The organism is Alteromonas sp. ABH4_452, from assembly GCF_056311825.1.
Map to the genome: position 1 here is coordinate 975,001 of NZ_CM149973.1, position 57,671 is coordinate 1,032,671.

General features: G+C 44.6%; 43 protein-coding genes, 4 tRNA genes and 2 rRNA genes (2 of these 49 only partly in view). 31 read left to right on the top strand and 18 right to left on the bottom strand.

All coding sequences use genetic code 11. The annotated features are described in order from the left end of the window. The 16 genes from ACYX4N_RS04230 to ACYX4N_RS04305 form a co-directional block, all read left to right on the top strand. A 23S ribosomal RNA gene (locus ACYX4N_RS04230) occupies nucleotides 1-2,293 on the top strand; it begins 583 nt to the left of the window's first position. Nucleotides 2,294-2,428: 135 nt separating this feature from the next. Next, nucleotides 2,429-2,544: ribosomal RNA gene (gene rrf, locus ACYX4N_RS04235) — 5S ribosomal RNA — on the top strand. A gap of 284 nt (nucleotides 2,545-2,828) precedes the next feature. Then, nucleotides 2,829-3,752, top strand: a complete 924-nt coding sequence (locus ACYX4N_RS04240) for a class I SAM-dependent methyltransferase (RefSeq protein WP_476055709.1) — start codon at nucleotides 2,829-2,831, stop codon at nucleotides 3,750-3,752. Between the two features lie 63 nt (nucleotides 3,753-3,815). Then, nucleotides 3,816-4,244, top strand: coding sequence for a DUF4174 domain-containing protein (locus ACYX4N_RS04245; protein WP_476055710.1), 429 nt, complete (start codon nucleotides 3,816-3,818; stop codon nucleotides 4,242-4,244). 176 nt (nucleotides 4,245-4,420) lie between these two features. Next, entirely contained in the window at nucleotides 4,421-5,461 is a 1,041-nt protein-coding gene (gene murB, locus ACYX4N_RS04250) for a UDP-N-acetylmuramate dehydrogenase (RefSeq protein ID WP_476055711.1), read from the top strand. Further along, nucleotides 5,458-6,444 (top strand): bifunctional biotin--[acetyl-CoA-carboxylase] ligase/biotin operon repressor BirA, encoded by a 987-nt coding sequence (gene birA, locus ACYX4N_RS04255; RefSeq protein WP_179984680.1) that lies wholly within the window; start codon nucleotides 5,458-5,460, stop codon nucleotides 6,442-6,444. Before murB ends, birA begins: the two co-directional genes overlap by 4 nt. A gap of 136 nt (nucleotides 6,445-6,580) precedes the next feature. Next, nucleotides 6,581-7,327 carry a type III pantothenate kinase gene (locus ACYX4N_RS04260; protein WP_476055712.1) on the top strand — a complete coding sequence of 249 codons (747 nt, stop codon included), beginning with the start codon at nucleotides 6,581-6,583 and terminating at the stop codon, nucleotides 7,325-7,327. A 121-nt stretch (nucleotides 7,328-7,448) separates the two neighbouring features. Further along, nucleotides 7,449-7,524, top strand: a tRNA-Thr gene (locus tag ACYX4N_RS04265). Between the two features lie 7 nt (nucleotides 7,525-7,531). Further along, nucleotides 7,532-7,616: transfer RNA gene (locus ACYX4N_RS04270), tRNA-Tyr, on the top strand. A gap of 33 nt (nucleotides 7,617-7,649) precedes the next feature. After that, nucleotides 7,650-7,724: transfer RNA gene (locus tag ACYX4N_RS04275), tRNA-Gly, on the top strand. 7 nt (nucleotides 7,725-7,731) lie between these two features. Beyond that, nucleotides 7,732-7,807: transfer RNA gene (locus ACYX4N_RS04280), tRNA-Thr, on the top strand. Nucleotides 7,808-7,874: 67 nt separating this feature from the next. Beyond that, on the top strand, nucleotides 7,875-9,059 hold the full coding sequence (gene tuf / locus ACYX4N_RS04285) for an elongation factor Tu (protein WP_012519826.1): 1,185 nt from the start codon (nucleotides 7,875-7,877) through the stop codon (nucleotides 9,057-9,059). Nucleotides 9,060-9,352: 293 nt separating this feature from the next. After that, nucleotides 9,353-10,705, top strand: a complete 1,353-nt coding sequence (locus ACYX4N_RS04290) for an alkaline phosphatase PhoX (protein WP_476055713.1) — start codon at nucleotides 9,353-9,355, stop codon at nucleotides 10,703-10,705. 265 nt (nucleotides 10,706-10,970) lie between these two features. Next, nucleotides 10,971-11,147: a hypothetical protein gene (locus ACYX4N_RS04295; protein ID WP_476055714.1), complete on the top strand. Its 177-nt coding sequence runs from the start codon at nucleotides 10,971-10,973 to the stop codon at nucleotides 11,145-11,147. Beyond that, nucleotides 11,144-12,760 carry a catalase gene (locus ACYX4N_RS04300; protein WP_476055715.1) on the top strand — a complete coding sequence of 539 codons (1,617 nt, stop codon included), beginning with the start codon at nucleotides 11,144-11,146 and terminating at the stop codon, nucleotides 12,758-12,760. Before ACYX4N_RS04295 ends, ACYX4N_RS04300 begins: the two co-directional genes overlap by 4 nt. Before the next feature lie 134 nt (nucleotides 12,761-12,894). Then, nucleotides 12,895-13,509 (top strand): ankyrin repeat domain-containing protein, encoded by a 615-nt coding sequence (locus tag ACYX4N_RS04305; RefSeq protein WP_476055716.1) that lies wholly within the window; start codon nucleotides 12,895-12,897, stop codon nucleotides 13,507-13,509. A 52-nt stretch (nucleotides 13,510-13,561) separates the two neighbouring features. On the opposite strand, the gene ACYX4N_RS04310 is transcribed toward ACYX4N_RS04305, so the two are convergent. Both ACYX4N_RS04310 and ACYX4N_RS04315 read right to left on the bottom strand, forming a co-directional pair. After that, on the bottom strand, nucleotides 13,562-15,205 hold the full coding sequence (locus ACYX4N_RS04310; RefSeq protein WP_476055717.1) for an alkaline phosphatase D family protein: 1,644 nt from the start codon (nucleotides 15,203-15,205) through the stop codon (nucleotides 13,562-13,564). Nucleotides 15,206-15,292: 87 nt separating this feature from the next. Next, on the bottom strand, nucleotides 15,293-17,530 hold the full coding sequence (locus tag ACYX4N_RS04315) for a DNRLRE domain-containing protein (RefSeq protein WP_476055718.1): 2,238 nt from the start codon (nucleotides 17,528-17,530) through the stop codon (nucleotides 15,293-15,295). 143 nt (nucleotides 17,531-17,673) lie between these two features. On the opposite strand from ACYX4N_RS04315, the gene ACYX4N_RS04320 reads away from it, so the two are divergent. The 4 genes from ACYX4N_RS04320 to ACYX4N_RS04335 all read left to right on the top strand — a co-directional run bounded on the left by ACYX4N_RS04320 (nucleotide 17,674) and on the right by ACYX4N_RS04335 (nucleotide 23,241). Then, a complete protein-coding gene (locus ACYX4N_RS04320; protein ID WP_476055719.1) occupies nucleotides 17,674-19,173 on the top strand; it encodes an ethylbenzene dehydrogenase-related protein in 1,500 nt (499 codons plus the stop codon). 10 nt (nucleotides 19,174-19,183) lie between these two features. Then, the gene (locus ACYX4N_RS04325) at nucleotides 19,184-19,912 is read left to right on the top strand and encodes an Lcl domain-containing protein (protein ID WP_476055720.1); all 729 of its coding nucleotides are present in this window, start codon (nucleotides 19,184-19,186) and stop codon (nucleotides 19,910-19,912) included. Between the two features lie 94 nt (nucleotides 19,913-20,006). Further along, nucleotides 20,007-20,561 (top strand): hypothetical protein, encoded by a 555-nt coding sequence (locus ACYX4N_RS04330; RefSeq protein WP_474857400.1) that lies wholly within the window; start codon nucleotides 20,007-20,009, stop codon nucleotides 20,559-20,561. Nucleotides 20,562-20,793: 232 nt separating this feature from the next. Beyond that, nucleotides 20,794-23,241, top strand: a complete 2,448-nt coding sequence (locus ACYX4N_RS04335) for a S8 family serine peptidase (protein WP_476055721.1) — start codon at nucleotides 20,794-20,796, stop codon at nucleotides 23,239-23,241. Nucleotides 23,242-23,528: 287 nt separating this feature from the next. On the opposite strand, the gene ACYX4N_RS04340 is transcribed toward ACYX4N_RS04335, so the two are convergent. The 6 genes from ACYX4N_RS04340 to ACYX4N_RS04365 all read right to left on the bottom strand — a co-directional run bounded on the left by ACYX4N_RS04340 (nucleotide 23,529) and on the right by ACYX4N_RS04365 (nucleotide 32,531). After that, on the bottom strand, nucleotides 23,529-24,158 hold the full coding sequence (locus tag ACYX4N_RS04340; protein ID WP_474804562.1) for a response regulator: 630 nt from the start codon (nucleotides 24,156-24,158) through the stop codon (nucleotides 23,529-23,531). Further along, nucleotides 24,155-24,844, bottom strand: coding sequence for a sensor histidine kinase (locus tag ACYX4N_RS04345; protein ID WP_476055722.1), 690 nt, complete (start codon nucleotides 24,842-24,844; stop codon nucleotides 24,155-24,157). The genes ACYX4N_RS04340 and ACYX4N_RS04345 overlap by 4 nt, the downstream gene beginning before the upstream one ends. Next, on the bottom strand, nucleotides 24,837-28,001 hold the full coding sequence (locus tag ACYX4N_RS04350) for a protein kinase domain-containing protein (RefSeq protein ID WP_476055723.1): 3,165 nt from the start codon (nucleotides 27,999-28,001) through the stop codon (nucleotides 24,837-24,839). Before ACYX4N_RS04350 ends, ACYX4N_RS04345 begins: the two co-directional genes overlap by 8 nt. 122 nt (nucleotides 28,002-28,123) lie before the next feature. Beyond that, complete coding sequence (locus tag ACYX4N_RS04355) at nucleotides 28,124-28,966, bottom strand: GAF domain-containing protein (protein ID WP_476055724.1); 843 nt, start codon at nucleotides 28,964-28,966, stop codon at nucleotides 28,124-28,126. 149 nt (nucleotides 28,967-29,115) lie between these two features. Then, complete coding sequence (locus ACYX4N_RS04360) at nucleotides 29,116-29,961, bottom strand: DUF6689 family protein (protein WP_476055725.1); 846 nt, start codon at nucleotides 29,959-29,961, stop codon at nucleotides 29,116-29,118. Nucleotides 29,962-30,053: 92 nt separating this feature from the next. After that, nucleotides 30,054-32,531 carry a S8 family peptidase gene (locus tag ACYX4N_RS04365; RefSeq protein ID WP_476055726.1) on the bottom strand — a complete coding sequence of 826 codons (2,478 nt, stop codon included), beginning with the start codon at nucleotides 32,529-32,531 and terminating at the stop codon, nucleotides 30,054-30,056. A 286-nt stretch (nucleotides 32,532-32,817) separates the two neighbouring features. On the opposite strand from ACYX4N_RS04365, the gene ACYX4N_RS04370 reads away from it, so the two are divergent. From ACYX4N_RS04370 to ACYX4N_RS04380, 3 genes are all read left to right on the top strand, one after another. Continuing rightward, nucleotides 32,818-33,876 (top strand): chemotaxis protein, encoded by a 1,059-nt coding sequence (locus tag ACYX4N_RS04370; RefSeq protein WP_476055727.1) that lies wholly within the window; start codon nucleotides 32,818-32,820, stop codon nucleotides 33,874-33,876. 90 nt (nucleotides 33,877-33,966) lie between these two features. Continuing rightward, nucleotides 33,967-35,019 (top strand): aldo/keto reductase, encoded by a 1,053-nt coding sequence (locus ACYX4N_RS04375; protein WP_476055728.1) that lies wholly within the window; start codon nucleotides 33,967-33,969, stop codon nucleotides 35,017-35,019. A 107-nt stretch (nucleotides 35,020-35,126) separates the two neighbouring features. Further along, entirely contained in the window at nucleotides 35,127-36,275 is a 1,149-nt protein-coding gene (locus tag ACYX4N_RS04380) for a Na/Pi symporter (protein ID WP_474857409.1), read from the top strand. A 203-nt stretch (nucleotides 36,276-36,478) separates the two neighbouring features. On the opposite strand, the gene ACYX4N_RS04385 is transcribed toward ACYX4N_RS04380, so the two are convergent. Continuing rightward, nucleotides 36,479-37,642 (bottom strand): DcaP family trimeric outer membrane transporter, encoded by a 1,164-nt coding sequence (locus tag ACYX4N_RS04385; protein ID WP_474804584.1) that lies wholly within the window; start codon nucleotides 37,640-37,642, stop codon nucleotides 36,479-36,481. Nucleotides 37,643-37,899: 257 nt separating this feature from the next. Between ACYX4N_RS04385 and acs the strand changes: the two genes are divergently transcribed. Next, nucleotides 37,900-39,846 (top strand): acetate--CoA ligase, encoded by a 1,947-nt coding sequence (gene acs / locus ACYX4N_RS04390; protein ID WP_474804586.1) that lies wholly within the window; start codon nucleotides 37,900-37,902, stop codon nucleotides 39,844-39,846. A 17-nt stretch (nucleotides 39,847-39,863) separates the two neighbouring features. Next, the gene (locus tag ACYX4N_RS04395; protein WP_474804589.1) at nucleotides 39,864-40,508 is read left to right on the top strand and encodes a response regulator; all 645 of its coding nucleotides are present in this window, start codon (nucleotides 39,864-39,866) and stop codon (nucleotides 40,506-40,508) included. Here ACYX4N_RS04395 and ACYX4N_RS04400 read toward each other — a convergent pair. The 4 genes from ACYX4N_RS04400 to rimK form a co-directional block, all read right to left on the bottom strand. After that, nucleotides 40,468-41,439, bottom strand: a complete 972-nt coding sequence (locus ACYX4N_RS04400) for an amino acid ABC transporter substrate-binding protein (RefSeq protein ID WP_476055729.1) — start codon at nucleotides 41,437-41,439, stop codon at nucleotides 40,468-40,470. The two genes, ACYX4N_RS04395 and ACYX4N_RS04400, sit on opposite strands and share 41 nt — an antisense overlap. 80 nt (nucleotides 41,440-41,519) lie before the next feature. Continuing rightward, nucleotides 41,520-41,954, bottom strand: coding sequence for an ATP-dependent zinc protease family protein (locus ACYX4N_RS04405; RefSeq protein ID WP_474804594.1), 435 nt, complete (start codon nucleotides 41,952-41,954; stop codon nucleotides 41,520-41,522). Between the two features lie 15 nt (nucleotides 41,955-41,969). Continuing rightward, the gene (locus ACYX4N_RS04410; protein WP_474804597.1) at nucleotides 41,970-43,001 is read right to left on the bottom strand and encodes a succinylglutamate desuccinylase/aspartoacylase family protein; all 1,032 of its coding nucleotides are present in this window, start codon (nucleotides 42,999-43,001) and stop codon (nucleotides 41,970-41,972) included. Between the two features lie 42 nt (nucleotides 43,002-43,043). Further along, nucleotides 43,044-43,949: a 30S ribosomal protein S6--L-glutamate ligase gene (gene rimK, locus ACYX4N_RS04415; protein WP_025257684.1), complete on the bottom strand. Its 906-nt coding sequence runs from the start codon at nucleotides 43,947-43,949 to the stop codon at nucleotides 43,044-43,046. Nucleotides 43,950-44,257: 308 nt separating this feature from the next. Between rimK and ACYX4N_RS04420 the strand changes: the two genes are divergently transcribed. Continuing rightward, nucleotides 44,258-44,881 (top strand): mechanosensitive ion channel domain-containing protein, encoded by a 624-nt coding sequence (locus ACYX4N_RS04420; RefSeq protein WP_474804601.1) that lies wholly within the window; start codon nucleotides 44,258-44,260, stop codon nucleotides 44,879-44,881. A gap of 90 nt (nucleotides 44,882-44,971) precedes the next feature. On the opposite strand, the gene ACYX4N_RS04425 is transcribed toward ACYX4N_RS04420, so the two are convergent. After that, the gene (locus ACYX4N_RS04425; RefSeq protein ID WP_476055730.1) at nucleotides 44,972-48,415 is read right to left on the bottom strand and encodes a PAS domain-containing hybrid sensor histidine kinase/response regulator; all 3,444 of its coding nucleotides are present in this window, start codon (nucleotides 48,413-48,415) and stop codon (nucleotides 44,972-44,974) included. A 258-nt stretch (nucleotides 48,416-48,673) separates the two neighbouring features. Here ACYX4N_RS04425 and ACYX4N_RS04430 point away from each other — a divergent pair, with 258 nt between their 5' ends. From ACYX4N_RS04430 to ACYX4N_RS04445, 4 genes are all read left to right on the top strand, one after another. Continuing rightward, nucleotides 48,674-48,940 (top strand): DUF4212 domain-containing protein, encoded by a 267-nt coding sequence (locus tag ACYX4N_RS04430; protein ID WP_039216401.1) that lies wholly within the window; start codon nucleotides 48,674-48,676, stop codon nucleotides 48,938-48,940. 3 nt (nucleotides 48,941-48,943) lie between these two features. Next, nucleotides 48,944-50,650, top strand: coding sequence for a sodium:solute symporter family protein (locus ACYX4N_RS04435; RefSeq protein ID WP_474804608.1), 1,707 nt, complete (start codon nucleotides 48,944-48,946; stop codon nucleotides 50,648-50,650). 98 nt (nucleotides 50,651-50,748) lie between these two features. Next, complete coding sequence (locus tag ACYX4N_RS04440; RefSeq protein WP_476056416.1) at nucleotides 50,749-52,578, top strand: putative nucleotidyltransferase substrate binding domain-containing protein; 1,830 nt, start codon at nucleotides 50,749-50,751, stop codon at nucleotides 52,576-52,578. Nucleotides 52,579-52,583: 5 nt separating this feature from the next. Continuing rightward, a complete protein-coding gene (locus tag ACYX4N_RS04445; protein WP_476055731.1) occupies nucleotides 52,584-53,270 on the top strand; it encodes a 3'-5' exonuclease in 687 nt (228 codons plus the stop codon). Here ACYX4N_RS04445 and ACYX4N_RS04450 read toward each other — a convergent pair. From ACYX4N_RS04450 to ACYX4N_RS04460, 3 genes are all read right to left on the bottom strand, one after another. Further along, nucleotides 53,267-54,250 carry a GGDEF domain-containing response regulator gene (locus ACYX4N_RS04450; RefSeq protein ID WP_474804617.1) on the bottom strand — a complete coding sequence of 328 codons (984 nt, stop codon included), beginning with the start codon at nucleotides 54,248-54,250 and terminating at the stop codon, nucleotides 53,267-53,269. The genes ACYX4N_RS04445 and ACYX4N_RS04450 overlap by 4 nt on opposite strands. A gap of 208 nt (nucleotides 54,251-54,458) precedes the next feature. Next, nucleotides 54,459-54,878: an MAPEG family protein gene (locus tag ACYX4N_RS04455; protein ID WP_476055732.1), complete on the bottom strand. Its 420-nt coding sequence runs from the start codon at nucleotides 54,876-54,878 to the stop codon at nucleotides 54,459-54,461. A gap of 225 nt (nucleotides 54,879-55,103) precedes the next feature. Beyond that, nucleotides 55,104-55,610 carry a fasciclin domain-containing protein gene (locus tag ACYX4N_RS04460; RefSeq protein ID WP_474804623.1) on the bottom strand — a complete coding sequence of 169 codons (507 nt, stop codon included), beginning with the start codon at nucleotides 55,608-55,610 and terminating at the stop codon, nucleotides 55,104-55,106. A 319-nt stretch (nucleotides 55,611-55,929) separates the two neighbouring features. On the opposite strand from ACYX4N_RS04460, the gene ACYX4N_RS04465 reads away from it, so the two are divergent. After that, nucleotides 55,930-57,087: a tetratricopeptide repeat protein gene (locus ACYX4N_RS04465; protein ID WP_476055733.1), complete on the top strand. Its 1,158-nt coding sequence runs from the start codon at nucleotides 55,930-55,932 to the stop codon at nucleotides 57,085-57,087. Between the two features lie 55 nt (nucleotides 57,088-57,142). Here ACYX4N_RS04465 and ACYX4N_RS04470 read toward each other — a convergent pair whose 3' ends face one another. Then, nucleotides 57,143-57,671 carry the 3' portion of an isopenicillin N synthase family dioxygenase gene (locus ACYX4N_RS04470; protein WP_334060271.1) on the bottom strand. 311 nt of this gene lie beyond the right edge of the window, so the window shows 529 of its 840 coding nt (coding positions 312-840); its start codon lies off the right edge, out of view; its stop codon occupies nucleotides 57,143-57,145.

Below are 57,671 nucleotides of genomic sequence, written 5' to 3' on the forward strand. Positions count from 1 at the left end.
CAAGGTTAAGCGAATAGCGGAGCCGTAGCGAAAGCGAGTGTTAACTGCGCGTTTAGTTGCTAGGTATAGACCCGAAACCCGGTGATCTAGCCATGAGCAGGTTGAAGGTTGAGTAACATCAACTGGAGGACCGAACCCACTGACGTTGAAAAGTCAGGGGATGACTTGTGGCTGGGGGTGAAAGGCCAATCAAACCGGGAGATAGCTGGTTCTCCCCGAAATCTATTTAGGTAGAGCCTCGGACGAATTCCATTGGGGGTAGAGCACTGTTAAGGCTAGGGGGTCATCCCGACTTACCAACCCTTTGCAAACTCCGAATACCAATGAGAACTATCCGGGAGACACACGGCGGGTGCTAACGTCCGTCGTGGAGAGGGAAACAACCCAGACCGCCAGCTAAGGTCCCAAAATATTGCTAAGTGGGAAACGATGTGGGAAGGCATAGACAGCTAGGAGGTTGGCTTAGAAGCAGCCACCCTTTAAAGAAAGCGTAATAGCTCACTAGTCGAGTCGGCCTGCGCGGAAGATGTAACGGGGCTAAGCAATATACCGAAGCTGCGGCAGCAAGTTTACTTGCTGGGTAGGGGAGCGTTGTGTAAGTGGATGAAGGTGAGTTGTAAAGCTTGCTGGACATATCACAAGTGCGAATGCTGACATGAGTAACGATAATGGGAGTGAAAAACTCCCACGCCGGAAGACCAAGGTTTCCTGTCCCATGCTAATCAGGGCAGGGTAAGTCGGCCCCTAAGGCGAGGCAGAAATGCGTAGTCGATGGGAAACGGATTAATATTTCCGTACTTATATAATCAGTGATGGAGGGACGGAGAAGGCTAGGCAAGCTTGGCGTTGGTTGTCCAAGTGAAAGTGCGTAGGCTGAGAACTTAGGTAAATCCGGGTTTTCAAGGCCGAGACACGAGACGAGTTCCCAAGGGAGTGAAGTTGTTGATGCCCTGCTTCCAGGAAAAGCTTCTAAACTTATGATTATATGAACCGTACCCCAAACCGACACAGGTGGTCAGGTAGAGAATACTAAGGCGCTTGAGAGAACTCGGGTGAAGGAACTCGGCAAAATTGTACCGTAACTTCGGGAGAAGGTACGCCTCTGTTTGTGAACACTTCGCGTGGTAAGCAAATGGAGGCCGCAGTGACCAGGTGGCTGGGACTGTTTATTAAAAACACAGCACTCTGCAAACTCGTAAGAGGACGTATAGGGTGTGACACCTGCCCGGTGCCGGAAGGTTAATTGATGGGGTTAGTTTTCGGACGAAGCTCTTGATCGAAGCCCCGGTAAACGGCGGCCGTAACTATAACGGTCCTAAGGTAGCGAAATTCCTTGTCGGGTAAGTTCCGACCTGCACGAATGGTGTAACCATGGCCACGCTGTCTCCACCCGAGACTCAGTGAAATTGAAATCGCAGTGAAGATGCTGTGTACCCGCACCTAGACGGAAAGACCCCGTGAACCTTTACTACAGCTTGGCACTGAACATTGAACCTACATGTGTAGGATAGGTGGGAGGCTTTGAAGCACAGTCGCTAGATTGTGTGGAGCCGTCCTTGAAATACCACCCTTGTATGTTTGATGTTCTAACATTGGTCCCTTATCGGGATTGTGGACAGTGTCTGGTGGGTAGTTTGACTGGGGCGGTCTCCTCCCAAATAGTAACGGAGGAGCACGAAGGTTAGCTAATCACGGTCGGACATCGTGAGGTTAGTGCAATGGCATAAGCTAGCTTAACTGCGAGACAGACACGTCGAGCAGGTACGAAAGTAGGTCATAGTGATCCGGTGGTTCTGTATGGAAGGGCCATCGCTCAACGGATAAAAGGTACTCCGGGGATAACAGGCTGATACCGCCCAAGAGTTCATATCGACGGCGGTGTTTGGCACCTCGATGTCGGCTCATCACATCCTGGGGCTGAAGTCGGTCCCAAGGGTATGGCTGTTCGCCATTTAAAGTGGTACGCGAGCTGGGTTTAGAACGTCGTGAGACAGTTCGGTCCCTATCTGGTGTGGGCGTTGGATGATTGATGGGAGCTGCTCCTAGTACGAGAGGACCGGAGTGGACGAACCGCTGGTGTTCGGGTTGTGATGCCAATCGCATTGCCCGGTAGCTATGTTCGGAACGGATAACCGCTGAAAGCATCTAAGCGGGAAGCCGGCCCAAAGATGAGTCATCCCTGACCTTTAAGGTCTGGAAGGGTTGTTATAGACGATGACGTTGATAGGCAGGGTGTGGAAGCGTTGTAAGGCGTTAAGCTAACCTGTACTAATTGCCCGAGAGGCTTAACCATACAACGCCCAAGAAGCTTTAGGCTTTTGAGTGTTGTAGACAAGCTAAGCTCTGAAACATGAGCAGAAAGTAGAGTGAAAAGTAGTTACTCACTGATTGAATTAATATCCAGTTTTCTAGATTGTTACCAGTTTTTCCTGGCAGCCATAGCGATACGGTACCACCTGAATCCATTCCGAACTCAGAAGTGAAACGTATTAGCGCCGATGGTAGTGTGGGGTTTCCCCATGTGAGAGTAGGACACTGCCAGGTCCCATTAAGAAGAACCCGCCTTACGGCGGGTTTTTTGCTTTCTGAAGCAGAGAAAATAATGGGGTCAGAGTCACGACTCTGACCCCATTCCTCCCCCAGCAAAACCCCATTGTTTAAACTATTCTCAATCTTTCCTCGCCAATACACTGTTTCTATAACGGAATACGTTCATTAATTAATAAAAATTTATTTAAAATGCTTTTAAGCTGTGCTTTAGCCTGTCTATACTCGACTGCTCGGCGAGTTCAATATTTTTAAATTAGAAGTAAAAGGGCGGGTACCACATGAGTGATTATTGGTCTGACTATTGGAAAGTAGGGCATCTAAGTTCTTTTGCGCAATCCAGTAAAGATAACTATTCGGGAGAAATTGCTTCGTTTTGGGAAGAATTTCTTCGTGAGTACAATCACTCACATTGCAATATATTAGATATAGGTTGCGGTAACGGAGCGCTAACGGACTTAGCGCTAAACAAGTTCAAGTACACCCAACCCAACTATATAGGTGTAGATGCCGCTAAACTGAGTATTCCTAAGCACTTGATGCAAGAGAGGGTACGCTTCTACCAGAATACGCGAGCAGAAACCCTGCCGTTAGAAAGCCATAGTATAGATATTGCTATTTCACAATTTGGCTTTGAATATACAGATATGGGTAAAGTCTTAGAAGAACTATCACGCACTCTGAAATTAGGCGGGAAGGTTTGCTTTGTAATACATCGTAAAGATTCAATAATTGTTAAGCCCAATGCGTTAATTCGCCAGGCCGTAGATGAAGTTATGGTAAAAAACGGCCCTTTCGATCTGTTATCCATGTTGGTCAATTCTATTCACAAGACTGGTAAAAATAACCCCAATGCTGAAAAGTACCGTCATTCGTTGAATACGCAAATACAACAGATATCTCATTCTAATAAATTCGGCTTATACGGAACTGGGTTTCCAGAACTGCTTAAAAATACAATGTCTTCTTCGTCGATCGACTTTAAGTCGCGAAAGAACAAACTCAAAAACTTCCGCAGCGAAATGAAAACACTTGCTAAACGACTAGATAATTTACTTTCAGTTGCATTAGACAGTGATCGAATAGACAGTCTATTAATGTCTATGTCTGAATTAGGTTTTACCGATGTAAGTCAAACACCATTACGCCAAGAGAACGAGCTTCTTGGAATGTCGATACAAGCGAATTTAATTTTGCCGTCTTAAGGGAAATGTACTCTGACCCACAATATTTTGTGCTAAATCGGTAGTTCACTAGTAAATATAAGTATGAAGATTATCTACTTTATTATTTTTATACTGCTCACGGGGTTCTATTCCGCCTTTACATTTGCAAGTAGCGCTAAGAGCCATTGTGAAATTACTCTGGGGGAGCTTGCTTGGAAAAGCAGGGTATTAATCTACAAAGTGCAAAGCAAGAGCGAGCTGGACGATCTTTATGCATTCGCTGAATATGGGAAGGTCGCTCTCACTGAAAGGAAGCTAGTGGTGATAGGTATAGTAGAGCAACAACCTGTTGTTGTTTTTGGTTACCCTAAATGTCATATCTCTCTTGGTAAGCTAAACCCAAAAACTAAAGTAACGCTTATAGGGCTAGATAGTACAATTAAAGCTAAATATGACACCTTTGATAGCGACCTGATTTATAGCACGATTGATAAAATGCCTATGAGAAAAACAGAACTAGGGCGCTACTGAGAACTATTTTTAAAGAAACACTACTGTGAATACTATTTTTGACATGGTAAGCAATACTTAGACCTTTAGGAGTAAAAAACTTACAGCAAAGCAGCTGAGTTATTTGCATGTTTGCGCTTTTATTTAACGCGTCGTTACCCTACCATTAGCGGATTGTTCGCAGTTCGTAAAATTCTATGCCCTCACTACAAGCTTACAGCACATTTGGCCTTTCAGCGTCGTGTGATTCCATCCAGTCGTTTACCGACGTTGCTTCATTTCTATCTATCTTTAATACCTATAAGAATGAAACAAACAAAGCTATTTATATTTTAGGTGGTGGAAGCAACTCGATTTTTACCGACGATTTTGACGGAACGATCCTGGTAAACGAAATAAAAGGCATTAGTCACTTCGATACTGAAAGTCACCACTACTTACGGGTAGGAGCAGGTGAAAACTGGCACGACTTTGTAACTCTCTGTATGAAAGAGAAGTGGTATGGGTTTGAAAATTTAGCGTTAATACCTGGTTCGGTTGGGGCTTGTCCTATTCAGAATATTGGAGCCTACGGTGTAGAGGTTAATTCGTTAATCGATAAGGTGGAATGTGTATTTCTTGAAACCGGCGAACAGGTATTACTAAGCAATGAAGACTGTCAGTTCGGTTATAGAGATAGTGTGTTTAAACATGCCTTAGCCAACAAAGTACTTATCACTCATGTAAACTTCAAATTACCTAAGCAATACGAGCTCAAAACAAGCTATGGAGAATTAGCCGCACTTAACGAGCCGACACCAGAAAAGGTGTATAGTAAGGTAATTGAAATTAGAAAAAGCAAACTGCCAGATCCCAGTGAATTAGGTAATGCAGGTAGCTTTTTCAAGAATCCCGTTGTCTCAAAAGCAGTCTACGAAGCGATAGCGCAAGAATATGACTCGGTACCGCATTTTGTTGTAAGCGAAAATGCTGGTTCATCAAATACTGGAAATGAACAAGAACAAATAAAAATACCCGCTGCTTGGTTAATTGACCAAGCAGGTTTCAAAGGCAAAACGTTAAACAAAGTACGTTGCCACCCTACACAGCCATTGGTACTTACTAACTTAGGTGGCGCCACCGGAAGCGATGTAATTACCATGGCGAAAAATATCATAGCAAGCGTACAGGATAAATTTGGCATACAGCTGGAGCCCGAAGTACGCTTATTAGGAAACAAAGGACTTATTTCGCTATGAGACAAGCATCAAAAGCTATAAGAAAACATATACTCGCTTTGTTGTCTGACGGTCAGTTCCACTCAGGTGAAACCATTGCTCAGCAAGTTGGACTTTCACGTACCGCAGTAGCGGGTCATATTTCCCAACTTGCCGATTGGGGTCTAGATGTATTTAAAGTAAAAGGTAAAGGCTACCGATTAGAACGAGGTTTTCCATTGTTAAGCGCTGACAGCATTAAACGTCATTTAGGCAATACAAAACGAGCGGTTATTGATGTGGAGTCGGTTTTACCTTCCACCAATACAGAAATGAAAAAGCGTATTGCGAGCAAACGAGAAGATCTTGAAAATGGCGATGTTGTTTTTGCCGAAATTCAAACCGATGGGCGAGGGCGACACGGTCGTTCGTGGTTAGCTCCAGTTGGCGGCAGCTTAACTTTTTCTATGTATTGGTCTTTTCCTGATGGCTATCAGAGTATGGCCGGGCTTTCTTTATTAGTAGGTCTAGCTGTTTGCGATGCGCTTAAAGAATTTGGTGTCGAAGATGCTGAATTAAAATGGCCAAATGATATTTATCTGCAGGGTAAAAAGTTGGCGGGCGTACTTATTGAGGTAGAAGGGCAGATAGGTGCAACGGCGCATAGTGTTATCGGCATAGGTTTAAATGTTTGTGTTCCCGATAATCAATATGATGTTGGTCAGCCTCATAGCGATCTTGCGTCTTATTTAGGCACTATCCCTGATAGAAATGCATTAGCGGCAGAAATAATCAAATCTCTGTGGTTTTATTTGCCTAAATTTACTCAACAAGGCTTCGGGCCATTCACAGCATATTGGGAAGCGCTCGACTTATACGCAGATAAACGGATTGTTTTGCAAATGGGAGAGAAGCGTTTTTCCGGAATTGATAGGGGAGTGGACGCCAGCGGCGCACTTCTTGTTGAAACGCAAGATGGTATTACGCGATTCCATGGTGGTGAAGTTAGCCTAAGAGGCAATTAACGTTTTATTTTATAGCTGAGCTACGAAAATTTTGGCCATTTTTATTATAAAAGTACTTCGTAGTTCATCTTTGTGATTTTTAAATAGCACTTTATCCGTTCGTTTTACGCATTGCTTTGCGATTGAAGCCAAAAATATGAACAACATTGAAGAAAACCACGTCATATTAGTGGATATCGGTAACACCCGAATAAAATATTCACTGCTTTGTCATGCAGAAGAAGAGCCTAATGCATGTGAAGATGCCAATTCTCTTTTCTCTTTTATCGATTCTCAGAAAAAAATTTCTCATTTATATATAGCTTCGGTAAGAAATCAGGAGCTAGTTGATGAAATATCCGCCATGTGTAACGAGCGCAATATTATTTTTGTAGAAAAGCACACAGAGAAAGAAGCCTTCGGAATAAAAAATAGTTACGCGAATGTTCAAAAAATGGGCGTTGATAGATGGCTTGCTATGGTCTGTGCTGCAGAAAAATCAAAAAAAGCATTTTTTGTTATGGATGTGGGTACGGCAATAACGGTCGATTTTGTCGTAGATGGTCAACATTTAGGCGGTTGGATCGTGCCTGGTTTTCAAGTAATGCGTAATGCATTGGTAGCTTCTACTAAAAAAGTGTACGCGAATGATGAAATTCCGACCACCTTTGGCGTAGGAACCGATACTGAAGATTGTGTGGCATCAGGGTGTCATGCGGCACTATATGGTGTTTATTTGAGCGCGATTGATTACATATCAAGCAAACAAACCGATTTTGATATAATTTTAGGGGGTGGAGACAAAAAAGTGTTTGCATTCTTAAAATCTGCTGATAACATGCGCCTCGCTCATTTGGTGATGCAGGGTCTTGCCCGCTACGCTCGAAGTGAACTTCTAAAGTAAACATCGACGTAAGTTTTTGATTAGTTGAAAAATTGGTCAAAAAAGAAAATTGAAAAATTTTCAAAAAGACACTTGCACAGAGTTAAACAATACTCTAGAATGCGCACCCACTTGATGTAGTGCCGACTTAGCTCAGTTGGTAGAGCAACTGACTTGTAATCAGTAGGTCGCCAGTTCGATTCCGGCAGTCGGCACCATCAATCTGGAGGGGTACCCAAGCGGTCAACGGGAGCAGACTGTAAATCTGCCGGCTCAGCCTTCGCAGGTTCGAATCCTGCCCCCTCCACCACTTTCTCTATGAGGTGGCCAGAGAATTAGGATTGCGGGCATCGTATAATGGCTATTACCTCAGCCTTCCAAGCTGATGATGCGGGTTCGATTCCCGCTGCCCGCTCCAAATCAGTGCTGATATAGCTCAGTTGGTAGAGCGCACCCTTGGTAAGGGTGAGGTCGGCAGTTCAAATCTGCCTATCAGCACCAGTTTATTTCTCCCCAGCTCATGTAAAATTTCTAAATTTTTTAATGTAACTTTGCTGGGATAATAGAAATGGCAAAAGAAAAGTTTGAACGTACGAAACCCCACGTAAACGTGGGTACAATCGGCCACGTTGACCACGGTAAAACTACCCTAACTGCAGCTATCACTACAGTTCTTTCTAAAACTTACGGCGGTTCTGCTCAGGCTTTCGATCAAATCGATAACGCGCCTGAAGAGAAAGCTCGTGGTATCACCATTTCTACTTCACACGTAGAATATGACACTCCTACTCGTCACTACGCACACGTAGACTGCCCAGGACACGCTGATTACGTTAAAAACATGATCACTGGTGCTGCTCAGATGGACGGTGGTATCCTAGTAGTAGCTGCGACTGATGGCCCTATGCCTCAGACTCGTGAGCACATCCTACTTGGTCGTCAGGTTGGTATTCCTTACATCATCGTATTCATGAACAAGTGTGACATGGTTGATGATGAAGAGCTTCTAGAGCTAGTAGAAATGGAAGTTCGTGAACTTCTTAACGAATACGAATTCCCAGGTGATGACCTACCAGTTATCCAAGGTTCAGCTCTTAAGGCGCTTGAAGGCGACGCAGAGTGGGAAAAGAAAATCATCGAGCTTGGTGAAGCGCTTGATTCATACATCCCAGAGCCAGAGCGTGCAATCGACAAGCCGTTCATCCTTCCAATCGAAGACGTATTCTCAATCTCAGGCCGTGGTACTGTTGTAACAGGTCGTGTTGAGCAAGGTATCATCAAGGTTGGTGAAGAAGTAGAAATCGTAGGTATCAAAGACACTACTAAGACTACTTGTACTGGTGTTGAGATGTTCCGTAAGCTTCTTGACGAAGGCCGTGCAGGTGAGAACGTTGGTGTTCTTCTACGTGGTACTAAGCGTGATGAAGTTGAACGTGGTCAAGTACTAGCTAAGCCTGGTTCAATCACTCCACACGTTAACTTCGAAGCAGAAGTATACGTACTGTCTAAAGATGAAGGTGGTCGTCATACTCCATTCTTCAAAGGCTACCGTCCACAGTTCTACTTCCGTACAACTGACGTAACTGGTGCTGTAGAGCTTCCAGAAGGCGTAGAAATGGTAATGCCTGGTGACAACCTTAAATTCAAAGTTGAGCTAATTGCTCCGATCGCGATGGAAGAAGGTCTTCGTTTCGCAATCCGTGAAGGTGGTCGCACAGTAGGTGCTGGTGTTGTATCTAAGATCCTAGACTAATCTAGACTTAGCAACACAAGCCAAAAAAGCGCACTTAGGTGCGCTTTTTTTATGCCCGCGATTTAGTTCGTGATTGTTGTGCCCGCTGAAACACGCTGTAAACCCATCCCTTCTTTTACAAAAGAGCTTCGACACCACACCCCTGCAGGTCGGGTTACAGCGGGTATATACTCACTCCCTTCTATCGATATAAGATAAGCACGAAGATAAGAAGTGGAATTTTCATCCCTTTGTTGTTATACAGTAACAATTAATGGCTATCATGCCCGGCTTTATTGTTTAACGAGATTTTCATGATTACACGACGCCAGTTTTTAGTAGGCTCTTTGGCATTTGGTGGACTAGCTACCAGTGCTTTTGGTAAGAAAATGTACTTGGCATCAATGCCAATTAGTGAAGGCTATGGCGCGCTCGTAGACGACCCTCAAAAGCTGCTCGATTTACCCAAAGGCTTTAGCTATAAAGTTATTTCTAGTTTTGGCAATGCGATGTCTGACGGTATGCATGTACCTGATAGGGCGGATGGAATGGGGTGTCTACCTATAGATGGTAGTAGCAATAAACTGGCGCTAATACGCAATCATGAACTACACCCTAAACATTTAAGCGCTCAGCCTGAGTCTATTCAAGCGCATACCAGCGACTTAGCTTATGATAGTTACGCTAATGGCATTGCTATACCCGGCGGTACCACAACCATGGTGTACAACCTTAGCACTCAAAAAGTTGAAAGTGAGTTTATTAGCCTGGCTGGCACCGTAAGAAATTGTTCAGGCGGCATTACGCCTTGGGGCACTTGGCTAACGTGTGAAGAGTCGGTAGACCGTCCTCACGGCCCTAACGGCGATGTGGTAAACACAGATCACGGCTATATATTTGAAGTACCTGCCAATGCGAGCTCATTGATAAAAGCCAAGCCGCTTAAAGACATGGGGCGATTTAATCACGAAGCGGCTTGTGTTGACCCCAAAACGGGTATTGTCTACCTGACCGAAGACAGAGGCGATAGTTTGCTTTATCGCTTTGTACCTAACGAGTACGGCAACTTAGCGGCTGGCGGTCAGTTAGAAGCTTTGGTGGTAAAAGGGAAGTCTCAGTTCGATACACGTAACTGGAATGGCAATGCTATGCCTGTAGCTACATGGTTTGACGTTGAGTGGGTAGCTTTAGATAACCCAGAAAGCCCTAATGATGATTTACGTGTGCAAGGGTACGATAAAGGTGCTGCACTTTTTGCCCGCGGTGAAGGCATACACTGGGGCGAAGATGAGCTTTATTTCTGCTGTACCAATGGCGGGCAAAAGCAGCTAGGTCAGGTAATGAAGCTTGTTCCCTCTGCAGATGGTAAGCAAGACAAGCTTCAGCTGTTTTTGGAAAGTGAAGACAAGAACCTGTACAACTTTGGCGATAATCTAACTGTGTGCCCGAACGGGCATTTATTGGTGTGTGAAGATCAGTACACTGACATAGTGGATAACCATTTGCGTGGTGTTACGCCAAGCGGAGAGGTGTACAACTTTGCTAAATTGCATGCGCAAACAGAACTAGCAGGTGCGTGTTTCTCGCCTGATGGCAATACGCTTTTCGTTAATATTTACTCACCAACGAAAACGTTGGCCATTACCGGTCCGTGGCTTAACGCCTAAGTTTATTAAATGATTTCATGCGCGGCGTTTTGACAAAAACGCTGCCACATTTTTTCTCAAACACTTAGCCCTACTATACTTACTAGCCTAAAAAGACAGATAACCTTCACTTCCCCACGGCAATAGCCATCACTCTCGTTCATAAAAAATTGCGATTAGCCAGCATATTTACAATCGGTTTGTCTGATTGTTTGAATCATATTATCTCGTTTTAATAGTTTCTCTCAATTAATGATAATGCTCTCAACTTAACAAGGAGAGCGAAATGAGCGCACTATTAAAAAAGCTAACAACGGCAAATAGCCACCATGTTTCCTCCACAACGAATCAACCAATTCAAACGCAATGTAATTACGCTGATAACTATTACGGCGACCAAGTATGCGTAGAAGTGAAAGCCCCTAAACCTCGTACCAACCTTCATGTAGGAGTACAGCTGTGAGAACCTCAATGAAATCAACCTTAACTAAATTTGTATTAGGCGGCGTTGCTGCCAGTATGCTTACTTTAGGTGTAAGCGCAGATACACTAACTCGCCAAAATGGCGCACCGGTAGGCGATAACCAAAACTCGCAAACCGCAGGGCCATGGGGTCCAGTATTGCTACAAGACTCTCACCTTATTGAAAAGTTAGCGGCATTTGACCGTGAGCGTATTCCTGAGCGTGTTGTTCACGCCCGTGGTGTTGGTATTCACGGTTACTATGAAAACTATGTCGACCTATCTGACGAAACCGTTGCCGCACCATTTCAAGGCGAAGGTAAAAAGACTGAAGTATTTGTTCGTTTTTCATCAGTAGTTCACGGACATTTATCGCCAGAGACGCTGCGTGACCCACGTGGTTTTGCGGTGAAGTTTTACACCGAACAAGGAAACTGGGATCTAGTCGGCAACAACTTCCCGGTATTCTTTATTCGCGATGCAATTAAATTCCCTGATATGGTTCACGCATTTAAACCTTCACCAGTGACGAACAAGCAAGACGCAAAGCGCATTTTTGATTTCTTCTCGCACGTGCCAGAGTCAACGCATACACTAACTATGCTTTTCTCTGACTACGGCACACCAGCAAGCTATTTAAATATGGACGGCTCAGGCGTTCACGCATTTAAATTTGTTGATGAAGAAGGTAACTACAAGTACGTGAAGTTTACCTGGAAAGCGAACCAACCTATTAAGAACTTCTCTGCTGAAGAAGCAATGAAAGTTCAAGGTATGGACTTCCAGCCTCATACTACTGATGTGTATACCCGTATTGGTGAAAAAGGTGAAACAGCGTCTTGGGATCTTTATCTACAGGAGTTAGAGCCAGAACAGTTAGATGACTTCGAGTTTAATCCACTTGATACTACTAAAATTTGGCCTGAATCTTTGGTTCCTGCTAAGAAAATTGGTCGTTTAGTGCTAAACCGTGTTCCAGATAACTTCTTTGAAGAAACTGAACAAGCGGCATTTGCACCAAGCAACTTAATTCCAGGTATTGAGCCTTCAGAAGACAGAATGCTTCAAGGTCGTTTGTTCTCGTATGCTGATACACAGCGCTATCGTTTAGGCGTTAATGCATACCGCATTCCGATTAATGCGCCGAAAAACGCGGTTATCAATAACCACGAGCAACACGGTCAGCTTCGCACAACTAGCTCTAATCGCGATGTGAACTATCAGCCAAGCCGTCGTCTTGACCTAAACGAAGACCCAGCGTTTCGTTATTCAAGCAAGCCGCTTGCAGGTATGACACAACAAATTCCGTTCTATAAAGAACAGAACTTTAAGCAAGCGGGTGAGTTTTTCAGAAACCTGACTAAAGAAGGTCAAGCGCACCTAATTAGTAACTTAGGCGGAGCGTTAGCATCGGTACCTGAAGAAGAAATTCGCGTAATCATTAGTGCTTATATGTACAACGCAGATAAGAACTACGGTAAGGGCGTAGCTAAACTAGCTAAAGCGCCGATGTCGAAAGTTCGCCAAACTGCAAAAGACTTGATGGAGCAACAGGCAGCACGCGCTGCAAAAGCAAAGCAAGTTGCAGAAAGTCTAACGGCACTTATGCAATAAGCTAAGTAGCAATAACGTTGGGAGTTATATCACAGTGTTGAGTAACTCCCATTTTCCTTTAGCAATGTTTATCTAACTGCTTTGCCAAAACAGTTTAGTAGTAACCAAATTTAATTTACCAGTAAGGGGGCACAATGTCTTTTTTGAAACAAACACTTACGGCAGCACTGTTCGTCGTTGCCACCTTCACCAGTTTTTATACTAGTGCGGCAATTGACACAACCACTCAAGCTAATACTCAACAAAGTGCAGCTACGCCTAATATGGAAGCCTTGAAAGCACGCTATTTTGATGCGGCGCGAGAAGGTGATAGCGCCATGCTAGCTGCGTTTTATCAAGCTGGCCTAGATGTTAACGTAGCGGATGAAAAAGGCTATACCGCGCTTATTCTTGCAGCCTATCACGGCCACACTGAAACGGTAGACTTCCTTATCAGCAATGCACACGCTAACCCATGTCAAGAAGACAATCGCGGCAATACTGCGTTAATGGGGGCCATCTTTAAAGGGCATGTAAGCGTGGCCAAACAGCTCGTGTTTGCCGATTGCGATATTGACGAAGAAAACGCACAAGGCCAAACCGCGTTAATGTTCGCAAGCCTGTTCGACAGACAAGAAATTATCAATACGCTTATCAATAAAGGGGCTAACCCGGCTCATATGGATAAAGCGGGCAATTCGGTCGCTGATATCGCACTTTCACAAGGTAACTACGAGTTAGCGAAAATACTAAGTAAAAGCGTTGATTAATCTTCAACGCTTTTAAATCGCCCTAAGATTTGGCCGCTGTCAGCCACTGAACTTATTTAAAAGGGTTGTGCGTATAGTCAAAGGATACACCTAGGTCTTTGCGTTCAGTTAATCGCTGGCTTCCATTGGTGGTATACAAACTTTTTGCCAAATAAGCCTTATATGCAGCACTATCAATAGTATCTACATACCACCAATCACAGGTTACTTTTTGATGGGTAACATCAACAATCATAAAGCCGTGAGACTTAAGCTCTACATATTTCATATGTGGGTTCATTGTCGGTATCAATGTGGCTAGCGGGTCTGCAACAGGGTCGCTTAACCCCGGCGATGTTACCGACGGCGTCACTAACTCCACTGCTAAGGGCTGTTCACCAAGGCGAACACGATCGTTGTAGGTGTACCCGTTAGTGCTGTCTTCAAAAACCTCCATTCCCCAAGACGTGTGGATATCGCCTGTTAATACAACCGTATTCTCTATTCTATAGGCTTTGATGGCGTCCAGAATTCGTTGCCTAGCTTCAGGATAGCCATCCCATTGGTCCATGTTAAGCGCAAGAATATCTTTGGTAACAGGAATTCCGGCTGCTTCTAGGTTCGGCGCATTCAGTCCTTTGAATTGGCCGAACATCACTTGTTGCCCTAAAAAGCGCCATGTAGACGTAGATGTAGTGAGCTTGTCTAGCAACCAGCGTTCTTGGGTATCGCCAAGAAGTGTACGGTTGGTATCGTAGCGTTCTGCTGAAACAGGTGAATCAACCTGCGGGTCGCGCCCTTCAATGCGTGTATCAAGCATATATAAATCAAGGAGCGAGCCCCACTCAAAATGCCTGTAGATACTGCCTTCGCGAATAGGCATCCATTCATAATAGGCTTGAATTGCGTACGATTTGCGCAGTTGGTAGTTGCCTTCGCCCTCGTTATGGTTTTCAGCGCCAGTGCGATGAGCATCGTTCGTAATTTCATGATCGTCCCACACCGTTATAAAGGGATAAGACGCGTGCAACAATGCAAGGTCTGGGTCTGTTTTATATTGAGCGTGCCGAGTCCGATAATCACGCAAACTGGTAATTTCTTTGTCAGGCAGTGGCGTTCTGCCTAACCGCGAGCCATCGCCATATTCATCTTCGGCGTATTCATATAAGTAGTCGCCTAAGTGAAGGACGGCATCAATCTCCCCAACGGCATTCTTGTTCGTAATGGCGTGGTAGACATTGAAAAAGCCCTCTGGGTAGTTTGAACAACTTACAACCGCAAAGCGGGCATGGTCTGTCGTGACAGGTGCCGTTTTCGTAGTGCCTATGCGGCTTCTGTAGCCATCGACTTCAAATTGATAAAAGTAGGTGGTATCTGACGAAAGGTTTTGGACATCAACTTTTACGGTATAGTCTCGACTTTCAGACGTGCTTAACTGTTCTTTAAGCACGCTGTTTTTCATTGAACTGTCTAAAGCAACATGCAGTGTGACTAGTGTTTCAGTTGCAACATGACTGATGCGAGTCCATAGGACTACAGCGTTAGGGAGCGGATCACCACTGGCAACTCCATGTTGGAAGTAGTAGTTGTTATCAAGCTTAAAAGACGTATTCAGCGCTTCAAAAGGCGCGGCTGAAGCACTAAAGCCTAAAATTGAAGCGGATAACCCCGCCGTTTTAAAAAATTGTCGACGGGAATAATTTATCGCGTATTTCATTGTTTAACCTTCTCTCTCAATAAGGGAGCGCGCTTCAGCCGAATACAGCTACAGCGCTAGCCACACCTTAATTGCCTATATACGGAGTTATTTATCTGTAATTCGTAAACTCAGCCCCTGGTATTGAGAGCGAGCATGAATACCAATAGAAACGGCGCTTCCACGCGGTACGTCAATGATGCAGCTTTCCGTATTGTCCACCCCATTAGAGCGGCATACATAGTTACGAAAACTGACGTTTTGGCCAATTTGTACATACAAATCAGCATCGCCAAAACCGCGCTCTAAATAAATGGAAAGGGTTCTGTCGTGCTCAATAGCATCAACAATATAGGTTTCAAAAACGCCCGTGCTTGCGTGCAAGTTTGCAAGGGTCTGCGGCGGCGTTAAAAGGTTGTTAGGCGTTGAAAAGCAATCTTCGGTAGCTAAAAAGGCCACGTGTAAAACAGGTGCTTTGGTGTTTTCGCTAGCGTCGATAAAGCGTTGCTGTAGAGGATGGTTCGTTGAAATTCCAAGCCCAAACGCACCGTGTTCTAAAAACTGTTGCTGCAGTGTACGAATAGTAGATTCGTCTAAAGGAAGGGTTATATTATTACCTGCATCAATGACGTTAACATTTGCAAATGCATTGCTAGAAAAGAGCGAATGACCACTATGCCAGTTCACAGTGTTTTCATTGAAGCTTGGCGTAACAATCGATATACCCAATGCCGTGGGGTTCGGATATACGGGAAATAGTTCGCTAGCTAACCCCGTAGCGGTACTTGTTTGGCTTGGGTTAGATTGAAAAGACAAGGTAGCGCTATCGAGAGTGGCACATTTTGCTATGTCACTTGCATCAAAGCTCATCAGAGCTTTTGTTTCACCATACTGAACATGCTTATTAACTACCATCATACCACTAGGGTAAGCGTTGTAGTTCATCGTGGGTTTTGCACTAGAGATAAAACTATCGTGTTTTGCTGTAAGCGTATAAGCCCGTCGATTTTCTTGATTTGGCGGTAAGTAGGTTGTTAACCCTTTGCTGTTCTGAGTTAGAGTGAAAATAGCGCCTACGTCATTGGCTACCCACCATTTAATATTTTCAGGCAAGGCTAACGGGTTCCTTTCTCTTTCCTCCATCGAAAGAGTGCTGGCTTCTTCATCAAATTCAGCGGTACGCACTTGTATTTCACTAGAAGTAATGCTCAACACTTTAAACTGTTGAATACTGGCAAGGTCAATGGTCCAAGGGTAAGACTGATTAGCAGAACGGGCCGGAGCGCCCCAGCTGCCTTCACCCACATAAACGGTGCCGCCTTCGTCTGAACGACGAAAGGCTACGTCGTTTTGTTCTGGCGCCATAGGATAGGTCAATTTGTTAATGTGGGTATCTGACTCAACGACAAGGTTCATATTGTGTTGGTAAAACAGCGCTGCCCACCACTGGAATAAGCCTTTATTCGATGACTTTCCATCGAAATGAGGGAAGATGGGCTTGTGGTATTGGGCTAGTCGCCAAAAGGGCGCTTGCTGGCTCAACTGCAAGTCTGACGCAAGCCAATCATTCATCTGGGTTGCATACACTTGCCATCCACTTTCTTGGTACTGACTGTTGAGCGTATAAACCCTAGCCAACGCATTAACGGTTAACGCGCCGTAGGTGTCTTGTTCATCACACACATTGTCTCGTACAAAGTCGACACCGAACACCTGACATAAGGTGGCATAGTTGGTGTCTTCATGATTACCGTGAGTGGGAATGATGGGATAAATTCGCTTAAACGCTTTGCCGTTTATCACATCATTTGAAAAAGTTAGCTGCCAGTCATCAAGAAAACCCGCCATTTCAATTGGGGTATTGCCATTGGTGAAGTCACCGCCGTGCATAACAAACAAGGGGCGAATCTTCGCTACTAGCTTGTTGCCTTCCTGCCGCGTCGTCCAGCCCGTGCGTGTGTCGCCGCCTGCAATAGCTGTAAACGGGGTAGGTTCAGTTGATGCAGTTTTAAACCACATTGGAGTATCACAACCATCAAAGTCACACACCTTGAAGTAAATCGCACTGTCGGCAGGTAAACGGGAAAGCCGCACAAAGTAAGATTCAAGGCTAAAGAAACTGGCTTTGTGACTAATTTCTACCCGTTGCCACTGGTCTTCATCGGTTGACGTTCCATAAAGAACATAAGGTGAAAGGCTAACCCCCTTAGGTGAAAAACCTACTATCGCCTCGTGTGCGGGGTCGCTATCCCATGCTAACCGGTATAAATGAGTAGCTGATACTACCGTGCCCGCATAACTCAATAAAAGCAGTGCCAGAATCGTTCTATAACTACGCATAATCATATGACTGTTACCTTAGTTTTGTTTGGTGCGTATTGGATAAAAAAATGAGGCGATGAGATATGGGGGTAACACCCTATTGATGGGGGAGTCATAAAAAATTCATAATTGTGCAGCATAAGTATTCGGCAAATTTGTGTACGAAAATGACTCGCAAAAAACTGTTTTTATTTAGCCATCTGGTAGTAGGCTGTTGCGTGCTCACCCAGTTGTTAAGCGGCTTTCGTATTGCGTCACAGCATCGAGACTTTTGGCTTTATTTTGATTGGCTGTTACCTGAAGGGCTTGTGCATATTTGGCACGTGATTTCAGGGCTGTTATTGCTTGTGATGATGCCGGTAAAGCTTTTCGCACTGCTAAATCAACGAAAAGAAAAGGCCGTAGCAAAAACGTTTAACCAAATAGGCTCTGCACTTATTTGCGTATCGGTAGTCAGTGGTGGGGCACAATTCTTTTTTGAACTCACACACTTAGTGGTGCGCTTTATCCATTATTACAGTGCGGTAGGGCTACTTATTTTTATTGCGTTACACCCCTTGCGATACTACTTTCAAAAGCCAGTAACATACCTTCTCCACATTATTTTCGAACCTTTCACTTTCAAGCGAGGCTATTTTTATTTAGGGGCGGCTGTATTGGTAACGTGTAGTTTGTACTTGTTCACATTATCTATGCCTACACCTCTGCAGTCTAAAGTGGTTGCCGACGATGTGTTTATCAAGATTGATGGAAAAGCCAATGAGAGTGCTTGGCAAAAAGCGCTTGGCGTTACAGTAAAAACTTTTGCTGGTGCTAATTTTTATGGAGGGACGTCGGACGTTACGCTTAAAACGCTACACAATACGACTGAAACTTATTTCTTTATTCGCTGGCAAGATCCTACGGAAAGTTTACTACACCTTCCTTTAGTTAAAACCGATGCAGGTTGGCGAGTAAAAAGTCATGGTTTTGAGCGGTTCGATGAGAAGGAGTTTTACGAAGATAAACTTGCGCTGCTGTTTTCTCAAAGTTGCAATATAGCAGCAGCTGCCACCGCCCATTTAGGTAGTCAGCCTCGTTCTGAATTACCTGCTAATAAACATAAAAAGGGCTATCACTTTACATCCGACGGTGTCGTCGATTTGTGGCAGTGGAAAGCGGTAAGAACGAATGCGATGTACTTGGTCGACGATAGTTACATCGGCAGGCCCGTAGCGCCTATTACAGGCGAAAAAAGGTACACGGCCGGCTATCAGCAAGACGGCGATATGGGTGGAAGTTACGTCTTAAACTGGAAATGGTACAGCAGCGAAAATGTTACCCCGAAACGCCTTCCTAACGCTCCTTCATTTGAATCTCAAGGTTATGCTAGCTGGTTTGACTACAAAGCTTATTCTCCCAAACGGGATGATTTACCAGTAGGCAGTTTGATCAACTCAGTTTTGTACCGTTCTAATCAGCTTGAAGGGGGGCGAGCCGACGTGCGTGCTTATGGAAGGTATGCAAACGGTTACTGGAACATTGAAATTGTGCGAAAAAAGCAAACTTCAGAAGAGACGGACATCAATTTAACTGATGGAATTTGTCTGTGGGTAAGCGCATTTGATCACGCTCAAATTGCTCATACCCGACATGTTAGGCCTTTGCGGCTTAGCTATGAATTGTAAGGGTAATACTATGCTTTTATTTGTAAAAAAGCTTTTTGTCCTTTGCGCTATAGTCCTCGTTGGCACGCAGTTTAGCGTGCTTTATCAATTTTTCAAAAGCGTGCCTGATATGTTTGCTGCTAAAGAAACAGCGGAGTATCGATTTGTAAAATTGAACTCACATGGGCATGCCATTTCAAACGAACAAGGCCCTTGGCATTGTGTTTACGACAGAAAGCTCGAAGTTGCCTGGCTGGTGGGAAAAGATGACGAGTCGCCTTTTGACAGTTATTGGAGCTACAGTTGGTTCGACGAAGAACAGCATAAAGGAGTGAAAGAGCGAGGGAGCTGTTATTTCAACAAGCCGGGGTGCGATACAAGGCATATTCAGCAGCAAGCAATTAAACGAAAAATATGTAACTTATCTAACTGGCGCCTGCCCTATGCAGAAGAGCTGATTGCCTTAGTTCAAACTCCAGCTAAATCTAATGGCCCTTTTATACAAAGCGCATTTTTCCCAAATATTCAAAAAGGTGATTATTGGACGCAAACACAAAGCAACAGTATTGATACTCAAGCGCTTACGCATTTAAAAGACGGAGCGGTTGCGGTCAACTTCAAACATGGAAAAAGTCGAGTTCTACCTTTTAGAAATGCTGCTCATGTCATGCTTGTTGCGGACAAAAAAGCGCTACCCCTTTCGCCTAATCAAAGTGCGTTCTTAGGTAGAAAGCAAAGCATCGCATATTCTCACAATTAATTAGCCATTGGCACTATGTAGGGGGAAATCCCTATTTGCACTTCGAGCAGTTGGTTTGATACTGAGCCTACGAAAACACATGGGTAACCATTCTATGAAGTCATTAATTGCAGCAGTGTTCGTTCTTTTTTCCGCGCCTTCTTTCGCTGGCGTAATCACTTATGATTTCACTCGATTAGTGTTAGGTGACGAAGCTGACGAAACCAGCTTAATCGGGCAAATCACCTTCGATGAAAACGAAACCCAATTTAATATGAATACATGGCTATCGTTTTTCTTTCAGTTAGAGTTTGATGGCGTCTCTTACGATATTTTAGAAGCCGACATTGCTGACTTTGCGATAGTTGATTTAGATGATGGTGTGTTTGGTGATGAAAGCAGTGAAGGCTTTGAGTTCTTCATTGAAGATTCAAGCGTTCCTTACGAGTTTACTATTAGTTCAGGTTTAGCTGGACTAGGGCAAACCGATACTTGTGTTTTCTTTGAAAATAGCGACCGCTGTGCGGGCGGGTTGTTTCAATTGGTTAAAACTGTCGAGCCGAGTAGTGGCTCCAATAACGGCTCGACGCAAGTGAGTGAACCTGCTTCCTTCGCATCAGCAATGTTAGTTTTGTTCGCGTTTACCTCACTGAGGAAGCGCAAACAGTAAAGCATTTTTAATTTTAATAAGCGTTTCATTTCTTTTACTGTGTTCGTTCCCTCCAACCTATCAATGTTTCTCGATAGTTGGTGTTTTTAGCCCTCCATTTGTGAGGGCTTTTTTCTTTTTAGATTTCTGATTTTTCAACGCTTTTATAAATCACACCGAATAGGGGGAACTCCCCATAGTTTTGCTTCTTTGGTTGTTAAATACTCAAGGGGTACTCAAAGAGAGGTGTATTATGAAGTTCCTTAATAACAAAACAGTATTATCAGTTGCTATTGCTTGTGCCCTACCATCGAGCATGGTGAATGCAAAAACTTTCGATAAAACCTTGGCTGATGCACTTGCTGCTTCGCCACTAGAACTACAACAAGTTATTGTTACATTTGAAGGTAAGGGACCTGCCACAACAGAACAAATTACAGCACTTGAATCGTTAGGCATCACTGGCGGTGTTAGCCTGCGTAACGTGCCAATTGTTGGTGTGTTAGCCAACAAGCAGCAAGTTGAAGCGCTTTATCAACGTGATGACGTTGTGTCAGTGTGGAACAACGACCCACTAGAATTAGAGAACCATGAGTCTACCCAAATTACCGGCGTACAGGCACTACAGGCTGACCGCGATATTCGCATTAACGGCATGCCAGTATCAGGTAAAGGCATTGGTGTAGTGGTAAACGACTCGGGTGTTGACGGTACCCACGGTGATTTAGCTTTCCCTGATCACGTTGTGCAAAACGTTTTAGCGCAGGTTAATCTAAATAGCTACAGCGGCATTTTACCGATTACATACCAAGAAAACGTATCTAACACCGATATCCTAGGCGGTCACGGTACTCACGTAGCAGGCACAGTAGGCGGTAACGGCGCCAAGAGCGGTGGTTTACACGCAGGTGTAGCACCAGGTGCAGACATCATTGGTTATGGCTCGGGTGCCGCTTTATTTATTTTAGATACTATCGGTGGCTTCGACTACGCGTTAACACACCAGTTCGATTACAACATTCGTGTTATCTCTAACTCATTCGGTAACACAGGTGATGTAGGTACAGACTTCAACCCAGACGACCCAACCAACGTTGTAACTAAAGCATTGGCTGACAGCGGTATTATTACCGTGTTCTCAGCGGGTAACTCAGGTCCAGGTGAATCAACTATTACCGGTAATTTTAAAAAGGCACCTTGGGTAATTACAGTGGCTGCGGGCAACAAACAAGGCGAGCTAGCTGATTTTAGTTCTCGTGGTGTTGACGGAAAGGGCGGGCAGGCAGTTGTTGATGGCGAAGTGTTCACGTGGGAAGACCGTCCTACCGTAACGGCGCCTGGGGTAGACGTCATATCTGCCCGTGCATCACTGTCTAGCTTAGGCGGTTTAAGTGCAGCTGACGACGCGGAGATGATTGAGCCACAGCACTTGCCGTTTTATACCGTATCTAGCGGCACATCAATGGCAGCACCGCATGTGTCAGGTATTGTTGCACTAATGCTAGAAGCAAATCCAAACCTTCAGTGGGAAGATGTTAAACGCATTCTTCAGGAAACCGCAACACCAATGGCTGGTATGGACGAGTGGGAAGTGGGCGCAGGCTACGTTAACGCTTATGCTGCTGTAACTGCGGTGCTTGACGGTGAAGAAGTATTTGGCGATACAGTGAAGAAGAATCGCGAGTTTAACGCATTTGCTAACGTTGCTGAAGGCGATAGCTTTACGCTACCTACAACTTATCTTCCTGTTGGTGAGTCACCAGTAGAAGAGTTTGAGGTAACGTCTGACGTATCTATGGTGGTGGCGAGCGCGTCAATTGAAACGGCAACAGCGTTCGTATTAGAAGACCCAGCAGGAAATACCTACGGTTCTGGCATTGGCCTACCTGTTTTAGGTTCTTCTGTTGGTACAGCTGCTCCGGGTATGCCGGGTACATGGAAACTATACAGCCGAGGCATTGGCAGCATTAGTGGTGTGTCAGTTGACCCACTCGGCGTTACAAATGGTGTGGGCATTCCTGGTACTAACGATGTGAATATTCGCTTGTTAGTTACATCAGGCTATACCGGTATTGATGATGCAGTAGGCCATCCAGCGAAACCATTCATTGAATATGTAGTAGCAAATGAGCTAATGGACGCAAAGGAAAGCGGTTTTGCACCAGATGCACCGTTAACGCGTGTAGAACTTGCTGATACGCTAGCGCTTAGCGCTAATCTTCGTCAAACCAACGATGGTAATACAGTTAACTACACCGATGTGAGTGCAGAAAACGCTGCCGCGGTAAATTCAGCAACAGCAACTGGCGCTGTATTAGGTGATTTAGAGATGAATACGCAATCGGTGATGCAAGTTGACGGCGACTTCTTTGGTAGCAATATGCAGGTAAGTAAGGAAGAAATGGCGTACTCAATGGTTCAAGCATTAGGTCTTGAAGATGCCGCGAGCAGCTTTGACTCTGAAAAGGTTATCGCTATCGTGCTTGGTGAAGCGGTGGAAGTTGAAGATACAGACGCAATTGCACCTGAGTATCGCGGCTATGTTCAACAAGCTTTAGCTGCAGGGATAATGCAGGTGGAAGTGAAGGTAGAGCAAGGTCCATTTGACCTACAGCCTACGCTTAAAGCCTTCTTTAACCCACAAGATGGCGTATCACGAGGCGAAGCGGCGTTTATCCTTACGCAATACGCTGAGCTTTAATTTCTGATATAAGAGGGGCCTTGTTCCATCTGAAACACGGCGTAAACCCATCCATGGGGCCTTCGCCACAGCATCCATGCTGTGGAGAGTTTCAGATGAAGCAAGGCCCCTCTCTTTTGTTTTAACGTATAAAAGTTCTATAGAGTAGTGTTCTACTTAACGGAATTTGCTTTTGGGGAGTCCACTAAAGCAAGTTTAGTGCTGAGGATTTTAGCTACTGCAATCAGTATTCGCTTAATATGTAAAAAGGGGAAAGAATAGAGTTGTACGCTCCGGACAAATTCCAGCTACTCTAGCAAGCCTGCTTTTCCTGCCATTCTGATAAGTTCTGCGGAACTGCTTAAATTGAGCTTTTTATAAATGTTGCTTCGGTGATTTTCTGCGGTTTTAAGACTCATATCTAGTAGTTCAGCAATCTTCTTACTGGTGTTGCCTGCGGCAACTAAGAAAAAGACTTCTCGTTCTCTTCGCGTCAAAACGCTCAGCGGTGATACGTGCTTTTGACACTGTTCAGTGGATGACTGGGTTAATTCGTCGGGGAAAGAGGTTTTGTTGGCCGCCACTTTTTTTATCGCATCGACTAAGCTGTCCCCAGACGACTCTTTTAAAATGTAGCCCTTTGCGCCAGCGTCGCGCATGGCCTCTATATATTCCACTTCGTTGTGCATAGACAGCACAAGTATCTTTGCATCACTGCGCTGAGACAATATTTTATCAATGGCAACGAGCCCGCTCATGCGCGGCATAGAAATATCCATCAGAATAACGTCGGGGGAGAGTTTTAGCACCGCTGCAATAAGCTCAACACCGTCATCACATTCTCCGACCACTTCAATATCTGGGTTTGCATTTAGCATTTGAGATACGCCTTGACGCATGAGTACATGATCGTCGGCTAGCACTACTCGAATTGTCATACAGGTACCGTTACTGTTGTTCTTGTGCCTTGCCCTACAGCTGAATCTATTTCTAGCGTAGCGTTGAACGCTTCGGCTCTATCGCGAATACTTGAAAGACCAATGCCAGGCTCTATTGTTCTACTATCAAACCCTACACCATTATCAAGAATATCTAAACGAATAACGTTATGGTGGTAAGAAACCGTCAGAGTAAGGTGTGTTGCTTCACTGTGCTTTATAGCATTTACCAATGTTTCTTGCGCAATTCTAAATAATAAGGTGCTTATATCTTTCGAGAGATCTGTGGGTAGATTTATGTCAGTGTTATACGCCATATCTTCACCACTAAGCAGGTTCCGACACAGCCAGTTTAGTGCGGGTTTAAGGCCCAGGTCGTCTAAAATGGTGGGGCTCATAAGGCGTGATAGCTGCCTTACGTCATTTAGCGCCATTTCAGCGATACCGTGTAGTGCTTCTATTTCAGGCGAGGAAGATGAGAGTGCCTGCAGTCGTCTTGTCAGCCCAGTAAGTAACTGCCCTATACCATCATGCAACTCTCTAGAAAGTTTAGCTTTTTCGGATTCTTGTTGAGCCCACAGGCGTTTCGCAAGCTGCTGAAGTACTTCCTGATCAGCGTCTAGTCGCGCTTGAAGTGTTGCCTGTAGTGCCTTAATGCTCTCTATTTCTTTGGCTAAATCACTCAAAATAGGCGTTCCTGTAGTCACCCGCTTGTTTTTCAGGTAGTTGAGACAGCCACTGCGTTGTTAACTTATTTACGGTATCTTCTTTGCCGGGAATAGCGCGATAGTATAGGTGATTGCGCCAATATGAAGGGTATAGCGCGAGCTTTTGCTTGAGCTTTTCAACTGATGCTTCATCACCTAACGACGCTTGTATATACAGCCACTGCAAGTATTGTTGATAATAAGTAGGTTTAATAAGAGTGCCAAGCTTTTCCATGATACTGCTCGAAGCGCCTAAAGATAGACGCTGCTGCATATCGAGCAGAATCTTTGTTTCGGTGATCGCGGGTACATTGTCGTTATTTAGAAGCGTTTTGTAGATGTCGTCACTTTCATCGTTAAGGTTTCCTTGATGATGCTTTAACCCTAACGTTAGCCATTGATAAACGGCGAATTGCTCGTGACGTTCTTCGTTGATGGTGGGCAATACCGACTCAAGACGCTTCTCTAAGCATGACCAGTTTGCAGTTAACAAGCATATTTCACCCTCCCAGAGCAAAACTTCTGTTTTTGCTCGGCTATCTTCAGACTCCTGAGCTAAGCGTTTTGCCTGTGCAGCATGTTGTGTGGCTTCTTCTAAATTTCCGTTTGCAAAGTTTAAATAGCTGAACAGAAGGTGATTGTAGAGCTTTTCCTGATTATGCTGTGTACCTAATTGCCTATCTACCGCCGTTAAGTAATTGCTTGCGATATTTTTATCACCTTTAACTAAACTCAATTGCGCAAGATTTTGATGGGTTCGAAGTAGGTGAGATTCATCACCATTTCTCTCAAATAGCATCTTAGCCTGCTGCCAGTATATTTCTGCAAGAGAGATATCACCAATCAAAAAGTGCATATAGGCCACGTTGCTCATGCTTTGGGGCTGAAGTACCTTGTCATCGCTTTGAACACGAATATCAAGGCCTCGTTTGTAGTAATCTAACGCTCTTGCAAACTGTCCTCGTTCTTCAAGCATAAAGCCTAGGGTGTCGTTTACGTGCGCTTCTTGTGCTAAGTCACCTAAATCGTGAAGCAGCTTTACAGCTTCTTCTAGCGACGCTTCAGCAGTGGTGTAGTCGCCTGTGAGTGAAGTAGCAATAGCATAGTTTGCTAAGGTTTTGGCCCGTTGAGAAGGCTGTGTTTTCGCATCTCGCAGCGCTAGCGCGTCTTTAAAATAACGCGCCGCTTCTACATTGTCGGCCGTTCGCAGGTAGGCAATGCCAAAGGCATTCAGCACTAAACTTTCACCTTGGGTATCCTTGGCCTGTCGAAATGCCACAAGTGCGCGTGTTAACGAATCGCTGGTGGCCGTTTCTATATCTCCATTAATAATTTGCAAACGAGCCAGCTCAAACCACAGTTGTCCGTTATTCGGTCGAAGGGCTAAAGCGGCTTTGTAGTCGGCCATCGCTTTGGCATCTTCGCCCGCCCACTGGTATATGTCGGCCCGCATTGATAGCAATTCTGGTCGGTTAGGAAATTGAGAAACCAGTGCATCTATCGATTGTTTTGCAAGGGCTAAATCTTCATTGAGTTCAGCTCTTAGAAGTTCGCCTTGTAGTCGCCAATACAGCGCTAATTCGGGAAGGCTGGTTAAGGTTTGCAGGGCCTGTCTGGCACTATCATAGTCGCCAGTATTTATACTATTGCGGGCTGTGGCTACCCACCCACCGGGGTAATCGGGGGTTGTCGCGGTAATGGCGTCGACTGCATCTGTACTATTTAGCGTTTCTCCCTTTTGCCACGCTGAATCTAACGCATCTAGATAACGTAAATCAGGGAGTGGTTGAGGGGCTTGAGTTTCAACAGCATCAAATAGTTGCTGAATTAATTTATTGGAGAACTCCACTAAATCCTCAGAAAGGGTGTTTGCATCCACATTGTGCGACACGGTAAAAATAGGCGTATTGGCAGGCATGCTGAGTAAGCTTGCGTGAAGCAAGTAAGCACTATTACTGGTAGGCGTAGCATCAAGAAGCAGTACGCTATTAGCTGCAAGTGTAGCGGCTAAATCAGTGCGATCATTATTCTTAGTAAAGGGGGATAACCCTAAATTGCTTACCCAAGCTTGAGTCTGTTCTTTGTTGTCTAACACTATGTTGGGGTGGGTAGACAAAGGGTAACGAAGTAATGTGTTAATGGTTTCTAAAAGCGGGTACTGAGGGTCGTTCAATACCAGAAGCTGGATAGGGCTATCTGTTGCTAATTCGGGGGTACTTTTTTGATACCAAGTTAAGGAAAAAATACTGGCACTCCCAATTAATACCAGTAAAGCAATTATAGAAAACCCAACAAGGGTTTTGTTAGGCACGGTCGCACTGCCCTTAACGCTAAGGGCTCTGGTATTAACGCTAAAGGCTTCTTCCAGCGAAAGTCTCTTAGCCGGTAAGTGATGGGTTAATTGAGCAATACAGGTTTTGCGCTTTTTCAGCCATAAGAAATGGGAGATGCCAAAACCTTCTTTTTCAACACAGCCCAACATGTCTTCTAGCACTTTACCTAGGCTATAGGTGTCAGAGTGCTCACTTGCTTTTCCGGTTTGAATAACCTCAGGAGCGGTGTAGCGTTGATGCCCGCTGGTCTGGACACCCGAAGCCGCGCTTTGACCAATGCCAAAGTCGATAAGCTTAATATCTTCATTATGGTCTATTAGGATGTTGTCTGGCTTTATATCGCCATGCTTAATCCCTACAGCTTTGCATGCAAGTAAAGACTCAATGAGCTGTTGCTGCCACTTATCGAAATCGGCCCTACTGATAGGTTTTTGAAGACGCGTATAAAGAGGCTCTCCTTCTATGAAAGCCATGGTAAAGAATGCAGTATCTCCGTCAGAGAAAACATCATGTACACGAATGATATTGGGGTGTTGAAGCTGTCTGGCAATATTAACTTCATTGCGGATAGTTTGCATTTTAACCGGGTCGCTAGCACCACCTTCTATCACTTTTAGCGCCACTTTTACATCAAGTAGCTCGTCGAGCGCACTATAAACATTAGCCTGAGCGCCACAGCCTAATTGCTCTACAATAAGAAAACGGTTAGCTAGGCGTGAATTTGGCGCAATAGATGGCCCTAAAGCTAAGGCTTCAGTTTCAAGGGAATTATTTTGCGACGAGAATACATCTGGCCTGTTCAAAGCCTTCTCCACACTTCACTAATTAACGTGACGAAGCAACTCAAATAGGGTTTACGCCACGCAGGCCTGTCGACAATAGGTATAACAAATGGTCGACTGGCTTAAACGTTATTGCTTTTATTCTAGCTTATAAGTGAAAGTTTATGCTCTATTGTGTGGAATAACAAACGCATGGAAATCATATTTGCTAAGGAGGTGGCAAATTCTATGTCCGTTTGTGTGAAGTAACGACGCCCTAAAACAGAGTCAGCATATAAAACACCAATAGGCTTTTCATCCAAACATACGGGTACACAAACGGCTGCCTGAATACCGTGGTTTATTATACTGTGCTGCTTATTAAGCGTGTTGTCGCAAACAATATTACCGATAGCGCGAACGGCATTTGTCTGCATACATTGATTGATAATAGTGCGGCTGCCTGTAAAGTCATCGCCCTGCATCCAATCTTCATAACCTACACCAAGCTGATAGTTATTTATTTTATCAAACAGAATGAGCGAAGCGCGTTCGCACCCAAGCGACTGAGTTAAACACTCTCTGGCGAGGTTAATAAGTGTAGTGCTGTTATTACAGTGCTGTAGTTGGTTTTGATATCGTTTTAGTTGTTGCTTACGCCATTCACGTTGGCTATCAAGTTTAACGACATTATTAAATGCGACAGGCGTGAATTCACAAGGAATTGGACCAAGTTGCAAAACGTGAGGTTTGTCTAGCGTAAGATGTTTTACGGGGATACCTGCGTTGCTGAAGCACCCTGTAGAACTGGTGTCGTCCAACTGCCAAATATGGTCGTTGTCAGCATATTTTGCGGTGCGTAAAACAATGTGAGAACGTGAGATTTGAGGGTGAGGAATAACGATGTCGGCACTATCGGCGCGCCCAACTTGATATTCGCGGCCCTCAAAAAGCAAGTGCTCACTTACGCTACCGTTGCTTTCTATAAAGTCAAACTGTAATGGCATGGCATCACCCTCATCATGTCACTGTCGCTGAATTTTTATTGTTTTTTTTCAACCTACGACCATGCCCGGATAGGCACGAAGCCAAGTTGACCCTAGACCCGTGTAGCTGTGTTTAAAAAACAGTGTGGGTTTAAGGTCAACAGGACTATTTACAGCGTTCTTAAACTAAAACGTAATGTTTGCAGCTGAGTAAGAAGCAAACCTTTCACATTAACTATGTCGCCACTTGACCGCCATACGTCAGCAATCTGGCTTCCAGAAGCACTGTCAACAAGTGTAATAAGGCTATCAACCGCAATTAATGCTGCATCGTCATCGTTTATCGCCAACGCTGACTGAATGTCATTTATTCCGCTATCAATAGCTGCTTCTAGCAGCGGGGCTATTTTGTCGCGATTATCATTAACAGTTGAACTTAAAGAGGCAACTTTGTCGTTAATGACAGTAGTTGAAGGACGATTGTCGAGCAAAATAATGAAGTCGGAAAATTGACCTGTGCTACCGCGCGCACGAAAGCTACCAGATGAAGTAAGCGTTGTTATGTCTTCAAACTGCCCGCCGTCATGCGACGTAAACAAACGCCATGGAATGGTTGGGGTGTAATGAATGGCTTTGGTGTAAAGCTCAACCGTCGCTAAACCTTCAAAGCCAAACCCTGCGTCTGTTTTCGGCGAAATAGAAACAAGAACAGGGAAGCCTGAAACGGCACTTGTTAGTGCTGAAGGCAGACGGTCTGTAATCGTTAAGTCTGCTGGGTCTAGCAGCTCTGCAGTAATATCAATAGTGTTGGCATTAAGACCAATGCTGTTTTCAAACTCAACGGTCAAATCAACTTCGATCAAGCTGGTGAGCGCAAGCTTCGCCTGAATCTTATTGTTATCGACAGTTAGGGTTGCAGGAGTAACTACCTGTGCTTGCGCGGTTGAAAGCAGAAGTAATGCAGTGGCGGCAACAACAGTAGTAAGTTGTCTGAATTTCATCGCAGTAAACATCATAGGATGACCTCTTTCAGTGTTGGTTAAAATTTAACCTAAAATGGCGCCATTATCAATTAGTATAATGGCACCGTTTTCAGTGGTTTGCGATTTTATTCAAAATATTGGGTGAAAAAGCGTGAAGCGAGTACAGCATAATGCGCTCTGGTTATCACTGTATCTGGCGCGAAGCTCGCAGTAATAGTTGGCGCAATGCTAAATGGGCTTTGCTCTACACCAAACTCAGCGTTAATGAGAGACAAGGTTAGTGCTAACTGCACATATCCCTTCATATCAGCCGGAATGTTGTCTTGGTCTTCTAAAATGATTTGTTCGCCATTATAGTCAACAACGATGTCGGCATTGGGGTCGAAGCTAAGTGCGGCTTCTTCAAGACCTAACATTTGCACCAGCGAATAAGCAATATCTAACTTGGTTACGCTAGCAAAGGGGTCGGCGCTGCCGCCTACGCTTCTTAGAACAGGCGCTTGTGTACGAAGCTTATCTTTAAGTGCACCACCTTTGACCATGACCGATTCTACAAACGCTTTATCAAACCCAGGTACAGAGCCGATGTTAGGGCGCTCTTCGTTTAGCAGGTCACGGTATTGTCTTACTGCACCGCCCATTACCGCATAGCGAGCAAAGTCCTTACGTTTAAGGCGGGCATCTGGCGAGAAACCACGGCTGTTAATGGCATCCATTAGACGCTCGCTAACAGCGAATTCAATGGCGTTTTGCTGAGGATGACCTTCAACATCATCCATACCTTCAAAGCCACCACTATTTTCAAACGAGACAGTAACGTTGAAGGTTTCAGGCAGACCTGGGCCGTTGGTTAAACCTAATGGGTCGGCCTCAATACCAGACAGTGACGTCAATCCATAGACATATACGCCCCAAGTGCCCGGCATTGCAGGAGCAGCGACACGCATGGTCGTTGTAAGCACTGGTGTTGTAAGGTTACCGCGATATTCAGTGCCGTCCGGCGCAACAAGAACAAGCTTGGTTAAGTTTGCGAAACTATCGGCAGACGCTTTAACAAGTACTTCTTCTGTTCCTACTTCAAACTCTATAACTTCAGGCGCACCTACTGGAGAGTAAAAAACATCGAAGTTTTCTACACGGTCGCTGGTGGTCACTAGTGCATTTGCTTTGAAGTTTTTGCCATCTAGGTTATTAACCGTAACTTTATGATCCATGTCTTCAAGAAGGGCCGCGGCAACCGCAGAGCGCGCGTTAACATAACCCGCACCCACTTCCCAGCGCTCGTAGCCAGGCATATTAGTAGCAGTTTCTTGAAGCAAGCGCTTTATGGTTAAGTTATCAAGATTTGGGTTTGCTTCTAGCATTAACGCAATAATGCCCGATACATGTGGCGTTGCCATAGAGGTACCAGAGATCATGGTATAGAAAGGAATATTTTGCGGCTCTATCGCACCAATATCACCATCACCGCCATTAGCTGCCGCATTTAAAACAGCGCGAGTAGAGATAATATCTACACCAGGAGCGACAATGGTTACGTCGTTTGTATACGTCCAATCTGTGCCGTCTGGCATAGTAAAGTCACCAGACTCGCCTTTAAGACCACGAGATGAAAAATCGGCAAGTTTGCCAAACTTATCGCCCGCACCCACAGAAATTCCCCAAGGAATTTGCGCGTATGGGTTATGTGAATCTTCACCTGGGCCATCGTTACCCGCAGCGAAGACACTAATCATACCCATTGTGTGCGCTTTATAGCTGGCCAATGATATAGGACCAAGTGGCTCATACTTGCCGCTTGAACCCCATGAGTTGCTAATAACTTTGATAGGGTTGTCAAAGGTGTACTGCTTACTTATCGCGTAATCAAAACCACCGATGGTATCAAGTAGGAGTACCGCTGCACCCGAACCATAACCAATAATATCTGCATCTGGTGCTGCGCCGCGGTGCTTGCCGCCAGACATAGCGCCAGTACCTGCGATAGTGCCAGTCACATGTGTACCGTGGCCTGAGTTTAAGTCTGTATTTACTTGGTTAGATAATGTTGGGCCAGTTATACCAACAATAGACAATGCGCCTGGGTTCAAAATCGCTTGCACATTATCAACCACGGTATCACCAAAGAAGTGGTCTTGATGAGAAGCATCAACACCAGAGTCAATGACTAAAACCGTTGAACCTTTACCAGTAAATTCGACATTGTTGCGCGATGCAAATGCTTCGCCCTGCATATCAGCAACACCCGTTATCTCACGCGCATCAGCGTTGTATAAGCTCATCTCACGGTTTGCGAATACTGAGCGTACTCCGTCAAATTGTGCAATAGCTTCAATTTGAGCTTTGGTGGCTACTACACCAATAATTGGCAGGTTTTTAAATTGAATACCTTCTGTAATACCCAAGTTTAATAGTTGAGTAATTTGAGATTCAGCAAGAGGCGACATTTGATCGTACGTAACAACCGCCATCAATGATTCTGTAGGGGATAGAGACACTAGTTTATCGGCCATTTGAGAACCAATGTAAGCGTCGGCTAGCGTGTGAGCCGAAGGACTTGCCAGCATTGCAGCAGCTAAGGTAGATAGGGCGAACTTCTTCATATTCTTCTCCAAATTCTAAAGGCTGCGGTTTGCTTTGGTATCGGGTTACGTCATCGCAGCAAGGTACGCCTCAATAGTGACTTTTTGAGAAGGGCCAGAACATAGGGGTTTCACCCTAATTATAAGATTTTTTTAAATAGCAAAACGTTCAAAAATGCTACAAAGGTTTAATAATAAAACGTGCGTTAAACATCTATATTGATGACGTATGTTGATGTGTTTTCAGCGTTTATTAGCTTTTTTTTATGTAGCTGGTGCGCGCAATTTCTCCCAAGAGGAGCTTGTCATGAAGTTCGATTCTATTAAATCTCGCCTAGTTTTAATGACCCTTGTCTGCGTTATCGGTATGGGGGTATTAGTTGTTAGCCAGCACTACTTTACCCAACGACTTATAGGGTTACACCAGCAGCGTGATGTGTTGTTAAGAATGGGGCAAGATCTGCTGCAAATGAGACGACATGAAAAAGACTTTCTTCTGCGCCACGAGACCGTTTATTACGACAAGTTCCTTGAGCGGAGCTATGAATTTAAAGGTCGCTCAACAACTCTGGTTCCCTTGTTCAATGAGTACAGATTGCCTGTGACTGACGTGGAAAGCCTGTCATCTTCGATAGAAGCCTATAGCGGCACATTTCGACAGGTAGTATCGCTTCAAGAACGGATTGGATTAAGCCAAAACGATGGTTTGAGAGCGCGCATAACCGAGTTAGAAAATACCCTTAGCGAAGGGCTGCGTGCTCAAGACTCGCAAGCGAGTGAACTGTTGACTGGTATTCAACTGGCAACGCGCAATTATCAGATAAACCAAGAAGGGGTTTACGCAAGGCAAATGATGACGTTGAGTGAGCGTTTAGCTTCTGAATATAGCGGTACTGCTTTACTGAGCGGCACTTTGGTTCAATATAGAGAAGCGCTTTTACAGCTAGTTGATGCATTTACTACCTACGGCGTAACTCATAATGAAGGGCTTCGTGGCGAATTTAGACAAAGCGCTCACAATGTTGAAACTCAGCTAAAAGGCGTCGATGCCGCCCTGCAACCCATGATCGAGCAACAAGAAGCACAGGTGCGTATTTATAGCTTAAGTATTGCCGCGCTTACGTCTGTCGTATTAATTCTGGTGCTGATCAAGAGTTTTGCGACATTTCATCGCGCATTTGTTAACTTTCTTACTTTCTTTTATCGCTGCAAGCGTCAGTATCAAACGATTGATACCAGAAAGTTAGGGTTTGCAGAGTTAAAGTCACTCGCAGAACTGGCGAATGAAATGGTCGAGTCGAAAAGAGATATTGAGGCGCGTCTCGCCAGCGTCGAAGCCGAGTTGGCCAATAAGAAAGCCTCATAGCTTTCATTTAAAAGCTAAAAGTAGGTAGATTTTCTAAAGCGGCCGACTCACTATTGCATAAACAAGGTATAAGCCAAGGTAGAAGCAAAGATGAAGTTTAACCGCTTAGGAAGTAGCGACCTACAGGTGTCAGACATCTGTTTAGGAACAATGACATGGGGTATTCAAAATACCCAGCAAGATGCAGATGAACAAATAGCTTACGCCCTCGATAAAGGTGTTAACTTTTTAGATACCGCGGAAATGTATCCCGTTCCTCCCAATGTCGATACGTACGGCGATACAGAGCGCATTATAGGTAATTGGCTTTCGCGAAATGAAGCGAAGCGCTCAGATGTTGTATTGATGACTAAAGTTGCCGGCAGCGGATTGAAGTATATCCGCAATGCTGGCCCCATTACGTCTGATGCAGTTAGCAACGCGCTTACTGATTCGCTAGAGCGTTTAAATACTGACTATATTGATGTTTACCAGCTACATTGGCCGAACAGGGTAACGCCACATTTTGGAAAGCATTGGCCTGATGGCGCGGACCCTACGAAAACGAATCGCGAAAAAGAAATAGAGGGTATGCGTGATATTCTCATGGGAATTAAGCGCGCATTAGACGAAGGTAAAATAAGACACTGGGGGCTGTCGGACGATACGCCTTGGGGCATCCACATATTCCTTACCCTTTGCAAAGAGCTTGATATGCCCCTTCCCGTATCTATCCAAAATGAGTTCAGTTTACTGCACGCAAAAGACTGGCCGTATTTAATCGAAATGTGTGAGCTAGAAAATATTGCATATTTACCGTGGTCACCATTAGCGACAGGCATGCTAAGCGGCAAATACCAAAACGGCGCAAGACCAGAAGGTAGCAGGTGGACGCTAGCTCAGCGCATGGGACTGTTCAGAGATAAAGTGCCTGCCCAGGCTGCCACTGCAGAGTATGTGAAGATTGCAGAAAAAGCAGGAATAACGCCCTCGCAATTAGCGTTAGCATGGTGCCAGCAAGTACCTGGCGTTACGTCTACTATTATTGGGGCAACAACAATGCCTCAGTTAAAAGAAAACATTGATGCGTTTGATATAGAGCTCTCAAGCGAGACGTTGAATGATATTCACGATGTATTTAGAAGGTATCCTCTTGGTTTCTAATAGCTAGTGCTTATTTGATGAAGAATGGCGGGTATATCCCGTCATTTTTGTGTCACACGGTCGTAATAGTATGGTTTTTTCTGTCTTAACTCGTACTCGTTATCTGAATGATTGACCCACAAATACTATCAGCCAGCACTGTAGAAAAGAACAATAACTGGCACCGATGGCTGCTTCTTGCACTACTTGTTTATGTCATGTTACTTGCGGTGAGCATGATTGGAAGTGGTTTCAAATATGCCGCTGGTGATCATGCTAGAGAGCTTTTTAATTTTGCATCAAACCCAATAATGGGCCTTATAATTGGCATGGTTTCGACTGCGTTAATTCAGTCTTCAAGCACGGTAACTTCAATTATTGTTGGTATGGTTGCAGGTGGTTTACCCATTACCATCGCGGTACCCATGATGATGGGAGCGAATATTGGTACTAGTATTACCAATACCTTGGTAAGCCTAGGGCATGTTGCTAAAAAAGAAGAATTTCAGCGCGCTTTTAACGCAGCCACTATTCATGATTTTTTCAATGTTCTTTCCGTACTTATATTCCTTCCACTAGAAATGGCCTTTGGTATTTTAGAGTATTTGAGTGGTCAGATTGTAACACTTATTCATACTCCAGAAGCGCTGGGCGTAAGCGGATTCAACCCAATAAAGGCGGCCACACAGCCAGTAACCAATTTGGTTTCTCAGTCCCTTGAGTTTTTACCTTCTGTTTATCCAGGTATCGCTAAAATTCTGATTGGTATTGCGCTTATTATGGTTTCTATTACCTATATGGGAAAAATTATGAAGTCCCTTATGGTAGGAAAAGCGAAGGATTTACTACACAAAAGCATTGGGCAGGGGCCCATATCCGGCATCACATCTGGCGCCCTAATGACGGTGTTGGTGCAGTCATCATCCACGACCACATCACTCATGGTGCCCTTAGTGGGGGCAGGGGTGCTAAAAGCCCGTGAAATCTACCCGTTTACTCTTGGTGCAAATATTGGAACTTGTATTACCGCCCTTATTGCTGCGTTAGGCGTGGCGGGCGTGAACAGCGGTTTTGCGTTACAGATAGCGCTGGTACACCTTATCTACAATGTGTTGGGTGTCACACTCATTTATGGTGTTCCTGTATTGCGTAATATTCCTATTAATTTGTCCTACCAGCTATCTGTCCTAGCTGCAGAACGAAAGATGTACGGCGCAGCTTACGTGGGTGGATTGTTCTTTGCAGTACCACTGGGAATTATTTTTACGACAATATAAAAGCCTACCGGCAGTTTTAAACTGCACTAGAGAGGTAAATGCGGACTAATTGTTTCTGATGGTGTAATACAGGTTAGCGTGCTCACTACCTGTGCGGGCCGGTATAACCTAGGCATTAAACGCATTTAGCAACCATTCGGTCAATAAAAAACGGCGTTTCTGAGCTCAGAAACGCCGTTCTAATTTGTAAAGCTGCGTACTTATTAAAACGCGTATTTAGCTGAAACTTGGAAGCGGTTCATGTCGCCTTCAAGACCGGCTTCAATTTCACGTTTTGCGAACGCATACTCAGCTCCAACAGTTAGCGCTTTCGTTGGCGAGTACAAGTAGTTCACACGTGTGCTGTAGGTACTTTCAGTCGTATTTAAGCCAGTAAGCGTTACGTCATTGTCGGCTTCAAACGCTGAGAACATAATGCTGCTGCGTGCTTTTTCGCTCCACTTGTGACGATACGCAATGCCATACCCAGTTGAGTCAATGGCTTCCAAGTCGCCACTTTCAGTAAGAACAGCGCCATTTACTGCGTTCAGTGCAGAGTATCGGCCTAAACCTTTACCCGTATTGAACGTGAAGCGAATATCATCGCCATTGGATAAGTTATATTTACCTGTTAACGACACGCCAAAGCTAGTCTCGTCAGCGTCGATGCCTGCGGCATTATCATAAGAAAGTTGTCTGACTAAGCCCGCTACTTTTACATAACCCCAGTCTTGCTTTGTGGTGTAGGCGGCAACTAAATCTGGAACACTACTGTCATCACTTGTTATCCTGCTACCACCACCAAACGGCGTAATGGTTGATTCAGGGTTTTCTAGTGCAATCTGAAACCCGCCATTGGTATATCTCACCATGACTTGACGACCAAAGGTGATACCGTCGGTAGTACCAATAAAATCAAGTGATTCTGGTAACGAACCTACGTCCATAAAGGTCGTCCATGTTTGGCCCACCAACCAATTCTTGTAAGTTAAGTATGCGTGACGTACTCGTGGAGTATAGGAGTTACTGATGCGCTCATCACCGCCGCTAGTCACAACAAAATCCAGCTCGAATACACCGTTAATAGTGTCACCTTCGGCGGTAGGCGTTGATGTGGCAAAGCGGAAACGAGATGTTCTGATGTGTGCATCGAACTGTGGGTCTTCGTCAACGCCACCAACGGGAGTTAGTGAAGGTATATAAAAGTCTCGACCTACGCTGCCAGAGGCAATGGTGCCATCTGAATAGTCGCTTACCATAGCGTCAACTTTAATATAACCCGTGAATTTCACACTAGTGTCGCCGATTGTTGCTGCTTGTGCTGTGCCGCCCGCTGCCGCTAGGCACAGCGCTACTGCGGTAGCGGTATTTTTTATTTTAGCTTTCATCGTGTCTGTTCCAAAAAAGTGGTTAAATAAATGTAAATTCAACGTTAACATCGCTGATTGTGTACTTATTATCGCAAATTTAAATAAGCCGTTGGTCGCATAAGACTATAGTCGTAATACTTTTAGTCTAACTTTTTTATTACTACCTTAGTTTTATGCTGCTAAGACCAAAGTCTCATTTTGCTTTGTGGGTGAATAGCTAGAGTGTTTCACCATACAACAAGAATTTTACATTATTGATATTGGAGGCAATCTTTATGACCGCCAGCAAAACTTATCCTGTGCCTGAGAACATTCTTCAATCTACTCATTTGACTGCGTCGCAGTATGACGAGATGTATAAGCAGTCAGTAGAGCAACCCGAAGTGTTCTGGGCTGAGCACGCGTCTATGCTTGAGTGGTACCAAAAGCCCACCAAAATTAAAAACACCATGTTTGGTGAAAATGATGTGTCTATTAAATGGTTTGAAGACGGTGAGTTAAACGCTAGCTACAACTGTATTGACCGTCACTTGGCAACCAATGCCACAAAAGTTGCCTTTCACTGGGAAGGCGACTCACCACAAGACAGCCAAGATGTGACATACCAACAGGTGCACTATGAAGTATGTAAGTTAGCGAATGCACTTAAAGAAATGGGAGTCACGAAAGGTGATCGGGTCGCCATTTATATGCCTATGGTACCTGAAGCCGCCTACGCGATGCTTGCGTGTGCACGTATTGGTGCGGTTCACTCGGTAATTTTTGGTGGTTTCTCACCAAACGCTATTGCCGACCGCATAAATGACAGTAGCGCAAAGGTCGTTATTACAGCCGATGAGGGGCGCCGCGCAGGAAGAAGCATTCCGCTTAAAGCCAACGTCGATAAAGCGTTAGCCGATGATGCCTGCCCGTCAATTACACATGTTTTGGTGCATAAGCTAACGGGTGGCGATGTAGACTGGAACGAGAAGCACGATGTATGGTGGCATGAAGCTGTGGACGGTATGTCAGCACAATGCGAGCCTGAAGTAATGAATGCGGAAGACCCGCTATTTATTCTCTATACATCGGGTTCTACGGGTACGCCAAAAGGTGTGGTTCATACAACAGGCGGTTATCTGCTCTATTCCGCTATGACCTTTAAATACGCTTTCGATTACAAAGACGATGACGTTTATTGGTGTACTGCGGATGTGGGCTGGATTACAGGTCACAGCTATATGGTTTACGGCCCCATGGTAAACGCTGCGTCGCAAGTGTTCTTCGAGGGTGTACCTACCTATCCAGACGTTAAACGCATTGCGCAGGTCGTAGAAAAATACAAAGTAAATAGTCTTTATACTGCGCCAACCGCGATTCGTGCGTTAATGGCTCACGGTGACGTGCCTGCTGAAGGTTGTGATTTATCATCACTTCGTTTGCTTGGCACAGTGGGTGAGCCAATTAACCCAGAGGCGTGGGAATGGTATCACCGTGTTATTGGAGAAGGCCGTTGTCCTATTATCGATACATGGTGGCAGACTGAAACTGGCGGACACATGATTTTGCCTCTGCCTGGAGCAACAGAATTAAAACCTGGCTCGGCAACCCGCCCATTCTTTGGCATACAGCCGGCGCTATTTGATGCTGATGGCAATGAACTTGAAGGCGCGGCAGAAGGTAACCTAGTGATCAAAGATAGCTGGCCAAGCCAGGCTCGAACGGTTTATGGCGATCACCAGCGCTTCATTAACACCTACTTCAGCGCATACAAAGGCGTGTACTTCACAGGTGATGGCGCACGTTGTGACGAAGATGGCTTTTACTGGATCACTGGCCGCGTAGACGACGTACTAAATGTATCGGGCCACCGTCTAGGTACGGCTGAAATAGAAAGTGCACTTGTTGCTCACTCTAAAGTGGCTGAAGCTGCGGTAGTCGGTTTCCCTCACGATATCAAAGGGCAGGGGATATATGTTTATGTAACGCCTAATGAAGGTGTTGAAGCAGACGAAGCGCTGACTAAAGAACTTAAAGCGTGGGTGCGCCAAGAGTTAAGCCCCATTGCCACTCCTGATATGATTCAGTGGTCGAACGGGCTACCTAAGACACGCTCTGGTAAAATCATGCGCCGTATTTTACGTAAAATTGCGGCCAATGAGCATGAGCAATTAGGTGACACATCTACATTGGCGGATCCATCGGTTGTTGATACACTGATAGAGGAACGTCTGAATAAGTAGAATTAAGGATATAGACAATGATAACCCTTCTAATCGCTGATGATCATCCGCTGTATCGCGATGCACTACGAGGCGCGTTGTCGTTGTCACTTCCAGCCCTTACCCTTAAAGAGGCCGGAGATCTAAACACCACAGTCGATATTCTCAATAATGAGGATATCGACTTATTGCTTCTCGACTTACATATGCCAGGCAGCAATGATTTATTTGGCTTGCTGCATATCCGAAAACTCTTTCCTGAACTTCCTGTTGCCGTGGTTTCTGGAACGGAAGACGCTACCCTTATTTCGAAGATCATTAGCGTAGGGGCACTTGGTTTTATTCCAAAAACGGCCAGTGCACAAGATATAGCCAATGCAGTTGAGGCTATTTTAGATGGTGATGTGTGGTTGCCTGAAAACTTAAGCGAAGATGTTGATGAGGTGGATGAAGCGTTTTCTGAACTTGCTGACAAAGTTGCGTCGCTCACACCGTCCCAGTATAAAGTACTTTGCTACATGCGAGATGGGTTATTGAATAAGCAAATTGGCTTTAATTTAGATATTGCTGAAGCCACCGTTAAGGCGCATGTTACCGCTATCTTTAAAAAGTTGGGCATTAATAACCGTACCCAAGCGGTACTCATTGCTTCGCAGCTTGAGCTGGAGCCACCGGTTCAGTAACATCGTGTTTAAGCACGGCTTCAGACATAGCAAATTCAGGTAGAAACTTTTCTAACGCCAAGCGGCTTTGCTCGCTCAATAGCGGGTTTTCGATTTCAATAACCGTACGCCCATCAATTAAGGTCATCCCTTCTTTAAAGTTCTTATGTGCAAGCAGTAACTCTTGGAACTTCCCGGTTTCAAATAGCATCAGCAGGCCTTCAGCGATACGCCCTGCTAATGCCTGATTATCACTGCCAACAAAGAAAAAGATAGGGCTTGGGTATGAAATGATGAGGTTGTCATCGATAGTTAAGCCTTTAGATAAGGTTTTATCGGCAAACTCCTCGTTAATTTCCATCACACTTCTTGGAAACATGTCGGCGAACCCTTCCGAAACAATGCGAAATGAAGCGCGATACGTGGTTTCTAAAACGGGAATATCATTAGCCCGAAAAATCTTTGTGTCAGGCCAGTCGTATCCTAAAACTGCACGAAACTCCTGTAGGTCAATGAGGCTTTTTACCTTTTTTAGTCGCACATCCCCTTCTTTAACAAACAAGGCGCGCTTACCAAACAGTCCTGCCATGATAGGAATGCGAATAGGGAGAAACTGACGCTCGCGCTCAGTAGACGTTACGCTCCACGTTACGTCTAGCATATTGTGCTCGAGGCTGCGCAACTGGCGTTCTTGGGCCGTTTCTTGGTTGCTAACAATAAGCTCAAAGGTACCGTACTGCGACCGAGTAACACGCAAGGCTTCTGTTAGCAGTGACTTTGCGTATGAGTAAACGCTATCTCTTCCAGGGTGGACGTTGGGTAATCGTAAAACGGTATGAGGCAAGTCTGCGCTTACCTCATCAGAAGGTTGCTGTTGCCCGTAAACAACGAAGTGCGCAAGTAAACTCATTAACAAAATGATACGGCTTAGAGATTTAGCTTTGATATCCATATTTTTAACTCATTTACGTGGCGCCAGCCCGGCTAATTGCCTTATTAAAGGTTACTTAAAGTATAGCCCTTTTTTAGCTGCTAATCTTTTCCAGTAAGTAAAAAATCGTGTTCGGGGTCTACAATAAACTGTCCACTCATCGCCTCTCTGCCAAGCAGCATTAAGTAAGTCATTTCAGAACGATCCGTTAGGGTTAACTGGATATCCCATTGGAATCCGTCCATAACGATAGGCGTAATGATAACATAGCGTTTCTCACGTGTAGCTGTTGAACTTTTTACGCGCTTTTTGCCTTCAACGCGCGCTTCCCGTCTAACTACACGTTCTACGTTATGAATGTCTGGGTGAATATCAAATTTAATCCATAGTTCACCGTCTTGCTCAAACTCTTCAATATTGTCTACGTGAAGTGATGACGTTGCCGCACCTGTATCAACGCGCACGGTTAAGTCGGAGATAGCGAGTTTGGGCAAGTCGCACAGTTCTACTGCACCAACAATTTTCTTATTGTTCATCAGTTTTCTACCAATTTATAAAACAGGGTTCTGCTCTGGCGGCAATAAATTGTCTTGTAATAGTTCTACGTGTTCGGCAACAGTATCAGGCTCTGAAAAGTATGCAATGTGGTAAACGGCTTCACCTTCTTGGGTAAGCGGAATATTTTGTTTACCAATTACAACGCCTTCAGCTGGGCTTTCAAGGCTGTCCAAATAATTGCCAAATGGATCCGCAATAATGGCTAGTTTGTCACCTTTTTCAACATGATCGCCTAGTTGGGCTAGGTGATTTACAAATCCACTCTCAGGCGCGCGCACCCAGCCACTTTGTCTGGCAATGAAACGCTCAATGCTATGGCCCTTGCTACGGCTTTTGTTTAACATGCCTAAGTGGCGCATGGTATTGATTATACCTTTTACGCCTGCGCGAATAGAAAATTCATCATAGCGCAGTGCTTGACCAGCTTCATAGAGCAATATTTTAACGCCATTTTCACTGGCCGCTTCGCGTAACGAACCGTCTCGTAATTCAGCATTAAGCAGCACAGGCACACCAAACGCTTTGGCCATTTCAAGCACTTCAGGGTCGTCTAAATCCGCGCGAATTTGTGGCAGATTACTTCGATGAATAGCGCCTGTATGCAGGTCGATGCCCACGTCGCACTTACTCACTATCTCTTTGAAGAATAAGTTCGCCAACCGCCCGGCAAGCGAGCCTTTTTTACTGCCAGGAAAACTGCGGTTTAAATCACGTCTGTCGGGTAAATAACGAGACTGGTTTAACACGCCATATACGTTAACCATGGGTACCGCTATTAAGGTGCCCCTAATGCGTTCAATCGCTTTTGACCGGATAAGGCGGCCGACTATCTCAATGCCATTTAATTCATCACCATGGATAGCAGCGCTCACAAACATAACAGGACCAGGTCGCTTTCCTCGTTTAACATAAACGGGGATACTCATATTGGTCGCTGTATACAGCGGTGGCATTTCTAACTCAATTTTTTTTGTTTCGCCAGGAGCAATATTTTCGCCCCCAATTTTTAAAACATCACTTACCACTAACGTTTTCCTATATTTACGTTATTGCGTAGGTTGAAGGGGTTAGCCTTTTCCTCGGGTTTTTGTTTTATGTGGCTCGGCACTCTTTTCAATAAATTCAATGATCATGCTGGCAACGTCTTTATTGGTAGCTTTCTCGATACCTTCTAAGCCTGGTGAAGAGTTAACTTCCATCACTACAGGGCCGTTGTTCGAGCGAAGAATGTCTACACCGCAACAATTAAGGCCCATGGTTTTTGCTGCATCTACCGCCGTTTTGCGCTCAGCAGGGCTTAGGCGAACTAAACTTGCTTGACCGCCTCGGTGAAGGTTAGAGCGAAACTCTCCGGGAGCCGCCTGACGCTTCATAGCAGCAACGACTTTCCCACCAACCACAAAGCAGCGTATATCAGAGCCACCTGCTTCTTTAATAAATTCCTGTACTAAAATACTGGCATTAAGCCCCATAAATGCTTCAATAATGGATTCTGCGGCTTTTTGGGTGTCTGCCAATACAACGCCTATACCTTGGGTACCTTCTAGCAGCTTAATAACCACTGGCGCGCCGCCCACGGTTTTGATTACATCGTCAATTTTGTCCGGGTGATGAGCAAAGCCGGTTCTAGGCATGCCAATGCCTTTGCGCGAAAGAAGCTGGAGCGAGCGAAGTTTATCTCGAGAGCGGCTAATCGCCACTGACTCGTTGAGGCTGTATGTCCCCATCATCTCAAACTGTCGAACTACAGAAGTACCGTAAAAGCTAACAGATGCGCCGATACGGGGGATCACTGCATCATAGTAAGGTAGTTTCTTACCGTTATAGCGAACAGAGGGTCGCGCGCTCGTAATATCCATGTAGCAGTGCATAGTATCGATAACGTCGACCTCATGCCCGCGAGCCTGCCCAGCTTCCACTAAGCGTGAAGTAGAGTAAAGACGTGGATTTCTTGAAAGAATAGCGATGCGCATTATAAAAAAGCCTGTAGTTTGTGGTTTATTTTGTCGTTTATTCGACCTGTCATTTACTACGTTAAAACGTGATTATTAATTGTGTCAGTTACCACGTTAGAACGTGAATATTAATTAGACAAGTCATTTTTGCGCGCATACTAATAGAAGTGAAAGGGGGTGTCTTACGAATAATTCTTGTTGTGTCGATTGCTTTTAATGCATGAACTTGTCTGTTATTCACGTTAGCATTAGAGCGCCTTGGCTTTTTAAAGCAAAAATAGATAAAGAAGCCAGTATGCGTGATAAAAACAGTAAGGAAAAAATAAATGAATGAGTGGTGGCATGGTTTTTTGGCGTGGTTAACTCAGTACCAGTCAAACGTCGTGTTCAGTGGTATAGTTCTGCTTATCTATTTGGCAATGTCGCGGAAGTTACTGCCAAAATTAGAAAATAATATCGTAAAATCCAAGCTCAAATCTAACAGTGCTTTAAAAGGACTTTTTGCTGCGCGTGTGATTGTAGCGACTGTATCGCTTTCCCTGCTGCTGTTGGCATGGGGGATCGATTTCTCAGGCCTACTTGTACTTTCTACGTCCATCATTACGGTAACCGGGGTTGCACTTTTTGCAAGTTGGTCGCTCATCAGCAATATTACGGCATACTTTATTTTGCTTACCAATGTAGCCTATAGCAGAGGCAACTATGTGCGCATTCTCGATGGCGATAACTATATAGAGGGCGTTATTGCGGATGTTGGGCCATTCAGTACTCGTTTAATCACCGCCGACCGCGAAACGCTAATGTACCCCAACAATTTGATTCTAACCCGCCCAGTGCTACTCAACCCGAAAGAAAAGTGGGGGGCCATGGGTAAAGTTGTGGCGAAGTCGAGTGTAGAGACGCCGGTGGTTAAGACGGAAGAAACTAAACCACATGACGAGTTACTGTAAGTACTTCTTTATTCGTCATTTAAAGTGCAATAGTAGAGAACGAAAAGCATTCAATTAACGTGGTGCAGATACGTCATTGTTCCACAATAATTAAACGTTTTTCGCTTCTCTTATATAACGCGTCATACTTTGTAGTAACGCGCGTAGTTTTGCCGGCTTAAGCGGCTTAGCCAAAAAGTTTACGCCTTGGTCTTTACACTCAGTCACTAAATTCTCATCTGGTGTTGCGGTTATAAGCGCCGCTGGCACTACAACGTTTAGTCGATGTCTTATTTCTTCAATCAGAGCAAGCCCATTTTTCTCGCTATCGTGACTAAGTTGATAATCCATCAGTAAGATCTGAGGCTGAATGACCTCACAAACCTTCAGTGCATCATCCCAGTTATTCGCTAAGAACACATTTACGCCCCATTTTTGTAATAGGGTTTGCATAGCATCCAAGTTTTCCCTTTGGTCGTCCACACAAAGTACATTCATTCCAGTAAATGTGGTACTACGAGGCTTTGCCGCAATACTATAAGCCCGTTTAGGCGCGGCTTTAGTAAGAGAGAACGCAAAGCAGCTTCCTTTGCCAACTTTCGAGTTAACGCTGATATCACTGTTCAACTGTAGGCTTAAGCGGCGCACCACGCCCAAACCCAACCCTAACCCATGCTCTTTACTTTCGTTGGCGCGAAAGAAATCGCCGAATATACTGTCTTTTTTATCATTAGAAATACCAATACCTGTATCGATAACTTTGAAATAAACGGTTTCTTTAACAGATCTAACCGTGAAAAGAACCCGCCCTTTTTCGGTGTATTTCACTGCATTTGACAACAAGTTTTGGGTAATTCTATATAAATAGGTTTTATCTCCTCGTACCCAGCAAGGGCGGATTATGGCTTTGAAACCAAGCCCCTTTTCACGGGCACGCATAGCCATTTCATCAACTAGTGGAGAGAGTAGGGCGCTTACATCAATTGATTCGATATCGGGTTTCATCTCTCCTTGATCTAATCTAGCAATATCAAGCAGGGTGCCGATGAGCGTTTCACTTGAACTAACGCTATGGCCAAGCTTCTGAACTATATTCTGGGCTTGTTCAGAAAGTTCCTGTTCTTCCAAAGCACTTACGTAAAGCTTAGCTGCATTAAGCGGCTGTAATACGTCATGACTGGCAAGGGCTAGGAAACGGGTTTTACTGGCGTTCGCGTCTTCCGCGGCTTTTCTTGCCCTTATTAGTTCTTTCTCGGCCTCGGAGCGTCGTTCTATTTCAAGGCGAAGTTCTGCGTTAATCGAATGCACTTCTTCCGTACGTTTCTTTATGCGAGCTTCAAGGTCAATGTTCGATTCTTCCAGCGCTTGCTGAATTTCCACGTGCCCTGTGATGTCGTTAAAGCTTGTTACAAAACCGCCGCCAGGTAATGGATTTCCCACCATTTCAATGACTCGACCATCTTTACGCTGGCGAGTAAATCGGTGCGGCATGCCGGAGCGCAAGTGCGCTAAGCGTTTTTCTACTTCAGCATCGACATCGTGCGTTCCAAACTCGCCTTGCGATGCGTTGTATCGAATGAGCTTTTCTATTGGAGAGCCAACAGCAAGCAAGTTGTCGGGGTAAGGATATAGGTTGGCATAGCGCTTGTTCCAGGCGACCAAATTCAAATGTTTGTCTACCACGCTAATGCCCTGATCCATGTTTTCAAGCGAGGTTAATAGCGCTGTCATATTAAATTGCATCGCCTGCGTGGTATCGTCGAAAAAGTTAATAACCTCAGTGAAATCCATTTTCTTACCACGCAGCGCACTGTCTAACAGTACTTTCGCACTAGAAGCGCCAATAACCCCGCCAAGGGCGCGTTCACAGAATGATAAAAACGATTCATTGGGTGTATCTGTGTGGCTTAGCTGGCAATTGTTTAATTGTTGATATTGGGTAAGAAGCTGATCGCAACGCCCTGTTCCCATAAAGGTTGAAAGCAAAGTGATGAGGTCAGACACGGTAACGTTTGTGGCTTGAGCTTTCACCGTGTTGTTACTAGAAATGGCGGGAGAAACGAACGCTTCTGCCTGCATTCTGTCAATAAGGCGCTGGGGTGCAAAATGAGAAAAGAGTACATAGACAAGGCTGTTTGCGGCCAAGCTAATCATGGCCCCTTGGCTTATAAGTTCGTTTTGCTCCATTTGAGAGACTTGCTCACTTACAATAGGAAGCACTAACCAAAGCACCCAGATAACAAGCCCGACCATAAGCCCGGCATAGACGCCGTGGGCATGCGCGCGCTTCCAATAAAGGCCCCCAACAATGGCGGGCATTAGCTGAATTACAAGGGAAAAAGCGATAAGGCCAATAGAGTGAAGAGAGCGACTGCTGGTCATCTGCTGGTGGTATAGAAAAGCCATCAATAAAATAAAGGCGATAACAATCCGTCTAATTAGGCGGATTTTTTTGGATACGTCTTTTTTGTCGTCGGTGTTGCCTGTGAACGCTAAAATTCGTGGCAATATCACGTCGTTGGTAAGCATGGTGCTTAAGGTAAGCGTGGCGACTATGATCATAGCCGTAGCCGCAGACAGACCACCTACAAATACAATGACTTGAAGAAGTGCAGACTCCGAAAACATCGCAAGAGACAATACATAGGAGTCAGGTTCAATGCCTTGACCAGCAAAGATGGCTTTACCCGCAATAGCAATGATAGGGATAACCGCGGAAATAATGGTTAAGTAAAGAGGAAATAGCCAACGCGCTGTGCGAATGTGCCCTAGGCTTAAGTTATCGATAATGGCAACGTGAAACTGACGAGGTAAGCAAACAATGGCTGCCGCAGCCATAATAGTTTGTGCAATGAAGCTAAACGAACCGAACTGAGCAAGCGCAACCTCGTTAGTAAAACTTTCGAAAAATGCACCAGACTGGGTACGCTTCCACGCGCTGTAACCCACAATAGCAACCAGCACTAAAGCAAGTAGCTTGATGGTGGACTCAAATGCTATGGCCAGCATCAGGCCACGCCTATATTCTGTTACATCAGTTTGGCGCGTACCAAAATAAATCGCGAAGGCAGCGATAAAGCCTGTGGCGGCAATGATAATTCCATTGCTGTTAGGTTGTTGAGTTAACAGTTGAAAGGTGGCGCCTACCGCCTTTAACTGAAGCGCAATGTAGGGAATGGTTGCCAGTAAAGCAATAAGCGTAACGACTAAGGCTACGGTTTGACGCTTGCCATAGCGAGACGCAATGAAGTCTGAAATGGTTGTGATATGCTGCTTTTTACTTACCAGTGTCAGTTTGTAAATAAACTTGTATCCCAGCACATAGACTAAGATGGGCCCGAGCATGATTGGCAGGTAAATCCACGTATCTCTACTTGCTTGCCCCACCATGCCAAAGAAGGTCCAAGCGGTACAATAGATTGCCAGGGCTAATGAATAAACGGCGGGATGAGAAGTCAGTGCTCTTGCTGTAGGCGAGTTCTTTTCTCCCCAACTTGCTAATGAAAACAGCAAAAAAAGGTACAAGACTGCAAGCGTTACCCAACCAAAAACCATAATCTTCCTTTAACTTAGTTTTAACAACTGTGCTGATATTATAATCATTTCGACCATGGTCTACCTACGACCATGGTCTCATTTTGAATTTCAAACCTCAGGTCTAGAGTAATAGCCGACCTCCTAGATGCTTGACTTTTGCTGCTTTGGTTCTGTCGTGTACAAAAGTTTCAATCGCAGCAATAACGTTAACAAAGCCGAGCGTTAGGGAATTGTAAAATCATAACAACTAGTTAACCTGACATTGAGGGTGAAACAATGGCATTTAGAAACGAAGAGGACAAAAAAGCCTACTGGAGTGAAAACCTAGCGCTCCTAGCTAAGCTTTTAGTCGTTTGGTTCATCGTATCATTTGGTGCCGGCATACTGTTTGTCGATATCTTAAATGAAATTCAGTTCTTTGGCTTTAAATTAGGCTTCTGGTTTGCACAACAGGGCTCAATTTACGTATTTGTTGCTTTGATCTTTGTCTATATGGCGAAGATGAACGCCATGGACAAACGCTACGGCGTAGATGAGGAGTAAATCATGGACGTTCAAACTTTAACATTTATTATCGTAGGCGCGTCGTTCGCGCTGTATATTGCAATTGCAATTTGGGCTCGCGCTGGGTCGACTAACGACTTCTATGTAGCGGGTGGCGGCGTACCGCCTGTTATGAACGGTATGGCTACGGCAGCAGACTGGATGTCGGCAGCATCGTTTATATCAATGGCGGGTCTTATCTCATTTATGGGATACGACGGTGCGGTATACCTTATGGGCTGGACCGGTGGCTATGTTCTACTTGCACTTTGTTTAGCGCCTTACCTACGTAAGTTCGGTAAATTTACGGTACCTGACTTTATTGGCGATCGTTACTACTCACAAACAGCACGTACCGTTGCGGTATTTTGCGCCATCTTTGTTTGCTTCACATACGTTGCAGGTCAAATGCGTGGCGTAGGCGTGGTATTCAGCCGTTTCTTAGAAGTGGATATTGTGTCTGGCGTTGTTATTGGCATGGTTATCGTGTTCTTTTACACCGTACTTGGCGGCATGAAAGGCATCACCTACACACAGGTTGCTCAGTACTGCGTAATGATTTTTGCGTACATAGTACCTGCCGTATTTATCTCAATGATGGTTACCGGGCATATCCTTCCGCAAACCGGTTTTGGCGCAACCTTGGCAGACGGTTCGGGGGTGCATATGCTGCAGAAACTCGATAATTTATCCGTCGAACTCGGGTTCAATGAATACACCTCGGGGACAAAAAGTACTATCGATGTATTCTTTATCACCTTTGCCCTAATGGTGGGTACTGCGGGCCTTCCACACGTTATTGTTCGCTTCTTCACTGTGCCTAAAGTTCACGATGCACGTAAATCTGCAGGTTATGCCCTAGCGTTCATCGCCATTCTTTACACTACAGCACCGTCGCTTGCAGCATTCGCTCGTGTGAATATGATTGAAACCATTAACGGTCCAGAGATGACGGGCACCAGCTATGAAGAAGCGCCGTCGTGGATTAAAAATTGGGAGCAAACTGGCCTTATCGCGTTTGAAGATAAAAACGGCGATGGCAAAATGTTCTACTCGGGTGATGAGCGCAACGAAATGAAAGTTGACCGCGACATCATGGTATTGGCTAACCCTGAAATCGCGAACTTACCAGCCTGGGTGATTGCGCTTGTTGCGGCAGGTGGTGTGGCAGCAGCCCTTTCTACCTCAGCGGGCTTACTGTTAGTGATTTCCACCTCTGTGTCCCACGACTTACTGAAGCGGAACTTTATGCCGAATATTACGGATAAAGCCGAGCTTATGTACGCTAGATTGGCAGCAGCGGTGGCTATTGTCATTGCAGGTTACTTCGGTATCAATCCGCCCGGATTTGTGGCGCAGGTGGTCGCCTTTGCTTTCGGCTTAGCGGCGTCGAGCTTCTTCCCTGCAATTATCATGGGTATCTTTAGCAAGCGTATGAACGACAAAGGCGCTATCGCGGGTATGATTTCAGGGATTGCGTTTACTGCGGCTTACATTATTTACTTCAAGTTTGTAAATCCGGCTGCAAATACGCCTGACAACTGGTGGTTTGGTATCTCTCCTGAAGGTATTGGTACTTTAGGTATGATGGTGAACTTCATTGTTGCATTCTTAGTGTTTAAAGCAACAGATGAAGCACCTGAAGAAATTCAAGAACTGGTTGAGAGCATTCGTTATCCTAAGGGAGCGGGTGAAGCATCAGCGCACTAAATTAGTATTGCCTTAAGATAGGCTTTAGCAAAATAAAACCAATCTACTGGCGAAAGTGAGTAGGTTGGTTTTTTCTTTTTGTGAACTGGACAATTTCTATGACTGCGATGGCTAAACAAGTTGAAGACTTTCTTAATACATCCGCACCTTTTGATTTGCTGGATAGCGAGCAGAAGCTTCAGCTAGTAAAACATACTGAACTGGTATACTTAACCGCGGATAACGTTGAGGAACTACAAAAGGATAAAGTGTCGCTTTTCCTTATCCAAAGCGGACAGTTTTCCGTCCAAGATTCTGATGCCCCTTTACGCCATTTAAGTGAGGGAGACTACTTCGGCTACATCAATATAATGGAAAAACGTAATTTTCCACTAAGTATAACGGTGGACAGCCCAGGGCTGGTTTATTGTTTTGATAAGCTAGCTGTAGAACCTTTACTTGAAATACCTACCATACGGCATTTTTTTGATGGCCTTAGTAATAACGCTCTGCAAAACCATGCCATAGCAGATAGTAATTCAATGTGGCTTTACAAGGGCCTTTTAGACATTATCGAAAAAGCCCCTGTTTCCGTCGAGGCTCAAACCCCAATCACGGAGGCAGCCCAGTTAATGACATCGCAAAAAGTCTCTTCTTTGCTAGTAACTGAACATGAGAAGCTAATTGGTATCATTACTGACCGCGATTTAAGGTCGAGAGTGGTGGCAGCCTCTTTAGACCCTCATCTTCCGGTTAGCCAAATAATGACAGCTAACCCAGCTCAGATTATGGGTAACAGGACCTTGTTTGACGCTTTAGCGCTGATGACGGAAAAAAACATTCATCACTTGCCTGTTATTGATCACCAAACGCTCGTGCCCCTTGGCATGGTAACCGCAAGCGATATCATTCGTCATCAGCGGGGGAACGTACTCTTCATCATTGGTGAACTGAGCAAAGCCGAGAACCTTTATGAGCTCACGCGCTTGTCGTGGCAACTGCCTCATTACTTTTCAGCTCATGCTAAAAAAGCGGGTGATTACGATATTGCTGGAAAAATATTGTCACAAGCAACCGATATTATGACCAGAAAGCTAATTGGCTTTTTCCAAGAAGCTAACGGTAAAGCTCCCATGATGTTTGCGTGGTTAGTGTATGGTTCACAAGCCCGAGAAGACCAAACCATGGGCTCAGATCAAGACAACGGGCTACTTCTTGCCAAGCAACCTACCGAGGTGCAAGCCGAGTACTTTTCGAATATGGCAGAGTACGTATGCAAAGGGTTAGCGAAGTGCGGCATCAAGCTTTGCGATGGCAATATTATGGCCAGTAATCCTAAGCTGAGACTATCCCTTGATGAGGCGCTCGAAGAAGCTAAACAGTGGGTAAAAGCGCCCACTAAAGACGCCATTATGCACTTCAATATCTTTTTGGATGTGCGGTGTGCCGCTGGTGATGTGGGCCTATTTAAGCAGCTTCAAAAACAGCGCGCCCCTTTAATGCAGCAAAACATGTTCTTAGCAGCCCTTACCAGGCATAGCAATGAAATAGCTGTGCCGCTTTCTATGTTCCAGAAGTTTGTTTATGAGAAAGGAAGAAAAGAAAAAGATGTTATTGACCTAAAGACCCGAGCTGTCGCTTTAATCAATAATATAGCAAGAATCTATGCCTTGGCTGATGGGGTGACTTTACCTAACACGCTCGCACGTCTAGAAGCGTTATCTGCTCGTTCGCAGCTTTCAAAACGCGATGCAACGAATCTTAGCGATATTTGGCTGTTCCTGAATCGTCTGCGCTGGCGTCATCAACTTGAAAACAAAGTTACCGATAATCGCGTTTCCATATCAAGCCTGTCATCAATTGAAAAACATCAGCTTAAAGCTGCTTTTAAAGCCATAGAAAGAACGAATCAAGCTATGGTGATGAAGTTTTCAGGTGGCGTGAGTTAATCGATATGGTTCAACGGTGGATAAAGGCATGCGCACAGGCACTCACGGGTAAAACCAAGCTGAAAAAGCGTCTTCGCGAACTTAGCGTTTACAATACATCATTTACCGCAGTTGATTTAGAACTTACTTCGCTAAACCCTTCAGCAACGCAAATTACTTCTGTGGGTTATGTGAGTGGCAAGGGGGGCCGTATCGATTTATCGACGAGCGGTTATCATGTTATCAACACGACCGCAGACCTAGGGCAAAGCCCTGTGATTCACGGGTTAACCCCTGACATCTTGCAAAAAGGCGAACAATTAGAAGTGGCGCTCGGTGCACTCACGCCTTTATTTCAGCAACACATTCTTATTTTTCACAACGCTAGACTGGACTTAATGGCGTTAAACAAAGCTTTTAAACTGTGCGCTGTACCAAAGTTGGAGGTGGTTTATATTGATACCCTTCAGCTTGCGCTATATCAGCTAAATAAGCAGCATCAGGTTTTGCCAGGTAATAGTGCTACGCTAGGTGTGTGCCGCCAACGCTTAGATCTTCCAGCTTTCAATGAACACAATGCGCTAGATGATGCGTTAGCTACGCTTCAGCTTTTCCTAGCCCAGTTGACGGAATTAAGTGTAGAGAAAGAGGCTACGCTGGACTGTCTGCTTCACACCGGGGCTGTTGGTTGCACTCAGCTAGGCGACAGCTAGAAACTTTTTATCGCTTGTGAAGAACTGGGGCTCAATGCTTTTTTCGTAGGCGCAAGTGAAGGAGATACTAAGCGATTACGCCCGGAAGTTTTAGCTGCATACAGGTTTTTATCCGCTTCCAGCATGACATAATCAATCGTTTTATCATCGTTGGCAGTTTTTATCGCTAAGCCTGCACTCAGTGTTATGCGCCCGTACTCAGACGAACTATGTAGAATGTTGAGGTCGTAAACGGTTTCTAATAGGCGCTCGGCGACAGCTACTGCTCCCTCCACATCAGTGTTTGGTAAAATTACTAAAAACTCTTCACCACCAATTCTCACCAATTTATCCATAGGACGAAGGAGTGCATCGTTTATCGTTTTACTAACCTTCCATAAGCAGCTATCACCATCTAAATGTCCATACATATCGTTAAATAGCTTAAAGTGGTCGACATCAAATATAACTAAAGACAATGGGGTGGCATTGCGTTCGCTATCTTTAACTAATCGGGGGAGATAGTCATCCAAATAGTGTCTGTTGTAGGCACCGGTTAGTTTGTCGATATAAATTAGTTTTTCTAAAAAATCACTTCTGAGCTTGTGTTGAAGGTGCGACTTTACGCGATTGCGCAGCGTACAAGCATTCACAGGCTTAACTACAAAGTCTACACAACCAGAACCCCAACAACGAGATTCTTCCTCGTCTGTTGATGAAGAGGTAACGAAAATAATAGGTATGTGTTCACAGGATGGCTTTTGTCTAAGCAGCGCTGTGGTCTCGTGCCCATCCATTTCTGGCATGGAGACGTCCATAAGGATTAAGTCTGGCCTGTTATGCTTGCAGTACTCAATGGCTTCCTTTCCTGAGCTTACAGAAAAGCACTCTACTGTTTCTTCGAGTAGTGTTTCTAAAATAAGTCTACTGCTGGCTTGATCGTCGACAATCAATACACTGCAATCAGTTAAAGTCCGATCGCCGACTTGGTCAATGTACACTGGGGCTCCTAAACACATATGTGAGTGTTCAATTAATAAGAATACGCCTGAATTTGGAAAAGAACATTAATCAAAAGTGTAATATTCAAGCGTAGGATTCATTATCACTGTTATCTGCTTCTCTATAAAAACCTTTAACGAATAAAGCACTTTCCATAGATAAAAGAATACTTCGCTGTATGATATTTGTACAGCGCAAGGGAGCTAGCTAGAATAGCAACTGAAATAACGCGAGCCCATAAACGCCAAGTGTACATAGAGTTCCTACCATATAAAAATAGCTTCTTGGGCTAGGGTTCTTTTCTGTGGCAACAGCATAGTACAGCGCCATATGAATGATACGACTTAGTGCGAAGGCCCAAACCAAGATAGCCAATAGGTCTGTTTGTGCGCCAAGAAACATGCAAAGCAGGGCGGGCAGCACAAATTGGTGAATATTTTCAAGCGAGTTATGAAAGGTTCTGTGACTTCTAAATACAAAACTATCGTGGCTCAATTCTTCGCTAACTTTACCGGGGATGTAGCGAGACTGTTTTCTATGTGCCACAGCGGCAACAATGTTTTGGACAAAAACCGTTAAGCTAATCACTAATAGACCAGCAATACTGTATGTGTAAACCGTAAACATATGAACTCCTTTTCTAGTCCAAAGGGCAAGGTTAATTATTTGAAGTTCTAATAGCATCGAGACTGATTTGTTTGTTCAACTCACGCGCCTGATAGTGCTAGAACAATAAAAACAGTGTTTCATATGATTTTTTACGGAGAAGTTATTGGGAGAGATCGGTGATGATTTTAAGAAAAGCAAAGATCGACTAAAGGCGATCTTTACTTTTCTTTTTAGAGGAAAATCTTATAAAGAGGCTTTTACATCGTTTGGAAGTAATACCGTATCAATAACGTGAATAACACCGTTGCTGGTCATCACATCAGCCTTGATAACCTGAGCATCGTTTATCATGACTTTATTCATAGTAGTAGAGACCATAACTTTACTTCCTTCCACTGTAGTGGCATCAGAAAGCGCAGATACGTCTTTGGCCGTTACTTTGCCGGCTACAACATGATAGGTAAGAATTTTCACAAGTGTTTGTTTGTTTTCTGGCTTAAGCAGCATTTCAATAGTTCCATCAGGTAAAGCTGCAAATGCATCATCGGTTGGCGCGAAAACGGTAAATGGACCATCTCCTTTCAATGTAGTGACTAAATCAGCAGACTTTACGGCAGCAACCAGTGTAGAAAACATGTTATTGCTTGCGGCTGTATCGACAATATCTTTTTGCTCACCTTCAGCGTGGTGACCGGCGAAAACGCTGGTGCTTAAAACAACCAAAAACAACACACTCATTAATTTCTTCATAATCTTTCCTTTAATATGTAAATGGGCTTTGAATGAAATTCACCATCCTTCGTTTTGCCTACTACTAAATGACAGCCAATGAAAGGTACTGAATTGAGAATAGTTACGGCGCTGTTTAATATTTTGATGATTAACTTTGTGTAATGCCGTTAAAGAAACGATTACCATTAATAAGAATGAGGTAACAGAGCAGTGAGTAAGCCCATTTTGATGTTTTTTTGCGATAAAAGTACAACTGCATAAGTTGTAAATAAAATGTAAAAAAATGGTTTGGGTGCTATAATTTTAAACTATCGAGTAACTAAAATAGGTGCCTGATATGAATACTCGACTAGTTTTAATTTGGCTACTTTGCTGTTTTCTAAGTGCTTGCCAGTCTACGGATGAGCAAAATATAGCGTCGCCGCCTACCTTATTAAACGATAACCTGTTTCCGTCGCACCATTTGTTTCCCGTAGAGACCATCGACGAGATTTTTTACTTAGGTGAAGACGCTCAGTTTTTTGCTGAAAAAGCGGTACATAACAAAAGCACTTTGCAGAAAAACGTTAAAGGTTTAGTGAAAGCTATTTTTGACCATTCAGATTACGGCATGCTTTATCGCAATAGTGCGAATACGAAAGCAGACACTACGTTTAACAACCGCGCGGCAAACTGCTTATCCCTTTCAATTATGACCTATGCGCTTGCTGAACACGTGGGTTTAGACGCGACCTTCTATGAAGTAGATATTCCAGAGTATTGGACACGAAGAGAAGGGTATAGCCTGCTAAATGGGCATATTAATATGCGCGTCTCAATGCCTGAGGCTAACAACGTAACATCGATTGGAGGCTTATGGGCAGACGTAGACTTTGACCCTCAAATGCTACGCAACTACTTTCCCAGAAAGCCAGTAGCGAAAAACAAAATAGTGTCTATGTACTACAACAACAAAGGTGCAGATGCGTTGGTGGCGAATAGCTACACAAGGGCTTACAGCTACTTTCGTGCCGCTGCTACATTAACGCCTGAATTACAGCAAAGCTGGGTCAACCTTGGCGTTTTATATAGAATGGTTGACGCTTATAAGCAGGCTGAGATGACTTACAAGCACGCACTATCACTAAATGATGAAAACCTCACCGCATGGGAAAATTTATCTATTCTTTATACGCATCAAGAAAGAAATGAAGAAGCCATGCAGATTACGCAAATGGTTGAAGCAAAGCGTAAGAACAACCCTTTTTATCATTACATATTAGGGGAACAAGCTTTTGATGCTGGCAAGCTTAACGCTGCAATAGCGCACTACAGAAAAGGGCTTAAGCTTGATAATGCTCGTCACGAGATTTTATTCGGCATGGCCAAAGCGTATCACGAGTTAGGCGATGTTAGCGAAGCGCAACGCTTCTTAGAGAGGGCTGTGAAGCATTCACCAAACCAACAAGAAAAACAGCGCTATTCTTCTAAACTAGCTACCTTGGCAAGCAACTAAAAAAAAGCCGCAGACTAGCTGCGGCAAAAGAATAACACTACAAAAGGAACTTAATTTATATAACGCCCAGCTCACGAAGGCGCTCTTGCAGGTATGACCCTGCAGTATGACGTTCTGAAAGAACAACATCTGGTCTTGGGTGTAAAAACAATGGCAACGAGATACGAGATTTCGTCATGTCAGTGCCATCTGGGTTTACAACCCTATGGGTAGTTGATGGGAAATATCCGCCTGATGCTTCTTGAAGCATGTCGCCAATATTCACGATCAAGTTCCCGAAATCACAAGGAACGTCAATCCAACTACCGTCTTTAGCTTGTACTTGCAATCCTGGCTCGTTGGCTGCTGGCAAGATAGTAATCAAATTAATATCTTCGTGAGCAGCAGCGCGAATCGCATCTACTTCTTCATCACCTTTTAGTGGTGGGTAGTGCAGTATACGCAGCAAGGTCTGATCAGAATCTTTGATCATGTCACCTAGCGGTTGGCTGTACTTGTCACTCACCTCTGAAGGAGAGTGCTTTTCTATCCAACCCAATAGCTCTTTCGCTAATGTGTTCGCTTCCTCATAGTACTGAGAAATC

Excerpts from the sequence above, each read along its gene's own strand:
- acs (WP_474804586.1), top strand. The coding sequence starts at position 37,900 with ATGACCGCCAGCAAAACTTATCCTGTGCCTGAGAACATTCTTCAATCT.
- ACYX4N_RS04315 (WP_476055718.1), bottom strand. The coding sequence starts at position 17,530 with ATGATTATGCGTAGTTATAGAACGATTCTGGCACTGCTTTTATTGAGT.
- rimK (WP_025257684.1), bottom strand. The coding sequence starts at position 43,949 with ATGCGCATCGCTATTCTTTCAAGAAATCCACGTCTTTACTCTACTTCA.
- ACYX4N_RS04420 (WP_474804601.1), top strand. The coding sequence starts at position 44,258 with ATGAATGAGTGGTGGCATGGTTTTTTGGCGTGGTTAACTCAGTACCAG.
- ACYX4N_RS04335 (WP_476055721.1), top strand. The coding sequence starts at position 20,794 with ATGAAGTTCCTTAATAACAAAACAGTATTATCAGTTGCTATTGCTTGT.
- ACYX4N_RS04340 (WP_474804562.1), bottom strand. The coding sequence starts at position 24,158 with ATGACAATTCGAGTAGTGCTAGCCGACGATCATGTACTCATGCGTCAA.
- ACYX4N_RS04305 (WP_476055716.1), top strand. The coding sequence starts at position 12,895 with ATGTCTTTTTTGAAACAAACACTTACGGCAGCACTGTTCGTCGTTGCC.
- ACYX4N_RS04385 (WP_474804584.1), bottom strand. The coding sequence starts at position 37,642 with ATGAAAGCTAAAATAAAAAATACCGCTACCGCAGTAGCGCTGTGCCTA.
- ACYX4N_RS04260 (WP_476055712.1), top strand. The coding sequence starts at position 6,581 with ATGAACAACATTGAAGAAAACCACGTCATATTAGTGGATATCGGTAAC.
- ACYX4N_RS04355 (WP_476055724.1), bottom strand. The coding sequence starts at position 28,966 with ATGCCATTACAGTTTGACTTTATAGAAAGCAACGGTAGCGTAAGTGAG.
- ACYX4N_RS04440 (WP_476056416.1), top strand. The coding sequence starts at position 50,749 with ATGACTGCGATGGCTAAACAAGTTGAAGACTTTCTTAATACATCCGCA.
- ACYX4N_RS04455 (WP_476055732.1), bottom strand. The coding sequence starts at position 54,878 with ATGTTTACGGTTTACACATACAGTATTGCTGGTCTATTAGTGATTAGC.
- ACYX4N_RS04460 (WP_474804623.1), bottom strand. The coding sequence starts at position 55,610 with ATGAAGAAATTAATGAGTGTGTTGTTTTTGGTTGTTTTAAGCACCAGC.
- ACYX4N_RS04435 (WP_474804608.1), top strand. The coding sequence starts at position 48,944 with ATGGACGTTCAAACTTTAACATTTATTATCGTAGGCGCGTCGTTCGCG.
- ACYX4N_RS04405 (WP_474804594.1), bottom strand. The coding sequence starts at position 41,954 with ATGAACAATAAGAAAATTGTTGGTGCAGTAGAACTGTGCGACTTGCCC.
- ACYX4N_RS04370 (WP_476055727.1), top strand. The coding sequence starts at position 32,818 with ATGAAGTTCGATTCTATTAAATCTCGCCTAGTTTTAATGACCCTTGTC.
- ACYX4N_RS04290 (WP_476055713.1), top strand. The coding sequence starts at position 9,353 with ATGATTACACGACGCCAGTTTTTAGTAGGCTCTTTGGCATTTGGTGGA.
- ACYX4N_RS04310 (WP_476055717.1), bottom strand. The coding sequence starts at position 15,205 with ATGAAATACGCGATAAATTATTCCCGTCGACAATTTTTTAAAACGGCG.
- birA (WP_179984680.1), top strand. The coding sequence starts at position 5,458 with ATGAGACAAGCATCAAAAGCTATAAGAAAACATATACTCGCTTTGTTG.
- ACYX4N_RS04380 (WP_474857409.1), top strand. The coding sequence starts at position 35,127 with ATGATTGACCCACAAATACTATCAGCCAGCACTGTAGAAAAGAACAAT.
- ACYX4N_RS04375 (WP_476055728.1), top strand. The coding sequence starts at position 33,967 with ATGAAGTTTAACCGCTTAGGAAGTAGCGACCTACAGGTGTCAGACATC.
- ACYX4N_RS04400 (WP_476055729.1), bottom strand. The coding sequence starts at position 41,439 with ATGGATATCAAAGCTAAATCTCTAAGCCGTATCATTTTGTTAATGAGT.
- ACYX4N_RS04245 (WP_476055710.1), top strand. The coding sequence starts at position 3,816 with ATGAAGATTATCTACTTTATTATTTTTATACTGCTCACGGGGTTCTAT.
- ACYX4N_RS04330 (WP_474857400.1), top strand. The coding sequence starts at position 20,007 with ATGAAGTCATTAATTGCAGCAGTGTTCGTTCTTTTTTCCGCGCCTTCT.
- ACYX4N_RS04425 (WP_476055730.1), bottom strand. The coding sequence starts at position 48,415 with ATGGTTTTTGGTTGGGTAACGCTTGCAGTCTTGTACCTTTTTTTGCTG.
- ACYX4N_RS04325 (WP_476055720.1), top strand. The coding sequence starts at position 19,184 with ATGCTTTTATTTGTAAAAAAGCTTTTTGTCCTTTGCGCTATAGTCCTC.
- tuf (WP_012519826.1), top strand. The coding sequence starts at position 7,875 with ATGGCAAAAGAAAAGTTTGAACGTACGAAACCCCACGTAAACGTGGGT.
- ACYX4N_RS04395 (WP_474804589.1), top strand. The coding sequence starts at position 39,864 with ATGATAACCCTTCTAATCGCTGATGATCATCCGCTGTATCGCGATGCA.
- ACYX4N_RS04240 (WP_476055709.1), top strand. The coding sequence starts at position 2,829 with ATGAGTGATTATTGGTCTGACTATTGGAAAGTAGGGCATCTAAGTTCT.
- ACYX4N_RS04360 (WP_476055725.1), bottom strand. The coding sequence starts at position 29,961 with ATGATGTTTACTGCGATGAAATTCAGACAACTTACTACTGTTGTTGCC.
- ACYX4N_RS04430 (WP_039216401.1), top strand. The coding sequence starts at position 48,674 with ATGGCATTTAGAAACGAAGAGGACAAAAAAGCCTACTGGAGTGAAAAC.
- ACYX4N_RS04320 (WP_476055719.1), top strand. The coding sequence starts at position 17,674 with ATGACTCGCAAAAAACTGTTTTTATTTAGCCATCTGGTAGTAGGCTGT.
- ACYX4N_RS04465 (WP_476055733.1), top strand. The coding sequence starts at position 55,930 with ATGAATACTCGACTAGTTTTAATTTGGCTACTTTGCTGTTTTCTAAGT.
- ACYX4N_RS04365 (WP_476055726.1), bottom strand. The coding sequence starts at position 32,531 with ATGAAGAAGTTCGCCCTATCTACCTTAGCTGCTGCAATGCTGGCAAGT.
- ACYX4N_RS04445 (WP_476055731.1), top strand. The coding sequence starts at position 52,584 with ATGGTTCAACGGTGGATAAAGGCATGCGCACAGGCACTCACGGGTAAA.
- murB (WP_476055711.1), top strand. The coding sequence starts at position 4,421 with ATGCCCTCACTACAAGCTTACAGCACATTTGGCCTTTCAGCGTCGTGT.
- ACYX4N_RS04295 (WP_476055714.1), top strand. The coding sequence starts at position 10,971 with ATGAGCGCACTATTAAAAAAGCTAACAACGGCAAATAGCCACCATGTT.